Below are 56846 nucleotides of genomic sequence, written 5' to 3' on the forward strand. Positions count from 1 at the left end.
AGACCGGCGACCGCGACCGCCGCGACCAGCGCCGGACGCCGATTCACCCACTCCCCGATGCGATGCCAGGCACCGGAATCCGTGGTCGGGTGGTCCTCGGGGTGGGGAATGAACGGCCAGAACAATCGACGGCCACACAGTCCCAGCAGCGGTGGCAGTATCACCAGGGCCGACACCGCGGCGACCACGAGTCCGCACGCCGCGAGCGCGCCCAGGCTGCGTGTGCTCGGCGTCGAGGCGAACAGCAAGGTGAGCAACGCCAGCACCACGGTGGCATTGCTGGCGACGATCGCGGGCCCGGCCATCCGCACCGCGCGACGCAGGGCCTCTCGGTGTTCGCTCGTGTGCCGAAGCTCCTGCCGATAGCGCGAAATCAACAGCAGCGCGTAGTTGGTGCCCGCACCGAACACCAGGACACTGGTAATTCCGGAGGTCGCGCCGTCGAAGCTCAGCCCGGTCAGCGACGCCACCGCAGTACCCACCGCCGCCGCGACCCGGTCGGCGAACCCGACCACCACCAGCGGCAGCAGCCATAGCACCGGGGAGCGATAGGTGGCGATCAGCAGCAGGGCCACCACCGAGGCCGTCACCGCGAGCAGGGTGATGTTGGCGTTGGTGAACGCGCCGGCGATGTCGGCGCCGAACGCCGGGCCGCCCGTGACGTGTGCCTGCAGCTCCGCCGCCAGGCCGGTGGAGGCGGCTTTGCGCAGGTTGGCGACCGTGTCGCTCAGGGTGAGGCCCGACAGATCGGCGCTGACCGGCACCACCCCGATGGCCGCCTTGCCGTCGGCCGACACCTGCGCCGGTGCCGCCGCCGCGGCGACGTCCGGCCGTACGGCGGCCTGCATGCGGTCGCGCGCCGCCTGTGCGGCGGTGACGTCGGCGGGGGTGAGCGCGGCACCGTCGGTGCGGCTGACGACCATGATCAATGGAACGCGGTCCCCGCCGGGAAACTGGCGAGCCAGGGCGTCGACCCTGGCGGAATCGGAAGCCGTCGGCACAGACAACGGCGCCTGGCCCGCCGCCGCATTCGCGCCGACGATCACCATGAAACCGATGCCGAGCAGCAGGGCAGCCAGCACGAACAGCCACGATCGCCGCCCCGTCAGGGCCGCGGCCAAGCCATCCCACATCACAAAGAGAAGTCTTTCAGTATGTTAAACATTAATCAACTGAAATTACGCATCGTCACGCATTAGGGCGCCGACGGCACGCAACAAGGGGCACTATGAACATTATGGATGTGAGGGGCCGGGGGTTCGTCGCGCCGGGGTGCCCGCAGTGACGGCCGACCGCGGGCCGATGACCACTCGCAAGCGTCGGCACATCGACGTGTGCCTCGGTGAGCAGGTGAACTATGAGCAGCTCAGTACGGGGCTGGAGCGCTACCGGTTGCCCTACAACGCGCTGACCCAGACCAGCCTCGGTGACATCGACCTGTCCACCAAATTCTTCGGTGCGAACCTGCGGTCGCCGGTTCTCATCGGTGCGATGACCGGCGGCGCCGAGTTGTCGGGCACCATCAACCGGAATCTGGCCGCGGCCGCTCAACAGCTTGGCGTCGGGATGATGCTCGGCTCACAGCGGATCATGCTCGACAGCGTGCTCGGCGAGCGGGCGGCGGCCAGCTTCACGGTTCGTGATGTGGCCCCGGATGTCTTGCTGTTCGGCAACATCGGCCTGGCCCAGCTGACCGAGGCCGCCGTGCCCGAGCTCGCGAAGGCTCTCGACCGGGTGGGCGCCGATGCGCTTGCGGTGCACACCAATCCGTTGCAGGAAGCCATGCAGAGCAACGGTGACACGGACTTCTCCGGGTCGTTGGCCAGGCTGCGAGCTGTGGCCGACGCGATAGATCGCCCGGTGCTGCTCAAGGAGGTCGGCCACGGGATCGGCGGCGTGGCGGCGGCGGAACTGGTTGGGGCCGAAGGGGACCTGCCCCTTTCCGGGATAGACGTTGCGGGCGCCGGCGGCACGTCATGGTCGCGGGTCGAGCAGTTCGTCCGCTACGGCGAGCTGCGGTACCCGCATCTGGCCGATTGGGGCATCCCGACCGCGACGGCGATCGTCGAGGTGCGGGAGGTGCTGCCGGAGATTCCGCTGGTGGCTTCGGGGGGTATCCGCACGGGGATGGACGCGGCCAAGGCCATCGCGTTGGGCGCCGACGTCGTGGCGGTGGCTCGGCCGCTGCTGCCGGCCGCGATCGATTCCGCTGCTGCCGTTGTTGATTGGCTGCAGCCGTTCATCGACGAGCTTCGCGTCTGCCTGCACGGCTGCGGTGTCGCCGGCCTTTCCGGGTTGCGCGCCCTCGACCTCACGCCGGTCTCGTAGAGGCGTGCGAGATGGCGGTGATACTGGCCTACGGGTCGCCGGCCCTCGGGCACCTGCTGCCGGTCGGGGCGCTGCTGGCCGAGCTCGTCGCCCGCGGTCACGAGGTTCACGCCCGCACTATGGCGGCCGGCGTCGCGACGATGCGGGGGGTGGGCGTGCACGCCGAGCCCGTCGCGCCCGACATCGAGGCGATCGTCGGCGAGGACTGGCGGGCGCGAAACGCCTTGGAAGTGTTGAAGTCAACCATCGACGTGCTCTGCCGTCGCGCGGTGCTCGAAGTCGAGGATCTGCGGCGCGCGGTCGATGCGGTCCGGCCGGATGCCATCATCGTGGACGCGAACTGCTGGGGGGCGATGTCGGCCGCGGATGCCGGAAGCATCCCATGGCTGGTCTTCTCGCCCTTCACCCCGTACCTACGGTCCCGTGGCGTTCCGCCCTTCGGCCCGGGCTTTCGACCGCTTCCCGGCATCGTCGGCGACTTCCGGGACGCCTCGGTTCGACCGATCGTCCGGCACCTGTTCGACCGGCCAATGCTGCCGCGGGTCAACGCCATTCGCGCTGGTCTGGGGGTGGCGCCGGTCGCCTCGGTCGACGACTTCGTGCGGCGCGCGCCGCTGCTGCTGGCCGTCGGCGGCGAGCCCTTCGAGTATCGGCACCCCGGCTGGGCCGGTTTGGTTCACCACATCGGCGCGTGTGTTTTCGAACCCGCGCAGAGCGCCACGCCGGAGTGGCTCGCCGCCATCGAACGGCCAGTGGTACTGGTGAACACGTCCTCGATCAAACAGCCCGACGCCGCCCTGGGGCGAATCGCGCTGCGGGCGCTGGCAGATGAGCCCGTCCACGTGGTGGCGACGTTCCCCGCGGGCATACCACCCGACCTCCCGCGGCCACCCAACGCGACCATAAGCCGCTTCGTCCCCCACGGGGCGGTGCTGGAGCGGGCCAGCTGCGCCATCACACACGGGGGGATGGGAACGACGCTGAAAGCCCTCGACCGCGGCGTACCCGTCTGCGTCGTGCCGTTCGCGCGGGACCAGGCCGAGGTCGCGCGGCGCGTCGAGGTCGCTCGCTGCGGCACCCGCCTGGCGGCCAAACGCCTCACCGTGGCGCGGCTGAGGGCGAAGGTGCGCGCGGCGATGACGATGGCGGACGGCGCGCGCCGCGTGGCTGCCGGGTTCGCCGCGACCGGAGGTGTGCAGCGCGGCGCGGACCTGATCGAGCAGCGGGTGCTCGGCCCGGCGGCCCGGCGGCCGGTGCGTTAGGCCGGGCGATCGCCGGTCTTACTCACCGGCCTTCGCCGGCCCTTGGCCGGCGCGGGCTTGGCTTCGTTCACCGAAGGTTTGGGGGCCGCCGTGTCGAATTGCGATTCGAAGGTGGACATGGCCTCCATCATCGCCAGGAAAACCCGATGTGCTGCGGCCAGATCGCGGTCGGACAGGTCGGCAAGGGCCGCGCGCAGTTCCGCGCCGAGTGGGGTGAAGAACGAGCGGGCCAGCTCCATGCCGGGTTCTTCGTAACGCAGCAGCGTCTTGCGCCGGTCGACGGGATCGGGCTCGCGCCGAAGGTGCCCGGAGTCGATCATTCGGTCAACCAGGTAGGTGATCGCGGCGGGCGACACGTCCAGCCGTTGTCGCAACTGGGCCGGCGTCAGCGGCGTCCCGGCGGTTTCGGCGACCATGATGTGCAGCAAGGCGTGCAAGTCGGTGCCGCCGACATCGTGCTGACGGGCGAAGTGCCGTCCGATGCGGTCCGATTGCGCTGTGAGTGCGCGCATGTCGGCCGACATCAACTTCTCGAGTTCGGCTCGGTCTAGTCGTCGATCAGAGGCGCCGCGCTTGGTCACTTACCTGTGTCCTTCTGCAAGATTCGCCGCCCAGCGTATCGGCGACCGCCGCGCGCGGTCCGCGTACCCCGCCAAGTGTCTCGCATTTGCGCCGGATTGGCCCGTTCAGGACTTGGTCGGGTCGTGGCCCCAGTTCATCAGGGAGTAGCGCCAAGCGCTCTCGGCGATGTCGCCCCCGGGGCGTTGCGCCAGGTGGCGCCTGGCGTAGCCGACGACCTTGCGCATGTGCGCGTAGTCGTCGGCCGCGAGTTCACTCCGTTTGGCCCGGAGTATCTCGACAATGCGGCGACCGCTGGCGTGGCCGGTCGACTCATCGCCGCCGCGCTTCTGTCCCACACTCTGCGACTGCTCGGTCGCAAGCCACTTCTCCAGCTCGCCAGTGGTCATGTTGACCGTCTTCCGGAAGCTGTCCCAGGTGGTCTCGTCGTCATCGTCGGCCATCTTCGACCTCAGTCCCGGCGGCGCAGCGCGCTGGGTTTGTGCACCGCGTCCGCGCCCGTCTTGTCGCTGCGGACCTGGTACTGCGGCTCGTCTTCGGAGGCGCGCACGGTGCGTCCGGCGGCCTGGGTGTCCGAGGTGATTTCGCGCTCCACCGTTCCCCGAACGGTGCTGCCGTGGCTGCGCCACTCGACCTTGTCGCCCTCCTGAAATTTCTTGTCACCCATGTCGCTTCTCCTTTCAACATGACGGAGCCGCCGCCGGCGTTACGCCACCGCGCGCGGTGGCGGTGACGTCGCGGGCGATGCCGCCGAACACCACGTCGCGGTAGGGCGCTGCCGCGTTCCAAAAGATCTGCCCTGCAAGGCCATAAGGCTGAAACAACGCCCGCTGGCGGTACTGGGATCCGCCGTTGCCGGCGGGGCTCGCCGACAGCTCCAGCCAGAGGCGCCCGGGCAGCGGGATATCAGCGCGCAGTCGGAGCAGCCGCGGCGTGTCGATGCGCTCCACGCGCCACCAGTCCAGGGCCTCGCCCTCGTGCAGTTGCTGCCCGTCCAGCGGCCGGCGCAGAAACCGCACGGCGCCCAGCGCCCCGTTGATCCAGCCGCGCAGGGGCCATTCCAACGGAATTGCCGACCAGTTGCGCTCTGCGACGGCCGTTTGGATGGCCCGCCATAGCGTTTCGGGGTCGGTGCGGCTATGGCGTTGGCGCACATCCTCATACAGCGATCCGCCGGCCCACTGCGGGTCGGTGGGCAGCGGCTGGGAGGGTGCACCATTCATGTCGGCGCGCGACCACCGGGTGCGCAGATCTTTTTCGCGCACGTGCCCCAGGGCGAGTTCGACGGCCTCCTCGTAGTGGGTGAGCCCGCCGTCGGGATCGGGTATGTACCGGGCGATGTCGTGGTTGGCGCACACCACGTCGTTTTCCAGCGACTCCATCAGCGAGACGGCCAGTTGGCGAGGAATTGGGGTGAGCATGTCGACCCACGGCGCCGACAGCCGTGGCGTCAATAGGGGCACAGGCACCGCGGGCCGCCGGGGCAGGCCCGCGATCACGGCGTACTTGCGGATCATTTCGGTGTAGGTGAAGCGGTCCGGTCCGCCGATGTCGAATGGCCGGTTCACCTCCGCGGGCAGCTCCGCCGCGCGGACCAGGTAGTAGAGGACGTCGCGCACCGCGATGGGCTGGACGCAGGTACGCAACCATCGCGGCGCCACGATCAGCGGCAGCCGCTCGGTGAGGTACCGCAGCATCTCGAAGCTGGCCGACCCCGCCCCGATGATGGCGGCCGCGCGCAATTCAACGGAGGGCACGCCCGAAATTCGTAGCAGGCGCCCGACTTGCGCGCGTGAGGCCAGGTGATCGGAGAGCTTCTGCCCGTCGGGCGTGATGCCGCCGACGTAGACGATGCGCGACAGCCCCGCCCGGGCCGCGCACTCGGCGACGTTGCGGGCCGCGCGTTCGTCGAAGTCCACGAAGTCGGGCCGCATCAGCGAATGCACCAGGTAGTACAAGACTTGCTGACCTTCCAGTGCCCGGCCCACGGCGGTGGCGTCGATGACGTCGCCGGCAACGACCTCTACCTGGTCGCGCCAGGCGACGTCGTCAAGCTTGGCGGGGTCTCGGGCCAGCACGCGCACGGTGTGCCCCTTCTCGAGCAGCTCCGGGATGAGCCGCGTGCCCAGGTATCCCGTGGCGCCGAACACGACGCAGTGCATCAATTCGCTCCTTCAGCTGAGCTGTCGTTGGGGCTGGCGGTATGGGCAGGATGCCCCGACGTGCGCCGGCGCTCCTTGAGCTGTGCTTCGTAAACGTGGCGACTACCGGCGGTGAGCCGGCTCCGCACCAGGCGTTCGACTTCTCGGAAGCATCGGTAGTAGCCGTCGTCGTAATCGTCGACGACCTGAAACGTCCACCGTCCCGGTAACACGTTGCGCCCGACGAGTTCGACGCTGATGTGTCGCGCCAGGTCGGAGTGCCCCAGCTCGTTCAGCTGGGCGACCGCGGCGTCGAGTTGCAGGTCGGCCCGCCCGGTCAGCTGGTGGAAGGAATACAGGTGGCCCCGAGCGCGCTCGACGGTTTCGAGGGCCTCGGTGACTTTGCCGACCGCCTCGGCGACGGCGTCGCTCGTTTCTGCGTCATCCATGGCTTCCTCCCCGACCGGTCGTTAAGGCATTCCCCGTGGAATAGGGGCCGAATCCCCGGAACCGGCATCCGTAACTTAAATCACTTAATAGTTAAGTTACTGGAATAACACCCGCTTCGCCAGGATGGTTCACTCGTGAGTGCTTGCCGAGCAAGGGCTTTGGCGCCGGGGATCAAAGCGCCTTGAGATGCTTTTTGGTCGCCCTGCGGAGCTGGATGATCCGCGCTGCGCCGACGAGCACCGTTGTGGTTGCCCCGGCAACCGCCGCCAACAGGTAGCCCACTCCGACGGGCAGGTTCCAGTGGAAGCCAAGGAAGTGGACGGTGATGGATTCGGTGTTCTGCGCGACGAAGATAAGCAGAACGATCAAGATCACCAGGCCGACGACAAGCGCCCACCACGCGGCCGCCAGCCGGGTGAACGATCGCGATGACGGCTCGGTGGGAATGTGGGACTCGGTGCTCATGCTGGTGACTAGCCCCTCACGCAATGGTCCAAACACGTTGAGACCTCGAATGCCCTGTCGTTTAATCCGTCGGCTCCGGGGTATGTGGCCTGCGATGACTGTGAAAGAGGTACCGCAGCGTGTCTGGCGCGGCCGGCGCAAAGTGATGCGGTTACAACGAGACCTGTGGCTTGCGCAGTTGGCCCTCTGGCCGACTTTGATCGTTTCGGCCGTTCTGCTTTCGGCGCTCACTTGGGCCGTGTGGCAACGAACGCGGCAACGCCAGTCTGGCCGGAGTCAACCCGACGCGGTGCCCCCCGGCACGGATGCCTCACGGGCGGGCGCGCCGCGGCCGCAGGCCGGCCTCAACGGCTGACGCGTCTCGCGAACAGGCCCCAGGAGACGGCGGCCGACAGGAACGCGAATGCCTGAGCGACGCCGATGCGGCCGGACGGAACGACAAACCCTGCGACGTAGCGGTCGACGAACCCCGTGCTGGGCAAGGGATCCATGTCGGCGCGGCGACGGGCCCATGATTCCAGTGATGTCAACGGGCAGGGCAGCTTGAGCCCGACGACGGCGGCGCCCCAGGCGACTGCCGCCCGGTGCAGCACGATGGTGCGCGGCCAGCGCAGCGCGAGGAAGCCGCCCGAGGGTACGTAGGCCAGGTAGGCAAGGTGCACGGCGACCGTCACCACGACCGCGGCGGCATACCCTCTTCGCATGGCCGAGCCGTCAGCCGAGGCCGGCACGCACCTGGTAGCGGCGCTCGGCGTAGGCGAGATCGTCGCGCCAGAGCCTGCCGGCCGCGAAGCGCATGAGCGGTGTGATCAGCGGGGCCGCCCGGGACGCCCGCTTGAACCCGGGACGGTCCGAGTACGCGATGGTGGCTTCCAGCACGGCGGTGCGTGGCCGCCCGTCGGGGCCTGACCCGACCGGCGTGGCGTGCGTTTCCACCGTGCTGCCGGTTCCCTCGCCGTCCACGATGCGCATCACGATGGTGCGTGCCTCGGGGCAGCTGAACTCCGCGACAACGGGAACGCCCAGCCGGCCCATCCGGAAGGTCACCGCCACCAGGAACCGATCGATGTGTTCGGTTGGCGTGGTGAGCACTTCGAGCCGGGCGAACGAGTACGGGTGGAACCACGCGCCGTGCCAGGGGTCAAGCCGATTGGCGATGACGTCGGCGGGCTCGCACACGCCCACAGTGCGGGCGACGGCGGCCAGGATGTCGCCGGCCGGCCGGGCCGGGATCACCGGCTCATCCAACGGGGCCTCCCCACCCACGCTGTCGAGCCGCACCCAAACCAGGGTGCCGTCGTCGTGGCTGGGCAAGGGACTCCAGCCGAATTCACCCGCGCGACCATCCAGGGCCAGCCCGTGCCATCTGCAGATCAGAGTGCCGCAGTGCACGGTCCCGGTGGCCAGATCGGCCCCCAGGTGCGGGCAACTACGGGGCCCGACACAAAGCCGGTCGTCGGCGTCGCGCCAGGCGACGAGTTCGACTCCGGCGACCCGGGCGCCGAACGGTCGCCCGGGGCGCACGTCGGCGCTGCCTGCGAACGCGAACCAGTTCCCCGTCGGTCTTTGCTGGGCGCGTTCCAGCGCGCCGTCGATGATGGCCGGCTGCGCGTCCCGGTAGGTCGGGCGTTGCTCGGCCCACGGCGTACGCGGAATCACCTGCAACGGCCAGTCTTTCGCTCGGGTGGCCGGCCACAGGTGTTGCAGCTGTTCACGAATATTCATCTCTGGGCGCGTCCTTCGCGGCTGGCGAGCCATCGCAACAGGGGTGACCGGCCGCGGGTGGGTACCGTGACCAACGGGTGACCGGCCAGCCCCCATCTTCCCAGCAAATGGTTCGCCGCGCACCATCCCGTGGTCGCGGCGCGCTCCATCAGCGCGACGGGCAGATCGACGCGGACGGCGTCGCCGGCCAACAGCAGACCGGGCTGCGGCGTGACCACCGGGGGGCGGTGCGCATACGATCCGGGGGAAAACAGCGGGCAATCGTTGCGTTGCAGGAGCTGTTCGCAAACGACTTGCGCCGCCGCGGTTTCCGGATAGATCTTGTTTAGCTGGCGCAGCATGGCGGCGCGCGACGGCTCGGCATCGAGGGCGTACGAGTGCAATTCGACGACGGACCCGCGGTGAGCGCGTGCCCATTCCGCGGCCTGAAGTTCGTAGCGCTCCAGCACGCTGATGTTGTCCAGTGGTTCGTGGCCGGCCGTGCCCAGGAACGCCGGCCGCCCGGCGTTGACGGGCCGATCGAGCCACAACCGATACACGGCGAATGGCGGTGCGGTGCGCAGCTGCGCGATCTGTGCGCGCCAGTCGTCGGTTGCCAGCCCGGTCGATGCCGCGACGATGCGCTGCAAACCGGTCACGTCGGTGGCGAGCACCACGGCATCCGCCTTGATGTGGTCGCCCGAATCGGTATGCACCCGGAACGGTTCCGACGGCCTCGTGTCGATCTGCGAGGCGCCGGTGCCGAGGCGAAAGCGCACGCCCCGCGCCTCGAGGTAGCGCCGTAGCGGATCCCATAGGGCGCTGTCGTAGTTCGACGTGGGGACGTCGAAGATCAGGCCCTCGGACGATCCGAGGAAGTAGATGTGGAACATGGTCGCCAGTTCAGCCGCGGAAAGTTTGGCGGGGTCGGCGAAGAAGCTGCGGGAGAACACCTCGAATGCGAGATGCCTTGCCGCCTGCGGGAATCGGATGCTCTTCAGGAACGTCGCGGCGTCGAAGTGGTCGAGGCGCTCATAGATTCCCGGCACCGACACCGCCGCCAGGGGCGCGGCCGCGCGAGCGTCGATCTCAAGGAAGTCGCGGAGCCGGAAGGTCGGGCTGCGCGCCGCGAAGGCCACCGCGTTCCACGGCGGGGTCCGCGGCAACCCCCGGAAGGTGTCGCGCCGGCCCGCCCCGTCGATGAGCGGATAGTCGGCCACGGGCGTGAGCATTCGCAAGTGCGGATCGATGCGTCCGAGCAGGGCCCGCAGGTTGTAGTACTGGCGGAAGAACGCGTGGAAGCCGCGATTCATCGCCAGGCCGGTGCCACCGTGCTGCTCCGTCCAGCCGCCCACCCGGCCGCCCAGGTAATGTTCGCGCTCGATCACCTCGACGGCGACGCCGCGTTCGGCCAGTCCGGTGGCGGCGGTCAGGCCCGCGATGCCGCCGCCCACGACGACCACCCGGGGTCGTGACGCCAGCGCATTCGCGTCCGGCAATCCGGTTGTCGCGGGAAGTGTTTCGCGTCGCCGGTCGGTACCGATGGCTGTCATGGCGCATCCGCCAGGAAGGTGTGCACGATGTTGGCCTCCCAGCCGGGCATCGTTTCGCTGTGCACCGCGGTGAAGCCTGCATCGGCGAGGCGGGCGCGGAATCGTGCCGCGCCGTCGAACTCCAGCACGCTGCGCCACAGGTAGCGGTACAGCGCCGTGTCCCGGGTGCGCCACCACCCGGCGGGAATGATGATGCCCCAGCACACGGCATGCCAGATTCGGGTGGCGGCGGCGGAGTCGCGCACCGAGTATTCGTGCACCGCCAGGGTGGCGCCGGGGCGCAGCAGCATCCGGAGTTTCCGCAATTGCCCGTCCCGGTCGGCGAGGTTGCGGATCAGGTAGGCGGCCAGGATGCCGTCGAACGGTCCGGTGACGCCGTGCTCGGCCAATTGCTCGACGGGGGTGTGCACGAATCGCACCGACGGTGGCCAGTCCTTGGCTTGCGCCGCGTCGAGCATGCCCCGGGACGCGTCGACGGCGACGATGTCGGCCTCGGGCGCCACGGCCAGCAGAGCGGCCGTCGAGGCGCCGGTGCCGCACCCGGCGTCGAGCAGCCGTAAGCCCTTGCCGCGGTCGCGGATTCGCATGCGGCGGGCGGAGAGCAGCAGTTGGTCGTGGTAGCCGGGGCTGGCGCCGACCAGCCGGTCATAGGCGGTCGCTCCCGCATCGAACGCGGCCGACAACTGGTCGGGCGTGGGACGCGCCTCATCGACGCGCACGTTGGCGTTCCCATCCCAGCAGCACGGCGGTGGCCAGCGCGAAGCCGAACAAGAAATCCTCGACCGGGATGTCGAACGGGAAACGCAGGCCGGTGATGTGTCGAGGGTCGTAGCTGACGATGGGGGAGCTGAGCTTGGTCAGCCAGCCGTCGACCGGGACCTGGAAGCCGAGAATGATCAGCATCGACAGCCAGTAGGCCGGCCGCCGGAAGAGCCCCGTGCGCAGCACCGCCAATTCCAGCGCAATCACGGCCAATACCGCCGCCACGGCCGGAACGGTGTAGCCCACTCCCGTCATCGGCGGTTGACCCTTTCCAAAATGGTGCTGACGGCGTTGTAGGTGAGCAGCGCGCAGATCGGGATGACGATGAAGAACAGCACCTCTTCGATCGGCACGTGGAACGGGATGCTCAGGCCGGTGATGTAGGCGCCGTTGTACGTCCACACGTGCGCGGCGATGGCGATCTCGTCCCAGAGCAGGAATACCGCGGCCACGGGCCAGACCGCCGTCACCAGCCGGCGCCATTGCCGGTAAACGCCGGGACCGAACATCTCCAGGGGCGCGGTGATGGCCAGGCATGCGGCCAGGACCAACAGATATTGCCAGCGATCGGTCATGCGGCCCCCGGGGGATCCGAAACACCGGGCGAACCATTGCGCGCCCGCCACGACCGTATCAGCCCGATGCCCGCGACCTGCAGTCGTCGAGCCTTGCCGACCGTCGCCCGGTGATTGAAAACCGCGTAGTCGCTTTCTTCGATGCGATCCAGGATCTCCGAGTACAACGCCGCCGCGGCCGCGACGCACGGTTGCGAGCGGGGGCTGAGCATGGCGATACCGGGAGCGGCGAAACGGTAAGTCTCCCGGGTGATCTCGTGTTGGTCCGCCAGCGCCTCCTTGACCCGCGGATCGGTGCGGCGGTGTTGGTGACACCAGGTCAACAGCTCGCGGTCGACTCCGTGGGCGGCCAGTTCGTCGGCCGGCAGGTAGACCCGTTGCCGCAGCAGGTCTTCGTCGATGTCGCGCAGGAAGTTGGTGAGCTGGAACGCCCTGCCCAGCGCGGCGGCATAGGGCGCGGCCTCCTCGACCGGCACCACCGTGCCCAGCACCGGAAGGACCTGCAGGCCAATGGCTTCGGCGGAACCGCGCATGTAGAGGTTGAGCGCCTCGCGGTCCGGATAGTCGGTGACCGTGAGATCCATCCGCATCGACGCCAGGAAGTCGTCGAACAATTCGATGCCGATCCGGTACCTGCGCGCGGTGTGGGTCACCGCGGCGAGCACGGGATTGTCCAAATGGTCTCCGCCTGAAAAGAACTGATCGGCCAGTTGCTGGAGTCTCGTGCTGCGAATGTCGGTGCGCAGCTGGGGATCCAGGTCGTCGAGGATGTCGTCTGCGTAGCGCGCGAAACCGTAGAGGGCGTGCACCGCCGGACGCTGGTCGGGCGCCAGCAGGCGGGTGGCCAGGAAGAAGGTGCGGCCGTGCGCGGCGTTGAGTTCGCGGCAGCGCCGATACCCCTCGCGCAGGCGTGGATCGTCGATTCCGGCCGCGTCCAATTCGCTGCGGATCATGTCAACCCGGCTCCCATGTCGTGGTGTGTCGCCATCCGGTCGGTTCGGCCGGCATTGGAGCCGGTGACGCGGTCCGCGGCGAGCCGGCCCGAGATCAGCGTGGTGGGCACACCGACACCGGGGACGGTTGACGACCCGGCGAGCACCGCATTCTCGACGCCGCGCACCATGTTGGCCGGCCGGAACGGTCCGGTCTGCCCGAAGGTGTGGGCCAGCGCGAATGGGCTGCCCGCGGCCATGCCCTGCCGCGCCCAGTCCGCGGGTGTGACGACGTCCAATACCGTTGCGTCTCCGGGCAACCCGGGCAACAACCGCGCCGCCACGTCGCCGATGAGGTCGTGGACGTAGAGATCGCCGACGCTGCCCCAGTCGATGTTCCCGCGATCCAGGTTCGGTGCCGGGGCGAGCACGTAGAGCAGGTCGCGCCCGTCGGGGGCCAGCGTCGGGTCGCTGGCGGTGGGGCGGGTGACCAGGAGCGACGGATCCCGCATCAGCCGTCCGTCGCGGATGATGTCGGTGAACGTCTGATCCCAGGAGTCACCGAACAGGATGGTGTGATGCGCTGTGTCCGGCGCGACGCGGCGGCAGCCCAGGTGCGCCACGACCGCCGAAGGCGCCGGCCGCAGCCGCACGGGGCGACGCGGTGTGTGGCCCAACAATTCATAGGTCTTCGGCAATTCGGTGGTCAGCACCACCGCGTCGCAGCTGATGGGGTCCAAGCGATCCGTTCGCACGGCGCTGACCCGCCCTCCGACGCGGTCGAGCCCGGTCACCGTCGCGTTGTAACGGAATTGGACCCCGGCGTCGACGGCCGCTGCGGCAAGGGCGTCGGGCAGTGCGCGAACGCCCCCGCGCGGAAAGAACACGCCCGCGATGGTGTCCATGTAGGCGATGACCGCGTAGACGGCCAGAGCGTTGCGCGGCGCCACACCGGCGTACAGGGATTGAAAAGTGAAGACCCGCTGCAGCCGGGGATCGCTGATGTGGCGCCTTACTACGCGATCCCATTTGCGGAACCCGCCGATCGCGGCCAGCCGCGCCGACTGCGGCGTGAGCAACGCCAGCGGGGAATCGAAATTGGCGGCGATGAACCCGTCGAATTCGATTCGGTACAACCGCTTCAGCCACTCGCGCAGCCTCCGGTAGCCCGCTGCCTGCCCGAAGCCAGCGAACTCTTCAATGGCGGTTGCCATCCGGTCGGAATCGGTGTGCACGTCGAGCGCACTGCCGTCGGCGAACACCGCCCGGTAGGCCGGATCAAGCGGCAGCAGCTCCAGGCGACCCGACCGGCTCTGCCCCACGGCCGCCAAAGTCTCATCGATGATGTCCGGCATCGTGATCACCGTCGGCCCGGTGTCGATGCGGTAGCCGTCGATGTCGAGCCGGCCGGCGCGGCCGCCCGGCCACGCTTCGCGCTCGACCACCGTGACCGCCCGCCCCCGCCCCGCCAGGTGCAACGCGGCGGACAGTCCCGCCAGGCCGGCGCCGATCACCACTACGTGCTCGCTGCGTCCTTTGATGGTCCGCATATCAGCATGCTCCCAAACTTGTGGCGCTCATTCGACGCGATCCGTACAGGCGGCCGCCATTTTGTCCAGCGCGACACGGACGGGTTCGTCGATCGGGGTGTCGCCAAGGTGGTCGCGCGCCGACGCGACGCGGTCGCTGATCATCTCCTCGATCATCGCGAGGGCCCCGGTCTTGACGATCAACGCCTTCCACCGATCGAGCGCATCGTCGTCGAGGACATGGCCGTACATCAATTCGTTCATTTCTGCGCGGGTCGTCGGATCGGCCAGCTGGTGTGCGGTCACCACCACGCTAGTTGCCTTGCGTTCCAGCAGATCTCCGGAACACGGCTTCCCCGTGGTCGCCGGCGAGCCGAAGACGCCGAGGACGTCATCGCGAAGCTGGAACGCTTCCCCGACGGCGGCGCCGTACCGCCCCAACCGTGTCATCGTTCGATCGTCGCAACCGGACATCGCCGCCCCGATCTCCAGGGGCCGCCGCACGGTGTAGTTGCCCGACTTGCGCCGCGCCACGTCGAGGACGGCCTCCAGCGAAGGCATGTGCCGGACGTCGCTCGTCAGGTCTCCGAACTGACCCATCGCCAGCTCGGTGCGCATCGTGTCGTAGCGGGGCCACGCCCGCTGCACGCCCGCGGATTCGACACCGCTCTCGCGCAGCATCTGTTCGGACCAGATCAGGCAGAGGTCACCCAGCAGGATGGCGGCCGATTCGCCGAACCGCCGAGACGAGCCGGATAACCCGCGCTCGCGGTGCCATTGGGCGAATCGAATGTGCGCCGAGGGCCGCCCCCGCCGTTCGGGCGAACCGTCCATGACATCGTCTTGCAGCAGCGCAAACACGTGTAGCAACTCGAAACTGGCGGCCGCCCGCAACGCGGACTCGCCGGGCGCGCCACCGCACAGCCATCCCAGATACGCGAAGGTCGACCGCACGCATTTGCCGCTGGAAATGAACGTTGTCAGGATGTCGCTCGCGGCGTCGATGCGCGTGTCGTCAAGCTCGCGACGCCGCGGCGCGATGAAGTCGGCGAGGTGGGCGAGAACTGCGTATCGCACGTGCGAGCGCCACTCGTCGAAGTCCTGCACATCTGGCCGTTCCGCCGCGATCACCGGCGAATCTGTGGCGGGTGTCAACGACAAAGCACCCATCTTGGCCACGCGCTCCCTCCTGGCCGGCTTGGCATTCCCAGGTTAGATCGGCTCAAACAACGCGGTGCGACAGCTCTGAAACCGCTCCGATCGACCATTCTCGACCTCGGAAGACCTTACCCATCACCTTCAAAAACTTAAACGTTAACTTACTGAAACTCTCCTTAGCACGCCAGTCGGGAGCGGCTGGTAAAGCGGCGTCGCTTCGGCCGTTCGCTCCCGGCAGGGGCATCACCCAGGATCACTTCATTCAATTAACCATTAACGAACTTAACTGTTTGGCGGTTCAGGGATATGCTCACATTCTTATGGAAGCTGACGGGCAGCGCTGGAGCCGCGATGCGCTGGAGTCGCTGATCTCTGCCGATCTGCGAGAGATATCAGCCGAATCCGACCAGATCGGGCGGCAGTTCGCGATGTCGAATCATCTGCGGCCCAACGACTTCCGCGCATTGATGTATGTCATGGTGGCAGAAGGCGCGGGTCGCCCGATGACCTCTGGTGATCTAAGCCAGCGGATGGGGCTGTCCGGTTCGGCCATCACCTACCTCGTCGATCGGTTGATCGATTCGGGACACATCCGCCGCGATTCACACCCGGACGATCGTCGCAAGGTCGTCCTGCGGCATGGCGAAACCGGCCTGGCTACTGCCAAGTCGTTCTTCAGTCCGCTGGGCGCCCTCACTCGAGTCGCCCTGGAGGAGCTGCCCGACGCGGACTTGATGGCGGCCCATCGGGTGCTCGGCGCGATGATCCACGCGATGCAGCGATTCCAGGGCGACGCAAGCGACCCCCGGCCATGAGCGGCATCTCCGAGCTGGCTTTTTGCGGTTTGACGGCATTGCCGGGGGGTACCCACGGCTCATCAGCGTGTCCGGCAAAACTGCCCGGACTCACGTGAGGGGTGGTGTGGCCCAATGCAAACGGTCAGCTGCCGGTGTAGTCGCCTGGCGATCGGATTCGCCATTGCGGTGATGGTCGTCGGATCCCCGAGCCCGGCGAGCGCCGATCCGGCCGTCACAGTGTTTCCCGGAATGGAGATTCGCCAAGGTGGCACGGTTTGCATGGTCGGGATGGTGGAGCCGCGGCTGCGGATCGCGGTGACCAGCGGCCAATGCGAGAGCGGAGCGTCGGAGGTTACCGACCGGGACGGAAACCCGGTGGGGACGGTGGTGCTCGCGCGCCGCCAGGCCGCCGACGACACGGCGGCCAACGGCGCGATGCTGCCCGTCGAATACGAAGTGATTGCGCTTGGCGCCACCGTGACGGCCTCGGACGTGCTGCCCACCGGCCGGCAACTGAAGTCATCGCCCGGCCTGCGCGCGCAGCCCGGCCTGCCGGTGTGCCAGTTCCGGCGAGCGGTCGGCCAGTGGTGCGGATCCATCAGCTCCGTCAGCAATGGCCGCTTCATCGTTGCCGACGCCGCAGTGGACGGCCGCGACTTCGGCGGTCCCGTTTACGTGCTGACCGACGACGCGGCCGTGATCGTGGGGTTGTTCGAGGGGATATGGGGATCGGTGCCCGAGATGGAGTCGTGGCAGGCGGTCATGCAGCAGGTCTACGTCGACGGCCGCTCCCAGACTCAGCAGCAACAACCGCCCGGTGAAGCGCGCATGATCGGACATCGGGTGGCCGCCTGACCGCCCTGGGCTCTTGAGGCTCGCCTGAAGGCAACGGCCCGAGCGGCGTTTTCTTCGGCGGGAAACGGGAATCCGCCGCCGGTGAACGTTTCCGATCTTGTCGCGGCGCCCTTCCAATGGGGTTCCGCCATCCGGGGAAAGCGGTTGTTCCATCCCATCGGGGTGCTGGCGGACGGCTTCCTCGAACGTCTTGCGCCCGCCGGCCAGGGCCTGCCCATCTCGTCGTCCGAGATTGTCGCGCGGGTATCCAAGGCCAGCGGCACCCCTGGACCCTTGCCGGACTTCATCGGCCTGGCCTTCCGGTTGACGCCGGCACAGGCTCCAGGGCCATGGGACATCCTGGTCGTCTCCTCGGGCTCAGGGGTGCTTTCCCGGGCGCTGGCACTGCGGCCGGCCATCTCCTGGAGCGGTCAGACTCTGACCACCCTGATGCCGCTGCACTATCAAGGAGACAACTGGTGGCTCAGGGCCCGGATCGTGAGCGAGATCGACGGCTTCGGTCTGTCCCTGGACAGCGTCCGCAACCGGCTCGAGCATGACAAAATCGAGTTTTCACTCGACCAAGCTTGTGGCACAGGCGATTTCATGCCGCTGGGCCGGCTCACGCTGACCGGCGTCATCGACCCCGAGCGCGCGGGGGACGTGTCGTTCGATCCCGTCATCAACACTCCGCCCGGCTTGAGCCTGCACCCGCGGTGGCTCGCCGATCTGCGGGCCCGGGCTTATCGGCGGAGCCGTCACGGCAGGGACGCGAACTAAGGGGGCGCCGTGTCCAAGCGCATCGTCATCACCGGGGCCAGCGGCAACGTGGGGACCGCGTTGCTGCGCAGGCTCGTCGAGGACGGCCACGACTATGACATCGTCGGCGTCAGCCGCCGACAGCCACCGCTGGACGGCGTTTACGCCCGTGCCGATTGGCATCAAGTCGACTTGGCCGAACCCGGGGTGGAAATCCAGCTGCACAAGATCTTTCGCGGCGCCGCGTGCGTGGTCCACCTCGCGTGGGGGTTTCAACCCACCCGCAACACGCGATACCTGGACGCGGTCGCGATCAACGGCAGTGCTGCGGTGCTGAGCGCGGCGCACAACGCCAAAGTGCCTCACCTGGTGCACATGTCGTCGGTGGGCAGCTACGCCCCCGGGCGGTACGGGGAACGGGTGGACGAGACGTGGTCGACCGCCGGCATCAGGTCCTCCGCCTACAGCCGGGCGAAATCGGCGGTGGAACAGGTGCTGGACGGCTACCAGCATCGCAATCCCGACGGTGTCGGCATCACCCGGATGCGGCCCGGATTCATCATGCAGCGCGACGCCGCGATGGGACTCCGGCGGTACACCCTGCCCGCTTACGTGGATCCCAAATGGCTGCGCTGGCTGCCGGTGCTACCGCTGGATCGCTCGCTGAGTGTGTCCATCGTGCACGCGCAGGACGTAGCGGAGGCTTGCGTCAAGGCGATCGAGCACTGCGCGCTGGGGCCTTTCAACCTGGCGGCCGAACCGCCGCTGTGCCGCGAGGACATCGTGCGGGCGCTGCGCGCACGGCCTATACATGTGCCCTCAACCGTCCTGGGCTTGCTGGCGGAGGCGTCCTGGCGGGCGCGACTGCAACCCATTGACCGCGGTTGGATTGATATGGCGTTTTCCCTGCCGTTGCTGGACACCGAACGGGCTCGCGACGTGCTGGGTTGGTCGCCCCGGTGGAGCTCCGCGGAAGCCCTGGGCGACCTGATCGACGGCTTTCTGGACGAATCGGGCACTCAGAGCCCGGTCCTTCGTTCGCGATCGTTCGCCGACGCGGTTGCCCGCGATATGGCTCGAGGGCCATTGACCATGCGGCCGGTGCCCTGACTCGTCACGGCAGCGTGGTTATGGTGCCGTCCGTCAAGAGTTCGGTGTAATAGCTTCCGCCCGGGTAGAAGTCGGGTGTCTGGGTTCCCGCGAACATGTCGGCGATCCAGCCGCGCGTCAGGCCCCATACTGCCGCGACATTGCCCGGCTTCGGACGACCACACACCAGGTTTTCGTAAGTGGGCGACGACGGTCCGAGTGCGTCGCCGTGCGCGCCGGTGGTGATCTTCACGCCGTGAAATGGTCGGTCCGACAGGAACCGTTCGATCGCCTTCGTGCCGAGTTGGAAGAAGTTGCAGAGCAGGTGAGGTGACGCCGTGGCGTAGATCGGCAGCGCGGTGCCTGCCAGACCTGCCAGCGCCTGGTCGGTATTGGAACCGAGGAACGACTTCACGCCGTCTTCGCTGACGATGCCGCGCAGTTGGGCGAAGGTGTCCGGGTAAGCGGTGTGCAGGCGCTCGGCGACGTACTCGACGGCCTCGGCCCCTGCCGAATGCCCCACGAAAACCAACTTTTCGGGTAGTGGCGTGACAGCTCGACCGGCCTTGGCGGCAGCCGTCGCGAAGGACGACGCCAACGCGCCATTCGGATCGTCCTTGTGGGCAAACACGTCGGCGATGTTGTTCAGGAAGCCGGTGTTGTCAATCAGGTGCTCCACGGTGCAGCCGAAGGGGTTGACGGTGGACAGCTTGGTGGCCATCACGAGGTAGCCGCTCCCGGCGACCTCGGCGGCGAAGGCGGACCAGACTTTCGCGCCCTCGACGAAGCCGTGCTGCAGCCAGACCAATCCCAGCGGCGGCGTGCTCGGGAAATACCAGGTCGTCGGAACCGGCCGGGTCTCGCTCGCGCATGCGACGTCGGTCGTGCTGTCCGCTTCCGTGGATTCGGCTCGGGCCTGCAGCGGGGCAAGCATGACGGCGGCCACCGCGGCGATGCACATGGCGGCCGCGCTGGCGCGCCGGACCAGCGCACCGGAGATCATTAAGAAATTGAACCATTTAGTTGTGTGGATGGGGGACTGATCAGGCCCAAACGCGCTAGGTCGTGCCCTCAGGCATTGCGCCCGAGCAGGTGACGCAGCGCCTGGTCGAGGTCTGGCTGGCGAAACCGGTGCCCGGCCGCGGTCAGCTTCTGCGGAGCCACTCGTTGATTGGCGCACGCGAGTTCGCGTGCGCCCTGCTCACCGAGCAGCAGCCGAGGCCCCAGCGACGGCACCGGCAACACCGCCGGCCGGTGCACGATGTGGGCCAGGGTGGCGGTGTATTCACTGTTGCGAACCGGTTGAGGGGCAACGGCGTTCACGGGCCCCGCCAGTGCTTCGTCCCAGAGTGCGCGGTGGTAGATGTCGACCAGGTCGTCGATCCCGATCCACGAGAGCCATTGCCGGCCGTCGCCGAGCCGGCCGCCCAGGCCGGCGCTGAACAACGGACGCATCAGCTTCAGCGTGCCGCCGCGCGGGGACTGCACGATGCCGGTGCGCACCTGCACCACCCGCACGCCGGCCTGTCCCGCCGGTGCGGTCGCCGCCTCCCAATCCGCCACGACGTCGGCGAGAAAACCGTCGCCGCGGTCGCTGTCCTCGGTCAGGATGTCATCGCCGCGGTCGTATCCGTAGTATCCGATCGCCGAAGCCGAGACGAACACGGCCGGCCGCTGTGGGGCGCGACCCACCGCTTCGGCCAGCCGGCGGGTCGGGCCAATCCTGCTGTCGCGGATGGCCTGTCGATGCTTCTCGGTGAACCGGCCGGCGATCGAGGCGCCCGCCAGATGGATGACCGCGTCCACGCCATCGAACAATCCCGGGTCGGGGTCGTCGGGATTCCACTGCCGCTCGTCGTCGGTCCGCGGGGCGTGGCGAACCAACCGGACGACGCGATGGCCGCCGGTGCTCAGAAACGCCGTCAACGCCGAACCCACCAACCCCGACGCCCCGGTGACCGCGACCGTCACCGGCACCAGCCCATTCTCGGCGGCCAGCCGGTGCGCGGCCAGATCGTCGGCCAGCTGACGGTGCCGGTAGTCGAACATGGGGCGCAGCAACGACCCGGGCACCGGCGTGTCGACCCGGTCGATGACCCTGGTGCGACCGTCGCCCAGATCGTCGAAGTCGTGAGTGTGTCTCCAGCGCACCGCCATTCGTGCCGGCAGCGCGGCCAGGCCGTCACCGCCGATCTCGTCGACGAAGCGCCGCGGCGGATCGTAGCCTCCAGCCTGATGGACGGCGACCCAGCGCAGGCCGCCCGGTAGCGCCAGCGTCGCCCGACCGTCCTTCAGCGATGCGGCCTCGGTGACCAGCCGCATCGGCTGCCACGGCGGCGAGAGCCGGGCGAACGCGCCCGGCCGGGCGTGCCAGGCGAAGACGTCGGCGATCGGCGCGTCGACCACGCTCGAATATTCCAACCCCATACTGCAGGTTAGCGGTTCGGCAGGGCGTTCTCGATGATGGGCATGCGCGGCTGTGGCTGCCGCTCGGCGCGCTTGGCGGCCAAATACACCTGCGCGGTCTCGCCGGCCACGGTCTTCCAGTCGAAGTCCGAGGTGAGCCGCTCGCGCGCGGCGCGGGCGCGGCGCTGCGCGGCAGCCGGATCGTCGAGCACGGTCCGCACGGCTGCCGCCAGCCCGGAGATGTCGCGGGGCGCACAAGACACCCCGGTCCGGCCGTTGATCACCGCCTCGCCCAGGCCGCCGATGTTCGACGTCACGAGCGGAGTGCCCGCCGCGGCGGCTTCCAGCGCGACGATCCCGAACGGCTCGTAGTGACTTGGCAGCACCGCGGCGTCGGCGCGATGCAGCACCGCCAGCAGTTCGGCGTGGTCGAGGTGCCCGGCGAACCGAATCGCCTTGAGCACCCGGTGCTTTCGGGCCTGCTCGACGAGCCACTGCTGCTGGGTGCCCTCCCCGGCGATGGTCAATGTGGTTCCGGGATGGGTGCGCCTGATCCGCGGTAGGGCGGCGATGACGTCGTGCACACCCTTCTCGTACTCCAGCCGCCCGAGGTAGAGCAGTTCGGCGGGACCGGTACGCGCTCGCCGCTCGGCGAACGGCCAGCGCGCGGCGTCGATACCGTTGCGGATCACCGTGATTCCGGCCAGGCCGGGACCGAACAGTTCGGTGATCTCGTCGCCCATCGACGCCGAACACGTGATCAGTGAATCGGATTCGCGCACCAACCACGACTCCAGAGCGTGCACCTGGCGACTGATGGCGCCGGAGATCCAGCCGGAATGCCGTCCGGCCTCGGTGGCATGAATGGTGGAAACCATTGGCACGTCATAAAACTGGGCGAGTGCGATCGCGGGGTGGGCCACCAGCCAGTCGTGTGCGTGCACGACGTCCGGACGCCACGGCCGGTTGGTGCCCCGCTTCTTCAGCGATAGCCCGGCGCGGATCATGGAATGGCCCATCGCCAGTGTCCACGCCATCATGTCGGCGCCGAAGGAGAATTCGTGCGGATCCTGGGCGGCCGCGATCACCCGGACGCCGTCGACCACCTCGTCGGACGACGGGTGCGTGCTGGCATCGGTGCCCGTGGGCTGTCGGGACAGCACGATGACCTCGTGGCCGGCGGCGGCCAGCGCGGTGGACAGGTGATGCACGTGCCGGCCGAGCCCGCCGATCACCACCGGCGGGTACTCCCAGGACACCATCAGGATCTTCACGCGGGCGCCTCACTCATCGGGGCAGCCTGCGCGCGTCGAGCGCTCCGAAAAGTCCGTCGGCGCGGTTCCATCCGTCGGCCAGCCGCCCGGCGGTGTCCCGCCGGCCGGACGCCAGCGCCCCCGCGATCTCGCGGGTGGCGTGGGCGTGCAAGTGGGCGCGATACCGCGCGTAGTCGGCGGCCGAGTCCTTACTCACCATGAATGGCCAGTCGCTGGAGACGGTGAGCAGGGTCTCGCGCAGGATCTGGTCGGCCACGTGGTCGCGGGGGAGCGGCCCGTCCAGGGATGCCCGCTGCGACAGCGCCTTGTCGACGGTGCTCAGCGCCATGTCGACCACTTCGTTGTTGAGCTGGACGAGATCGGCCACCTTGTCGCCGGCCCACACCTGCCAGTCCTTGCCCGAACCCCACGAACTGGGTGGCAATGCCACTGGGCCCCCGACGAATCCGTCCGCGATGGCGTCGTTCAACGTGCCCACCCGCACACCGGCGGCGGGCAGCGCCCGCAGCACCCGCTGCAGCCACGTCGGGCCCTCGTACCACCAGTGGCCGAACAGTTCGGTGTCGAAGGCGGCGACCACGTGTGCGGGCCGCCCGATCCGCTCGGATTCGCTCGTCAGCCGGTTGCGGACCACGTCGACGAAGTCGGCGACATGGCTGTCGACCGCGTGGTCGGCGCGCGCGGGATCGTAGGGCGCCTTGGCCTCCGACGCCACGTTGCGCCCGGTCACCCGCGCCGGCTTGAGCCCGGTGAGGTGGTCGTAGGTGTGGAAGTCGCGGTAGGCGGCGTGCCCCGGGTAGCCCGATTTCGGCGACCACACCCGATAACTGACCTGCAGGTCGCGACCGAACGCGACCACGTCGGTGTCACCGACCGGTCGGCCCAGCGCGGTGTCGCCGTGCAACGACGGGCCGTCGACCATGAAATGGGTGACACCGGCGGCAGCGTAGTCCTGCTCCAATCCGGGCGCGTAGGCACATTCGGGCGCCCAGATTCCGCTCGGGCGATGCGCCATCCGCTGTTGGGGGTCGGCCAGCCCTTCGCGCAGGGCGAACTCGCGTAGCCGTGGCGCGAGCAGCGGCTGGAACGGGTGGGCCAGTGGGCCGCCGAGCAACTCCACGGTGCCGGCGTCGATCAGGCCGCGCAGCAGCGGACTGCCGCCGTGCCGCCAGTGAGTGGCGAACTCGTCCAGCGCCCGATCCGCCTCGGCGCATTCGCGAATACCCAAGTCGCGCAGCGCTTCCGGCGTGCATGACGAGAAGCCGGCGGACTTCGAACGGGGAGCGGACCGCACGCTGGCGGCTTCGGCCGCCCGCAGCCGCCAGTTGGCCAGCCAGTGATGCATGCCATCGAGGCAGTACGGGTCGTCGAGCTGCGCGTTGACCACGGGAGTGACGCCGAGCGTGACCAAGCCCCGGCGGTCTTCGTCGGCCAGCGTGGTCAGCACCCGCATCAGCGGCAGATAGGCCGCGGCCCAGGATTGGTAGAGCCACTCCTCGCCGACCGGCCACCGCCCGTGATGTGCCAGCCAGGGCAGGTGGGTGTGCAGGACCAGGGTGAACATGCCGGGCACCCGATCGTGCGAATTACTCACGGCGCTACCGCGATTGCGATCAGATCCAGGCTGTCGTCGATGTCACGGCGGCCGCTTTCCAGTATCTCGAAGTCGTCACACGCCACCGCGGCGACGTCCGCCTGCAGCTGCGGCGGCCAGGGCGCGCTGGCCAACGCCAATGCGATCTGCGCGTCGATGATGGAGCCACCGTGCCGGGCGTCCATCTCCCGCAGCCGCGGCCCGTGGTACAACCCGCTGACCGATACGTCGCGAAAGCCCGCGTCTACCAGCAACTCGGTCAGCTCGTCGGCGTTGAGTTCGCGGGTGTGGAACGGGTTGATCGGGGTGTCGCGGCCGGGGGAGAAGGTGATCCGGTTGGGTGTGGACACCATCAGCAACCCGCCGTGGCGCAGCACCCGCGCGCACTCGTTCACGAATTGTGCCTGATCCCACAGGTGCTCGATGACTTGGAAGTTGACCACAATATCCACCGACGCGTCGGGCAGCGGCAGCTCGGCCAGGTTCGCCCGCATCACCTCCACCCGCGGGTAGCGCGCGCGCACGTGTGCCACCGCGGCCTCGTCGTAATCGACGGCCACCACCCGGCGAGCGACGCCGGCGATCAGGTCGGCGCCGTACCCCTCGCCGCAGCCCGCCTCGAGCACGTCGCGGCCCGCGCAGAGACCGGCCAGCCGCTGGTAAACCACCTGGTGGCGGCGAAACCAGTAGTTTTCGACGTCCAGATCGGGAATGGTGCGCTCGCCCGTCAGCGTCAGCACGGAGTCGGCCGACGGCGGGGGATCACCGGGGCTGCGTCGGGGGACGTCGGGGACGGTTGCGCTCATCGCATAGGCAGGCTAACGCGAAGTGTCGGATTCGCGAACCGCGAGCCGGGCGCCTCCGGCCGCCGACGGCAGACACGCCGCAAGAACGCCCAGTACGACCCGCTATGGTGTGAATGCAGGCTGCACAAAGTTACCGAGTAGTAACACGACCGTGCGCTGCTAAACGCGTACTGAAAGTCTCGTGGTCGACTGCTGCGAGGCTCCTTCAATAGGAGGACGAACCACACTCATGACGAACATCGTGGTCCTGATCAAGCAGGTCCCAGACACCTGGTCGGAGCGCAAGCTGAACGACGGCGATTACACGCTGGACCGCGAGGCCGCCGACGCGGTGCTGGACGAGATCAACGAGCGCGCCGTCGAAGAGGCCTTGCAGATCCGCGAGCGGGAGGGCGGCGAGGGTTCGGTGACCGTGCTGACCGCGGGCCCCGAACGCGCCACCGAGGCGATCCGCAAGGCGCTGTCGATGGGCGCCGACAAGGCCGTCCACCTCAAGGACGACGGCATGCGCGGCTCCTGCGTGGTGCAGACCGCCTGGGCGCTGGCGCGCGCGCTGGGCACCATCGAGGGCACCGAGCTCGTCATCGCCGGTAACGAGTCGACCGACGGCTCCGGCGGCGCCGTGCCGGCCATCATCGCCGAGTACCTGGGCCTGCCGCAGCTGACCCATCTGCGCAAGCTGTCCATCGAGGGCGGCAAGATCACCGGCGAACGCGAGACCGACGACGGCGTGTTCACGCTCGAGGCGTCGCTGCCCGCCGTGGTGAGTGTGACCGAGAAGATCAACGAGCCGCGCTTCCCGTCCTTCAAGGGCATCATGGCCGCGAAGAAGAAAGAGGTCACCGTGCTGACGCTCGCCGAGATCGGCGTCGAAAGCGACGAGGTCGGGCTGGAGAACGCCGGATCGACGGTGCTGTCGTCGACGCCGAAGCCCCCGAAGACCGCGGGTGAGAAGGTCACCGACGAGGGTGAGGGCGGCAACCAGATCTCCCAGTACCTGGTCGGCCAGAAGATCATCTAGACGAGCACCCATCCCACAGACGAGAAGAGCGAAGAAACCATGGCTGAAGTTTTGGTGCTCGTTGAGCACGCCGAAGGCGCACTGAAGAAAGTCACCTCCGAACTGATCACCGCCGCCCGCGCGCTGGGCGATCCGGCCGCCGTCGTCGTCGGTAAGCCCGGAACCGCCGCGCCGCTGGTCGACGGGTTGAAGGAGGCGGGCGCCGCCAAGATCTACGTCGCCGAGTCCGACGACGCCGAGAACTACCTGATCACGCCGGTGGTCGACGTGCTGGCCGCGCTGGCCGAGTCGAACGCGCCCGCCGCCGTACTGCTTTCCGCCAACGCCGACGGCAAGGAGATCGCGGGCCGGCTCGCCGCCCGGATCGGATCCGGCCTGCTCGTCGACGTGGTCGGCGTCCAGGAAGGCAACAAGGGAACCCACTCCATCTTCGGTGGGGCGTTCACCGTCGAGTCGCAGGCCAACGGCGACACCCCGGTGATCACCGTCCGCGGTGGCGCCATTGACGCCGAGCCGCAGGCCGGCGCCGGCGAGCAGGTGACCGTCGAGGTGCCCGCGCCCGCCGAGAACGCCACCAAGATCACGGCCCGCGAACCGGCGGTCGCCGGCGACCGGCCGGAGCTCACCGAGGCCACCATCGTGGTGTCCGGTGGTCGCGGGGTCGGCAGCGCGGAGAACTTCAGCGTGGTCGAGGCCCTGGCCGACTCGCTGGGTGGCGCCGTCGGCGCGTCGCGCGCCGCGGTCGACTCCGGCTACTACCCGGGCCAGTTCCAGGTCGGCCAGACCGGCAAGACGGTGTCGCCGCAGCTCTACATCGCGCTGGGCATCTCCGGCGCCATCCAGCACCGCGCGGGCATGCAGACGTCCAAGACCATCGTCGCGGTCAACAAGGACGAAGAGGCGCCCATCTTCGAGATCGCCGACTACGGCGTGGTGGGCGACCTGTTCAAGGTCGCCCCGCAGCTGACCGACGCCATCAAGACACGCAAGGGCTGATTCGCTTAGCCAGGAGCCCCCGACGGGCGTCGGGGGCTCCTGCGCGTAAACGGCCGCATTGACCGGTCGCCGAATTCGATAGCGCGGGTGCTATCAAATTTCCAAGTCGCCTATCGGTCGCCGTCTGCCTGGGTGAGCATTGCGTCGATGCGCCGCAACGCGATTGCGCACACCGTCACATAGGGCGCCGCCCACCACGGAGCTGCCATGCCCACGCGCGACCCGTCGCCCATCGGGTCCACCCAGTGACGCGTCGCCGGAACGCCGGCCACCTTCCAACCCCAGTGGCGCCCCGGCTCGAAGTCGGTGACGACGAACGGCGCCGGCACGAGCAGCGACGTCTGGACCGTCCCGGTTGCGCCCAGGGCCAGTTCGGTGTGCGGTGCGTCGAGCCGGGCGCCCCGGATTGTCGGGCCCCACTTCGGCCACGCGTCGAGGTCGACCAACAGGTCCCACACCGCCGACGGCGGCGCCGCGATCACGCGGTCGACGCTGAGCATGATGCCGCCGCCCGTCACGGGGCCGACCGGCCTAGTCGGCGCTGTTGCTTGACGACCTCATCATCGCTCAACTGCACTACGGCGGCTTCTGATGCTTTGCGCGTAGCCTCCGCGCGTTCGCGGGTGGCGCGGGCCGCCTCGCGGACTTCTCGCGCCCGCGCAATGGCGTCGCCCAGGCCGGGTACCGGCACGGTGTCTTCGGCGGCACGGCGTCGCACGCTGGCGCGGTGGGATTTCTGTCGGCAGGCCCCACTGCAATAGCGTGCGTCGGCACGGCCGTAAAAAGCCGTGCCGCACTCCCAACACTGCAAGCGGCGCGCGGCCATAACGCCATGTTACGGCTATTCGTAACGCGTAGCAACACCAAGATTTCCGATGTTTGGGCTGCTAGAGTGGCTTCTACCGGCGAAGCAAGGCCCCACCCCCATGGTGAATTGGCCAGGTCAGCAAACATTTTCAGCTGGGGGCTTCGGCTTAGCTCTCCGGCCGCCGGGCATCAGTCGGGGAAGGTCGGAAGATGCGCGTAGACGAGGGTAAACCGGCTTTCGGGCTGCGTAGCCCCGACTATCTGAGCCGGATGCACGAGCAACTCGACGAGCTGGTCGCCGAGCGTCAGCAGATGGGACAGCTGCTGCAAGTAGCGATCGAGATCGGCTCCGATCTCGAACTCGACGCGGTATTGCACCGCATCCTGGCCGCCGCGATAGGCATGACCGGCGCCCGTTACGGCGCCATCGGGGTGTGGAGCTCGGAGGGGACCCTGGCGTCCTTCGTGCACAGCGGCATGGATGCCGACACGGTGGGGTTGGTCGGGCACCTACCGGTGGGCAAAGGGGTGCTCGGCGCCCTCCGCGACCGAACCGAGCCGCTGCGCCTGGCGCAGTTGTCCGACCATCCGGCCGCCGTCGGATTCCCCGAACACCACCCCCCGATGGGCGCCTTCCTGGGAATGCCCGTGATCATTCGCGGCGCGGTGTTCGGCAGCCTGTATGTCACCGACGATCGGCCCGGGCGCGCCTTCAGCGAGGCCGACGAGGTCACGGTGCGGGCGCTCGCGTCGGCGGCGTCGGTGGCCATCGACAATGCCCGGCTGTTCGACCGGGTCCGCGCCGGCGCCCGGTGGACCGACGCGAGCCGCGAGATCAGCACCGCCCTGCTCACGGAGTCACAGCCGGACCTGCCGCCGCTGCAACTGATCGCCGAACGCGCGGTGGAGCTGACGGACGCCGAGCAGGCGATAGTCCTCGTTCCGGCCGACCCCGATCTACCCAGCGATGAGGTGGACCGCCTGGTGGTGTCCGCGGCGGTCGGCCTGCACGCCAATGCGGTTCTGGGACAAGAGGTCCCGGTCCGGGGATCGACCACCGGGGAGGTGTTCCGGTCTGGCCGCCCGTTGCTCACCGAGACGTTCCGCCGCCCGATCCCGGCGTTCACCGACGTCGGCGAGCGACCCGCGATCTTGATGCCGCTTCGCTCCGACCAGCAGACGCTCGGCGTGATCGTAGTGGCCCGCAACAGCGAAGCGCGCCCCTTCGACGAAGAGCATCTCGACCTCGTCCGCGACTTCGCCGATCATGCCGCGATCGCCCTCACGCTGGCCACCGAACGGCGGAACGCGAGGGATCTCAGCGTGTTGGTCGACCGCGAGCGCATCGCCCGCGATCTGCACGACCAGGTCATCAGCCGCGTCTTCGCCGTCGGCATGGAACTGCAAGGCGTCGTCGCCCGCCTCCGCTCACCGCAACTCGCGGCGCGGGTGACCGAATCCGTCGACGAGTTGCAGGCCGTCATCGGTGACATCCGGCGCACTGTCTTCGATCTGCAGCACCCGCAGGCGCGGCGGCGCAGCTTCTCCGAGCGCGTCCAGGACGCGTTCGGGCGCCTCACCGGCGACGACAACGAGGGAACCACGCTGCGCATGGCGGGGACGATGACCGCGGTGAGCGACGAACTCGCCGCACACGCCGAAGCCGTCATCAGCGAGGCGCTCGGCAACGCGGTGCGGCACTCCCGCGCCGCCAGCATCGCCGTCGAGGTCACCGTCACCGATGAGCTGCTCATCGAGGTCACGGACGACGGGAGCGGCACCCGCCCGGACCATCAATCCCGCTGCGGCATGGACGCTATAACCCGCCGCGCCAGAGACCTCGGCGGCGATTGCGCGATCACCAGTCCGCCCGGGGGCGGCACCCGCGTGCGCTGGAGCGCGCCACTGCAGATTTCCTGACGTTCGGTCGGCGGCGACCGGCTCGACAATTGTTTTCCCGGCCGTTGACCAGCTGTTTCCTTGCGCCCGTTTTCGCCACAGTTCGTCATCTGGCGTGCACCGACATGTCACAGCCCCGATGCCGACTAGCTCATCGGTTCGGCCACGTTGTGTGTCATGAGCATTGCTTCTGTCCTCATACCCAGCGACAAACCGGAAAGCCCGGCGGCCGGTTCGGCCGCCGGACCCCGCTACTCGCTCTTGCTGTCCACCGACGCCAGCATGATCGAGGCCGCGCAGCGGCTCCGGTACGACGTTTTCACCAGCACGCCCGGCTTCGCGCTGCCGGCGAACGATTACCAACGACGCGACGTCGACAGCTTCGATGAGCACTGCGACCACCTGTTGGTCCGCGACGACGACACCGGTGAACTGGTCGGTTGTTACCGCATGCTGGCCCCGGCGGGCGCGATCGCGGCCGGAGGGCTCTACACCGCGACGGAATTCGACATCCGCGCTTTCGACCCGCTCAGGCCATCGCTGGTGGAGATGGGACGCGCAGTGGTGCGCGAGGGTCACCGCAACGGCGCCGTTGTGCTGCTGATGTGGGCGGGCATCCTGGCCTACTTGGATCGCTACGGCTACGACTACGTGACCGGCTGCGTGTCGGTGCCCATCGGCGGGGATTCCGACGACCCGGAAAACCGCGTGCCGGGCCATCAGCTACGCGGCGTACGCGACTTCATCCTGAGCCGGCACGCCGCCCCGGCGCAGTACCGGGTGCGTCCGTACCGGCCGGTGATCGTCGACGGCACCGCCCTCGACGACATCCCGGCCCCGGCACGGCCGTCGGTCCCGGCGCTGATGCGCGGGTACCTGCGGTTGGGCGCCCAGGTGTGCGGCGAGCCCGCGCACGACCCCGACTTCGGCGTCGGCGATTTCTGCGTCCTGCTGGACAAGCGGCGGGCCGATACCCGATACCTGAAGCGGCTGCGCTCCGTGTCGGCCGCCGCGCAGCTGGCGGGCGACGACCGATGAACACTTCCGCTCGCACCGGGCACTCCTGGCTACCGCGCGCCTCGTGTGACGCCGGTTGCGTGAGCGCCGGCGACGTGGTCGCGTCTCCGCCGCTGTTGGTGGCGCTGCGGGTGACGCTCCGGGTCATGCTGGCGCTGCTGCTGGCGCCGGGGGTGGTGCTGCTGGCGATACCGCTGCCGGGCCGGACCCGCGTGCAGCGCATCTATTGCCGGATGGTGTTGCGCTGTTTCGGAATCCGGATCACGGTGACCGGCAGCCCGATACGCAATTTGCGCGGCGTCTTGGTGGTCAGCCCGCACATGTCGTGGCTCGACGTCTTCGCCATCGGGTCGGTGTTGCCCGGTTCTTTCGTCGCCCGGGCCGACATGTTCTCCGGGCTCGCCACGGGGACGGTGGCCCGCATCCTGAAGATCATCCCGATCGAGCGGTCCAGTCTGCGGCGGTTGCCCGCGGTGGTGAACACCGTCGCCCGCCGGCTGCACGACGGCCAGACGGTCGTGTGCTTCCCGGAGGGCACCACCTGGTGTGGTCGGGACGGCGGGGCGTTCTATCCCGCGATGTTCCAGGCGGCGATCGACGCCGGCCGGCCGGTGCAGCCGCTTCGGCTGACCTACCACCACGTCGACGGCAGCGTCTCGACCGTGCCTGCTTTCGTCGGCGACGAGACACTGGGGCGGTCCATCCGCAGATTGCTCGCCGTGCGGCGCACGCTGGCGCGGGTGCACGTCGAATCTCTGCAGCTCCCGGGAGCCGATCGGCGAGCGTTGGCGAGCCGCTGCCAGTCGGTGGTGGGCGTCGGAGCGCCCCGGCCCGCTGGTCAAGGGCCCATGCTGGTGGCCTCCTGACCAAATAGTGGCGACCCGCGGCGCCCGGCTCCGCCGCGCTTGCGATCGCCACGACCGAACAGTGCCTCCGGAGGCCCCTCGACCAGCCGGTATCGTGGGTCGCGTCATGGTCTACCTGGATCACGCGGCTACCACGCCGATGCACCCCGCCGCCGTCGAGGCGATGACGGCGGTGCTCGGCACGGTCGGCAACGCCTCCTCGCTACACACCAGCGGCCGGACGGCGAGGCGGCGCATCGAGGAATCCCGCGAGCTGATCGCCGACCGGCTGGGCGCCCGGCCATCCGAGGTCATCTTCACCGCGGGCGGGACCGAAAGCGACAACCTGGCGGTCAAGGGCATCTATTGGGCCCGCCGCGACGCCGAACCAAGCCGTCGGCGCATCATCACCAGCGAGGTGGAACACCACGCCGTGCTGGATTCCGTGAACTGGCTCGTCGAACACGAAGGCGCCGAGGTGACCTGGCTGCCGACCGCCGCCGACGGATCGGTGTCGGTGACGGCGCTGCGTGACGCGCTGCGCAGCCACGACGACGTCGCGCTGGTATCGGTGATGTGGGCCAACAACGAGGTCGGCACCGTCATGCCGGCCGCCGAGCTCGCCACCGTCGCGGCCGAATTCGGGGTTCCGATGCACAGCGACGCCGTTCAGGCGGTGGGACAGCTGCCGGTGGCCTTCGCCGCCAGCGGGCTTTCGGCGATGAGCGTGGCCGCGCACAAATTCGGCGGCCCTCCCGGCGTGGGGGCGTTGCTGCTGCGCCGCGACGTGGCGTGTGCGCCGCTGGCCCATGGCGGCGGACAGGAGCGCGACATTCGCTCCGGCACCGCCGATGTCGCCGGGGCGGTCGGCATGGCGACCGCGGCCCGCATCGCGGTGGACGGCCTCGAGACCAACGGCGCGCGGCTGCGGGCGTTGCGTGATCGCCTGATCGACGGGGTGCTGACCGGCATCGACGACGTCGGCCTCAACGGTGCCCGCGACCCGTCCCCCGCAACCGGGAGGTACCCCCAGCGGTTGCCGGGCAACGCGCACTTCACCTTCCGCGGTTGTGAAGGTGACTCGCTGTTGATGCTGTTGGACGCCAACGGAATCGAGTGTTCGACCGGATCTGCGTGCACCGCCGGTGTCGCGCAGCCGTCGCATGTGTTGCTCGCGATGGGGGCCGACCCGGCGAGCGCCCGCGGTTCCCTACGAATGTCTTTGGGGCACACCAGCGTTGATGCTGACGTCGATGCGGTGTTGCAGGTGCTGCCCGCGGCGGTGGACCGCGCCCGCCGTGCCGCCCTGGCCGCCGCGGGAGCTCCCTAAGTGAGGGTCCTTGCCGCGATGAGTGGTGGCGTCGACTCGTCGGTCGCCGCTGCCCGCATGGTCGACGCCGGGCATGACGTGGTCGGCGTGCACCTGGCGCTGTCGACCGCGCCCGGCACGTTGCGCACCGGCTCGCGGGGGTGCTGTTCCAAAGAGGACGCCTCGGACGCGAGTCGCGTCGCTGATGTTCTCGGAATCCCTTTCTACGTATGGGATTTCGCCGAGAGGTTCCAGGCGGACGTGATCGACGACTTCGTGTCGTCCTACGCGCGCGGCGAAACGCCCAACCCCTGCGTGCGGTGCAACCAGCGAATCAAATTCTCGGCGCTGTCGGCGAAAGCCCTTGCGCTGGGCTTCGACACGGTGGCCACCGGCCACTACGCCAGGCTTTCCGGCGGGCGGCTGCGCCGCGCGGTCGATGGCGACAAGGACCAGTCCTACGTGCTGGCCGTGCTGACCGCCGACCAGCTCCGCCACGCCACGTTTCCGATCGGCGACACCCCGAAGGCGCAGATCCGCGCCGAAGCCGCCCGGCGCGGCCTCGCGGTCGCCGAAAAGCCGGACAGCCACGACATCTGCTTCATCCCGTCCGGGAACACCCGGGCATTCCTGGGCGAGCGCATCGCGGTCCGCCGTGGCACCGTCGTCGGCGCCGACGGCGCGGTCCTCGCGGAGCACGACGGAGTGCACGGCTTCACCATCGGCCAGCGCAAAGGCCTGGGCATCGCGGGGCCGGGGCCCGACGGCCGCCCACGCTATGTGACGGCCATCGACGCCGACACCGCGACCGTGCGGGTGGGGGAGGCGGCCGACCTCGACGTGCGCGAGTTGCGGGGGCGCGAGCCGGTCTTCACCGCTGGCCGACCGCCGTCCGGTCCCGTCGAGTGCGTGGTGCAGGTGCGGGCTCACGGTGAAACTGTCGGTGCCGTAGCGGAATTGGTGCACGACGAGCTGGTCGTGCGGTTGCGCGCCGCGCTGCGCGGCGTCGCGTGTGGTCAGACGCTGGTGCTCTACCGTCCCGACCCGGACGGTGACGAAGTGCTTGGCAGCGCCACCATCGCCGCCACCGCGGGCTAGTTCGGCACGTTCGCGGCGATGTTCGTCATCACGATGTCGGACACCGATTGCGCAAAGCCGCAGAACGTGACCTCCAGAATGGCCACCGAACGCTGCCGATAGTCGCGGCCGCAGCCACCGGGCCGCAGGTGCAGCGAACCGGCGTCGGCCTTCCAGTCGCCGACGTATTGCTGGCCGGACGAGCCGTTCGCGCAGTCCCCGACCGTGGTCACCAACGCACCGAACGCGCGCCGTGCGGTGTCGACGTCCCGGTAGGCCGCCGCCCCTTCTGAGATCAGCGCGCCGTCGGGCGGGTCCTGGAAGGTCGTCTTGTGGAACTCTTCGACCTCGGGCCCGAACGTCGCCGTCTCGGCGTAGATGAATCGGCATTCGCGCGGCGTGGTGTCGGCGAGTGCGTCGATGTCAACCAGGCTGGTGCCGTCCATCGAGGGGATGATCGTGAGGTGCTCGCCGGCGCCGGTGATCGCGCGCATCCGCGACTGGTCCAGCAGGACCGTGTCGACGTTGACCCCCTGCACGGCGCCGCGCGGGGCACCGTATCCGGCCACCGCCGCGCCGTCCACCACCCGGGTGCACGCGGCAGCCAGCACCACCGCCCCGCACCACAGCAGCGGCCGTGCCAATCTCGCCATCCTCGACACGTTTCGCACCCTTCTGGCGTCGAACCTACCCGTGCGGACGCGCGGCAGACACCCCTGGTCACGGGCGTCCGCGGTGACGTCGAATACGGTTGGGCGGGTGAGTGTTTTCGCGAGCGGCAGCGGCATCGGGTCGTGGCCCGGGATCAAGCCCCGGGAGGCCGCCGAGGTCGTCGTCGGTGAGCTGGCCGGCGGGCTGCCCCACATCGTCGAGCTGCCCGCCCGCGGAGTGGGCGCCGACATGCTCGGCCGGGCCGGCGCGCTGCTGATCGATGTGGCCATCGACATCGTGCCGCGCGGCTATCGAGTTGCCTCCCGGCCCGGCGCCGTCACCCGCCGCGCCGTCAGCCTCCTCGACGAGGACATGGACGCGCTGGAAGAGGCCTGGGAGGTGGCCGGCCTGGGTGGCGGCGACCGCGTGCTCAAGGTGCAGGCTCCCGGGCCGATCACGCTGGCCGCCGAGCTCGAGCTGGCCAACGGCCACCGGGCGATCACCGACCCCGGCGCCGTGCGCGATCTGGCGGCGTCGTTGGCCGAAGGTGTCGCCGGCCACCGCGCGGCGCTGGCCCGCCGCCTTGAAACGCCGGTGGTGGTGCAGTTCGACGAGCCGTCGCTGCCCAGGGCATTGGGTGGGCGGCTGGGCGGTGTGACGGCGTTGAGCCCGGTGGCGCCGCTCGACGAAGCGGTGGCCGTGGCCCTGCTCGACACCTGTGTCGCCACCGTCGGAGGCGAGGTGCTGTTGCACAGTTGCGCCCCGGAGCTGCCGTGGAAGATGTTGCAGGACAGCAGCTTTGATGCGGTCTCGGTGGACACCAACACGTTGGTCGCGGCGGATCTCGACGGTATCGCCGGGTTCGTCGAATCGGGCCGCACGGTCATGCTGGGAGTAATCGCCGCCAGCGCACCGCCGCGGCGGCCGTCGGCCGAAGAGGTGGCCACCGCGCTGGTCGCGGTGACGGATCGGCTCGGCTTCGCTCGCTCGGCGCTGCGCGACCGCATCGGCGTGACCCCGGCGTGTGGCCTGGCCGGTGCGACGCCCGAGTGGGCCCGCCTGGCGATCGGGCTGGCCCGCAAGGCGGCCGAGGCTTTCGCCGAGGACCCCGACGCCATCTGAAAGGCAACCAACAAGTTGCGCTTTTGGTGCTGGCGTGCTGGACTCATAGGCAACCAGGAGGTTGCGTATGAGGATCGAGAAGAGCGTGCTGCTGCGCGCACCGTTGGAGCGGGTATGGCGGGCCATCAGCGACGCCGACGAATTCGGCCGCTGGTTCGGCGTCCGCTTCGACGGGCCGTTCGTCGCCGGGACATCGGTCGTCGCGGTGATCAGCCCGACCACGGTCGACGACGAGGTCGCCAAGCGGCAGGAGCCGCACGCCGGGGTGAAAAGCACGTGGCACATCGTCGCGGTCGAGCCGCAACGGCGGTTCGCCTATCGCTGGCACCCCTTCGCCGTCGACCCGGACGTCGATTACGGGCGAGAGCCGACGACGCTGGTCGAGTTCACCTTGGCGGAGGCGCCCGATGGCGTGCTGCTCACCATCACCGAATCCGGATTCGAGGACATTCCCGAAGCGCGCCGCCCGTCCTCGTTCGACGCCAACACCGAGGGGTGGGCTATCCAGGCGGGCCTGGTGCGCAGGTATGTGGAAGAAGTCCGCGAATGAGCGGGCGCGCCGCCGTGGGCGCGCCGCTCTTCGACGCCCTCGGTGATCCGAACCGGCTGCGCATCATCGTGCGGCTGTGCGATCTGGGCCCGAGCTCGACATCGCAGCTCACCGGCGCCATTCCGGTCACCCGGCAGGCCGCCAGCAAGCACCTGCAGCTGCTGGAGTCGGCGGGTTTGGTGACCAGCAGCAAGCGGGGTCGCGAGCGCGTCTGGACGGTGCGGACGGCCCCCCTGGCCCAGGCCAGTGACTACCTCACCGCGTTGTCGCGCCGGTGGGATGCGGCGGTGGACCGGCTGCGGGCATACGTCGAGGACTGAGTCGGGAGTGTCGGAGTTCTCGGATAGCCTGCGAGGGTGAGCTCACCAGAAGCTGATTCGGTGGCGCCCGAGGTCCGGCGGCAGTGGCAGGAACTCGCCGATGAAGTCCGCGAACACCAGTTCCGCTACTACATCAAGGACGCGCCGATCGTCTCCGACGCCGAATTCGACAAGATGTTCAACGACCTTGTCGCGCTGGAGGACCGTTACCCGGAGCTGCGGGTTCCGGATTCGCCGACGCAGCTGGTCGGCGGGGCCGGTTTTGCCACCGACTTCACCGAGGCCGAGCACCTCGAGCGAATGTTGAGCCTCGACGACGTGTTCGACCGCGACGAGCTGGTCGCGTGGAGCAACCGCGTCGAGAACGAGATCGGACGTGAGCCGCACTACTTGTGCGAACTCAAGATCGACGGGGTGGCGTTGTCGTTGGTGTACCGCCACGGCCGGCTGGAACGGGCCGCCACGCGCGGCGACGGCCGGGTCGGCGAGGACGTGACGCTCAATGCGCGCACCATCGACGACGTGCCCGAGCGGCTCACTGCCGGTGGGGATTTGCCGATTCCCGCCGTCCTCGAGGTGCGTGGCGAGGTCTTCTTCATGCTCGCCGATTTCGAGGCGCTCAACGCGAGCCTGGTCGAGGACGGCAAGGCGCCCTTCGCCAATCCGCGTAACAGCGCGGCCGGCTCGCTGCGCCAGAAGAACCCGGCGGTCACAGCCCGGCGCAAGCTGCGAATGATCTGTCACGGCATCGGCCGCACCGACGGGTTCGCGCCCAAGACGTTGCACGAGGCGTACACCGCGCTGAAAGCCTGGGGCCTGCCGGTGGCCGAAGAGACCGCGCGCGTGCGTGGCCTTGCCGCCGTGGAGGAGCGGATCGGGTACTGGGGTGAGCATCGCTATGACATCGACCACGAAATCGATGGCGTGGTGGTCAAAGTCGATGATTTTGCGCTGCAGCGCCGGCTGGGAACGACGTCGCGGGCGCCGCGCTGGGCGGTCGCGTATAAGTATCCGCCCCAGGAAGCGCAGACCAAGCTGCTCGACATCCGGGTGAACGTCGGACGCACCGGCCGCGTCACGCCATTCGCGTTCATGACGCCGGTGAAGGTGGCCGGATCGACCGTGGGGCTGGCCACGCTGCACAACGCCGCCGAGGTAAAGCGCAAGGGAGTGCTGATCGGCGACACGGTGATGATCCGCAAAGCGGGGGATGTGATCCCGGAGGTGCTCGGCCCCGTCGTCGACCTCCGGGATGGGTCCGAGCGCGAATTCGTCATGCCCACAACGTGTCCCGAATGTGGAACGACGCTGGCCCCCGCCAAGGAGGGCGACGCCGACATCCGGTGCCCCAATGCGCGGTCCTGCCCGGCGCAGCTGCGAGAGCGCGTCTTCCACGTCGCCGGCCGCGGAGCGCTCGACATCGAGGGGCTGGGCTATGAGGCGGCCATCGCGCTGCTGAAGGCCGGGGCGATCGCCGACGAGGGCGACCTGTTCACCCTCACCGAGGAAGACCTGTTGCGCACCGAGCTTTTCCGGACCAAGGCCGGCGCGTTGTCCGCCAACGGCAGGCGGTTGCTCGACAACTTGGACAAGGCGAAAACGGTGGCGCTGTGGCGGGTCCTGGTGGCGCTGTCGATCCGGCATGTCGGTCCGACCGCGGCGCGGGCACTGGCCACCGAATTCGGCAGCCTGGACGCGATCATGTCGGCCTCGACTGAGCAATTGGCGGCGGTCGAGGGTGTCGGACCGACGATCGCCGCCGCGCTCACCGAGTGGTTCACCGTCGACTGGCACCGCGCGATCGTCGACAAGTGGCGCGACGCGGGGGTGCGGATGGCCGACGAGCGCGACGCCAGCGTGCCCCGCACCCTGGAAGGGCTGACGATTGTCGTCACCGGTTCGCTGGCCGGCTTTTCGCGCGATGACGCCAAGGAGGCGATCATCGCGCGCGGGGGAAAGGCCGCCGGTTCGGTCTCAAAGAAGACCGACTTCGTCGTCGCCGGGGACGCACCGGGATCCAAGTACGACAAGGCGATCGAGCTGGGTGTGCCGGTCCTCGACGAGGACGGCTTCCGGAAGCTGTTGGCCGAGGGTCCGCCGGTAACACCGGGGGACTAGGCCGTTGAGGCGGTCGCTAGGGCGATTCCGGTCATAAAGTGGCCCGCATCGCCGTAGCGGTCCTATCGTGGGCGCTATGACGCAGACGGTCGAGGAGTGCACGCAGGCATCGCCGTGGTCACCCCGCGAGGCCGAGATATTGGCGGTGACCCTGCGGCTATTGCAGGAACACGGCTACGACCAGCTGACCGTTGAGGCCGTGGCCGGTGCCGCCCACGCCAGCAAGGCCACCGTGTACCGGCGGTGGCCTTCGAAGGCCGAATTGGTCCTGGCCGCCTTCACCGAAGGCGTTCGCCAGGTCGCGCTTCCGCCGAACACCGGCACGTTGCGAGGCGATCTGTTGAGTCTGGGGGAGACCTGCGGTCAGCACGGCACCGAGCACGCCAGCACCATTCGCGCGGTGATGGTCGAGGTGTCGCGGCACCCGGCGCTCAACGACGCTTTGCAGGAGCAATTCCTCAAGCAGCGCAAGGCGCTGATTCAGCATGTGCTGCACCAGGCCGTCGACCGCGGTGAGATCAGCGAGGACGTGATCACCGACGAACTCTGGGACCTGTTGCCGGGGTACCTCATCTTCCGGTCCATCATCCCCGGCCGGCCGCCCACCCGCCGCACCGTGCAGGCGCTCGTCGACGGGTTCCTCATCCCGGGTCTGACCAGAACCACCGCGTAACGCCGGGTTAATCCGCCGAGACGGAATGTGTACGCTCGCGTCTCTTGTACAGTACGGTCCCGTACCGTACTGTCATACCTGTCGATCACGCCCGTCCCGCCGGTTGTAAGCCGTCGGTTCGGGGGTGATGGTGTCGCCCGATGATCGAAAGGTGAACGGGTGAAGGGGATTTCGTTGGTCGCCCTCGTCAGGCGCGGGTGGATGGTGATGGTTGCGGTGCTGGTCGTCGTGCTCGCGGGCTTCGCCATCTATCGCTTGCACGGAATCTTCGGCTCCCAGAGCAGCGCCTCGGCCGACAGCAATCTGGCCAACGAGATCGTCCCGTTCAACCCCAAGCAGGTGGTGCTCGAGGTCTTCGGCAGGCCTGGCGCAACCGCGACCATCAACTACCTTGATGTCAACGCCCAGCCGCAGCAAGTGAAGGACGCCCCGTTGCCGTGGTCGTTCACGATCACCACCACGGAGCCCGCGGTCATCGGCAATGTCGTCGCGCAGGGCAACGGGGACAGCCTCGGCTGCCGCATCACCGTCAACGGGGAAGTGAAAGACCAACGCACCGTTGACAAAGCCGACGCGTACACCTTCTGCCTCGACAAGTCTGGATGAATTCCCGATGAGCAACCACGAACAGCCGCAGGCCCGCATCCCGCGCACCATCCGTCGCCTCGCATTGCCCATCCTGCTGTTCTGGGTGGCGCTGGCCGCCATCACGAACATCGCGGTGCCGCAGTTGGAAGAGGTTGGCAAGACGCACAATGTGGCGCTGAACTCGCCCGACGCCCCGTCGCTCAAGGCCATCAAGCGCATCGGTGAAAAATTTCACGAGTTCGACACCGACAGCTCGGCCATGATCGTGCTGGAAGGCGACAAGCCGCTCGGCGCGGACGCGCACCGTTTCTACGACGAGATGGTCCGCCGGCTCGAGCAGGACAAAAAGCACGTCGAGCATGTCCAGGACTACTGGGGCGACACCTTGACCGCGGCGGGGTCGCAGAGCAGCGACGGCAAGGCCGCTTACGTTCAGGTGAACCTCGCCGGTAATCAGGGCTCGGCGCTGGCGAACGAGGGCGTCGGGGCGCTGCGGGACATCGTCGATCGCATGAAGCCGCCGCCCGGCGTCAAGACGTACGTGACCGGCGCGGCGCCCCTGATCTCCGACCAGTTCGACGTCGGCAGTAAGGGAACGGCCAAGGTCACGGCGATCACCATCGGCGTGATCGCCCTGATGCTGTTCTTCGTCTACCGTTCGGTGCTCACCACGCTGCTGGTGCTCGCCACGGTCCTGATCGAGATGTCGGCGGCGCGGGGACTGGTCGCGTTTCTCGGGAACGCGGGCGTCATCGGGCTGTCGACCTATGCGACGAATCTGTTGACGCTCTTGGTGATTGCCGCGGGCACCGACTACGCGATATTTTTCGTGGGCCGCTACCAGGAAGCGCGCGGAACCGGTGAAGACCGCGAAAAGGCTTTCTACACCATGTATCACGGCACGACCCATATCGTGCTGGGTTCCGGGCTGACCGTGGCCGGCGCGGTCGCCTGTCTGAGCTTCACCCGGCTTCCCTACTTCCAGAGTTTGGGTATTCCGGCCGCGCTTGGCATCCTGGTCGCACTCTGCGCCGCGCTCACCCTGGGGCCCGCGATCCTCACCCTGGGCGCCAGGGTGGGCATCTTCGACCCCAAGCGGGCGGTCAGAACCCGCGGCTGGCGACGGATCGGCACCGCCATCGTCCGTTGGCCCGGTGCCGTTCTCGCCGCGGCCTGCGCGCTGGCCCTGGTGGGGCTGATCGCCTTGCCCGGATACAAGACCAGTTATGACACTCGTCCCTACATGCCTGCCAGCGCACCGGCCAACGTCGGCTACACGGCCGCCGAGAAGCATTTCTCGCGGGCCCGGCTGGAGCCCGAATTGCTCATGGTCGAAACCGATCACGACATGCGTAACCCGGAGAGCATGCTCATCCTGGACAAGGTGGCCAAGGCGGTATTTCACGTCCCCGGCGTCGCGCAGGTGCAGACCATCACCCGTCCTCTGGGCACCCCGCTGGTGCACAGCTCGCTGGCGTTCGTGGTCAGCAATTCCAGCGCGGCGCAGCAGGAAAACCTGACCTATCAACGGGATCGGGCCGAGGATGCCCTCAAGCAGGCCAACGAACTGAACAAAACGATCAACATCCTCAGGCAGCAGTACGAATTGCAGCAGCAGCTCGCCAACACCACCCACGACGAGACCCAAAGCTTCCACGACACTCTCGGCACCATTCAGGATCTGCGCGACAAGATCGCCAACTTCGACGATTTCTTCCGGCCGATCCGGAGTTACTTCTACTGGGAACGGCATTGCTTCGACATTCCCGCGTGCTTCGCTTTCCGATCACTCTTCGACGCGCTCGACGGCATTGATCAACTCACGGAGAAGTTCGAAGGCCTCACGGCCTCGCTCGACAAGCTCGACGCGCTGCAGCCGAAACTGGTGGCGCTCATACCTCCCCAGATTGACAGCCAGCAGACCAATCGCGATCTGACGCTGGCCAATTACGCCACGCTGTCCGGCATTTACGCGCAGACCGCGGCCGCGATCGACAATGCGACGGCGTTGGGGCGGGCGTTCGACGCCGCCAAGAACGACGACACCTTCTACCTGCCGCCCGATGTTTTCAACAACCCCGACTTCAAGCGCGGGCTGAAGCTGTTCCTGTCGCCCGACGGCAAGGCCGCGCGCATGATCGTCACGCATGAAGGTGATCCCGCGACGCCCGAGGGTATTTCGCACATCGATCCGATGGCCAAGGCCGCGCGCGAGGCCCTGAAGGGCACGCCGATGGCGGGCGCGGGGGTCTATCTCGGTGGGACCGCCTCGACGTACAAGGACATCCAGGACGGCGCCAAGTACGACCTGATGATCGTGGCGTTCGCCGCGCTGAGTCTCATCTTGCTGATCATGATGATCATCACGCGCAGCCTGATTGCGGCGCTTGTCATCGTGGGCACCGTCGCGCTGTCGCTGGGTGCCTCGTTCGGGTTGTCGGTTCTGGTGTGGCAGTACCTGTTCGGCATCCAGTTGTATTGGGTCGTGCTCGCGCTTGCCGTGATCCTGCTGCTGGCGGTCGGATCCGACTACAACCTGCTGTTGATCTCGCGGTTCAAGGAAGAAATTCATGCCGGCCTGAACACCGGCATCATCCGCGCGATGGCGGGCTCCGGATCGGTGGTCACCTCGGCGGGCATCGTCTTCGCCGTCACCATGTGTGCGTTCGTGTTCAGCGGGTTTCAGGTTCTCGGTCAGATCGGCACAACGATCGGTCTCGGCCTGCTGTTCGACACGCTGATCGTGCGCTCATTCATGACGCCCTCCGTCGCGAAGATCCTCGGGCGGTGGTTCTGGTGGCCGCAGCGGGTGCGCCCGCGCCCGGCGAGCACGATGTTGCGGCCCTACGGTCCGCGGCCGGCGGTCCGACAGCTGCTGCTGTGGGACGACGACGACCATGCGGTGCTGGCGGGATCGAACTCGCACGTGCGCTGATTTAGCGCGGTCGCGACCGTCCCGGTGCCCACACCCTGTGGGTGCCGCCGGGTCGGTCAGTAGGATGCGTCCGACGACCGCTTGGTCTCCCTCGTGGCAGAGCGGGCGGGGCGATCGTGGTTGCCGACCAATCCGATGGGCAACCGTCACCCGGCTCAACTCTTCGCGAGGTTTTTCGATGCATGTCGCACTTTTCACCGATCTTCACCCCGACGGCCTCGGGGGGACGCAAGTTTCGGTGGCCACTCAGCGTCGTGCGCTCGAACAGTGTGGGCACCGGGTCACGGTCTTCACGGCGCCCATGCCCGGCGCGGTCGACCCCGACCCCTGCGTCGTCGAATTGAGGCCGGTGCCCGTCATCGACCCGATCATGCGCAAATTGGGCCGGCACGAGGACTATGTTCTGGTCTGGCCGTCCAAGGCGAATCGCGCGATCATCGACGAGGCGTTCGCCGACCGCGGGCCCATCGATATCGTGCACACCCAGGGTGACCTGGGTGTGGCGATAGCCGGCGTGGAAGCCGCTCGGCGGCACGGTATTCCGGTGGTCCAGACCAAACACACCCGCTACGACACGTATTTCGAGCAAGCCACCCCGGCTCCGCTGTTCCTGGCGATTCTGGTCAGCCAGGTGCAGAAGCGGTACCTCGCACAGGAATTCCACCTGACCCCCGAAAAGGAAAGCGTGGCTTCGCGACTGGCGTGGCGGTTCATGGTGGCGAACGCGCAAGCTGTGGATCATCAGATCACGCCGACCCGGCATTTCGCGCAGTCGCTGGCCAGGCGCGGGGTGACGCGTCCAATATCGGCCGTTTCCAACGGCTTTGACGACGACGTGGTCGACCGGGCCCGGACGGCCGTGGCCGCCGCCTCGTCGGACGACGAGCCGCTCCGCCTCGTCTGGTGTGGGCGCCTGTCCTCGGAGAAGCGGGCCCTCGAAGCTATCGAGGCCGTCGCCCAGGTCGACGACTGCACACTCGACATCTATGGGCAGGGACACCTCGAGGCGTCGATGCGGAAACTCATCCACTCGGCCGGACTCGCTCACCGCGTCCGCCTGCACGGTCGCGTCGACCGCGAAGCCTGCCTGGTCGCGATGGGGTCGAGCGACGCGCTGCTGTTCACCTCCTATGATTTCGACACCCAGGGGCTCGTCCTGCTCGAAGCGGTGGCCATGTCGTCGCCCGTCATCTACTGCGACCCCGCGCTGAGCGAAACCGTTCCCGAAGGCGGGGGCATCCTGGCGGCCGACCCGTCCCCGTCCGCACTGGCGGCGGCGATTCGTGCGCTCGCCTCGGACCGCGACCGGCTGCGGGAGATGTCCGGCATCGCCACCGAACACCGCGACAGCGGCCGCCAATCCGTGCAAACCGAGAAGATCATCGCCATCTACAACAGCCTGCTGGACCCGGTGCCCGCCTAGCCGGGGCTCAGCGCAGCATGGTGGCGACGATCCCGGCCAGATAGCCCAGGCGAGCCACTTCCGAGGGCCGGAATTCCGGGCCCGGGCGGCCCAGCACCACCGCCGTGTGCGGGTCGCCCAGCGGGGCGGCGACCATGGTGGTGTCCATGTCGCGCCACGACTGCGGCACCCACTCGCCGGCGCTGTCCAGCGTCGCGGCCCGTTCGATGGGCAGCCACGGGGCGGAATCCGCCCGCGTCTCCGGCGTACCCGGGCTGGAGGCCAGGCGCTGCAGCTCACCGCCCGCGCTGCGCAGCACGGTGCACCAGCTGACGCGCAGCACCCTGGGCGCCTCGTTGGCCAGCACCTGCAGCCGCGAGACCTTGTCGCCCGCCGCGGCGACGTGGTCGAGCAGTTCCAGCTCGCGATGCGCTTCCAACAACCCGGTGTGCGGGCGCACGCTGTCCACCCGGACGCCCGAAAGCGACTCCGCGGCGGTGATCAGCGTGTCCGGCATCGCCCCCAGCGGCAGCTCGATCACCAGGTCGTCGATCGCATAGCCCGAGCTGCGCTCGACCACGTCGAGCGACAAGATGTCGGCGCCCACCGAACCGAGCGCCACGGCCAGCGAGCCCAGGCTGCCCGGGCGGTCGACCAGCTCGATGCGCAACAGATACGACGGCACGGCCAACACTGTTACACAGCGATGCGGGGACTGCATTTCGCGCAGAGCCAACGGGCCTGAAGCCGGCCGCACGCTCGCGGCTAGGCTTTCCTGTCGTGTCTCAGATCTCCCGCGACGAGGTGGCGCACCTGGCCCGGCTGTCCCGGCTGGCGCTGACCGATGGCGAGCTCGACAGCTTCGCCGGACAGCTCGATGCCATCCTGACCCACGTCAGCCAGGTGCAGGCGGTCGACGTCACCGGCGTCGAAGCGACCGGTAACCCGCTCAAGGACGTCAACGTGACCCGTCCGGACGAGCCGACCCCGTGCCTGACCCAGCGGGAGGCGCTGGCCGAGGCGCCCGAGGCCGCCGACGGCCGCTTCGCCGTGCCGCAGATCCTGGGAGACAGCGAGTGAACGACGTCATCCGAGCCGACGCCGCGACCCTGGCCGCCCGGATCGCCGCCAAGGAACTCTCGTCGGTCGAGGTCACCCAGGCGTGCCTGGACCAGATCGCCGCGACCGACGACCGGTATCACGCATTTCTGCACGTGGCCGCCGACGAGGCGCTCGGCGCGGCAGCCGTCGTCGACGAGGCGGTGGCGGCGGGGGAGCGGCTGCCATCGCCGCTGGCCGGGGTGCCGCTGGCGCTCAAGGACGTCTTCACCACCGTCGACATGCCCACCACCTGCGGCTCCAAGATCCTCGAAGGCTGGCGTTCGCCCTACGACGCCACCGTCACCATGCGGTTACGTGCCGCGGGCATCCCGATCCTCGGCAAGACCAACATGGATGAATTCGCGATGGGCTCGTCGACGGAGAACTCCGCCTACGGGCCCACTCGTAACCCGTGGAACCTCGACCGGGTTCCTGGCGGGTCCGGCGGGGGCAGCGCGGCGGCGCTGGCCGCATTCCAGGCACCGCTGGCCATCGGATCCGACACCGGGGGCTCGATTCGGCAGCCGGCGGCGCTGACGGCGACGGTCGGTGTCAAACCGACCTACGGCACCGTGTCGCGCTACGGGCTGGTGGCGTGCGCGTCGTCGTTGGATCAGGGCGGCCCGTGCGCGCGCACGGTGTTGGACACCGCGCTGCTGCACCAGGTGATCGCCGGGCACGACCCCCGCGATTCCACGTCCGTCGACGCGGCGGTGCCCGATGTCGTCGGGGGAGCCAAGGCGGGCGCGGCCGGTGACCTCAAGGGCGTGCGCGTCGGGGTCGTGAAGCAGCTTCGCGGCGACGGCTACCAGCCGGGAGTGCTGGCCTCGTTCGAGGCGGCGGGCGGCCGGCTGACCGAACTGGGTGCCGAGGTGAGCGAAGTCGACTGCCCGCACTTCGAATACGCGCTGGCCGCCTACTACCTGATCTTGCCGTCGGAGGTGTCGAGCAACCTGGCCCGCTTCGACGCGATGCGCTACGGGCTGCGCGTCGGTGACGATGGGACGCACAGCGCCGAGGAAGTGATGGCGCTGACCCGGGCCGCCGGTTTCGGGCCGGAAGTCAAGCGACGCATCATGATCGGCACCTACGCGCTGTCGGCCGGTTACTACGACGCCTATTACAACCAGGCGCAAAAGGTACGCACCCTGATCGCCCGCGACCTCGACAAAGCGTACGAGTCCGTCGACGTGGTCGTGTCGCCCGCCACCCCGACTACCGCTTTCGCGCTGGGCGAGAAGGTCGACGATCCGCTCGCGATGTACCTGTTCGACCTGTGCACGCTGCCGCTGAACCTGGCCGGCCACTGCGGCATGTCGGTGCCGTCGGGCTTGTCGCCCGACGACGGGCTGCCCGTCGGGCTGCAGATCATGGCGCCGGCGCTGGCCGACGACCGGCTGTACCGGGTGGGCGCCGCCTACGAGGCCGCCCGCGGCCCGCTGCCATCCGCCATCTGACCTTTCGTCGCCGTGCGAGTGGCGGGCAGGGCAAGATGAGGGCATGCGGATCGGAGTTCTCACCGGAGGCGGCGACTGCCCGGGGCTGAATGCCGTCATTCGGGCGGTGGTGCGCACCTGCGATGCCCGGTACGGCTCGTCGGTCGTCGGCTTCCAGGACGGGTGGCGCGGGTTGCTGGAAAACCGGCGCATCCAACTGCAGAACGACGATCGCAATGACCGGCTGTTGGCCAAGGGCGGCACCATGCTGGGGACCGCCCGGGTGCATCCCGACAAATTGCGGGCCGGGCTCGACCAGATCAAGCAGACATTGGATGACAACGGCATCGACGTCCTCATCCCGATCGGCGGCGAAGGCACCTTGACGGCCGCGCATTGGCTGTCCGAGGAGAACGTTCCCGTCGTCGGGGTGCCGAAGACCATCGACAACGACATCGATTGCACCGACGTTACTTTCGGCCACGACACCGCGTTGACGGTGGCCACCGAGGCCATCGACCGCCTGCATAGCACCGCCGAATCCCATCAGCGGGTGATGCTGGTGGAGGTGATGGGCAGGCACGCCGGCTGGATCGCGCTGAACGCCGGGCTGGCTTCCGGTGCGCACATGACGCTGATTCCCGAACAGCCCTTCGACGTCGAAGAAGTGTGCCGGCTGGTCAAACGCCGCTTCCAGCGCGGGGATTCGCACTTCATCTGCGTTGTCGCCGAGGGCGCGAAACCCGTCCCGGGTTCGATCTCGTTGCGCGAAGGCGGGATTGACGAGTTCGGCCACGAGAAGTTCACCGGCGTCGCGGCCCAGCTGGGCGCCGAAGTGGAGAAGCGGATCAATAAGGATGTCCGGGTGACCGTGCTGGGCCATGTCCAGCGGGGCGGGACGCCCACGGCCTACGACCGGGTGTTGGCCACCAGGTTCGGCGTCAATGCCGCCGACGCCGCGCACGCGGGCGAATACGGCCAGATGGTGTCCCTGCGTGGGCAGGACATCGGCCGCGTGGCGCTGGCCGACGCCGTGCGCCAGCTCAAGCTGGTGCCCGAGAGTCGCTACGACGACGCCGCGGCCTTCTTCGGGTGATCTCGCCCAGATTGGACAAACGGCGGGTGGCTGCAAGCTGAATTTGCCCGGCGATTGACCAGCTTAGAACCGGTCGGCGCAAATTGGTGGTTTCCGGACTGGTCCTCAGCGGTTATACCGGGAGGGTGAGCAACCGCGGTTCGGTTCGCGGAGTCGTTCAACATCCCGCGGCGTCGGCGGGGCCACCGGGCCCGCCGGTTATTCCGCCGCAGCCACCTCGGCGCGTCGACACCGATCCGGCAGCCGCCACGGTGCCACAGCCCCATCGCTCGGATCCGTCCATTCGTCGTCCGCCGTTCAAGCCGCCGCCGCCCCCGCCGCCAGCTGCGCCCGCCCGGGCCGTGCGAGCCCCTGCGCCGCCGCCGGCGCGACTGCCGGGCGGGACAGCACTGGACGGCCTGGACCAGCAGGCGCGGGAGGGTTCCGCGAGGTTCAACTGGCGCGAGGTGGTCCATCGCGTGATCGGCATCGATCTGGGCCCCGGCAGAGACTCACAGTACGAAGAGGACCTACGCAACCGCATTCGCGCGGCGGTGGGCAGCGCATTTCCCATCGCCGTCCTCAACCTCAAAGGTGGCGTCGGCAAGACCACGGTGGTGGAGGCGCTGGGGTCCACGTTCGCCGACGTGCGACATGACCGGATCGTCGCCGTCGACATCGACGCCGGCGACCTGGCGGAGCGGCATGGCCGTCCGAACTCCCTGAACATGGCCGATCTGCTCGCCGACAAGGCGGTAACGAACTATACGGATGTCCGGGCACACACCTACATGAACAATTTCGGCCTCGAAGTGCTCGGCTTGCCGGACTATGCGCACACCGACTGGCGACTCGAGCGGCACGACGTGGTGAAGGCGTTCTCGCTGCTGCGGAATCACTATTCGGTCGAGCTGGTGGACTGCCCCAAGGCCCTCAATTCCGGTGTGATGGAAGCGGTCCTGCCCGAGGCGCGGGCGCTGGTCGTAGTGACCAGCACCTCCATCGATGCGATACGAAAGACGGCCACCACGCTGGATTGGTTGGGCAACAACGGTTATCAAGCGTTGGTGCGGTCGACGATACTGGCGATCAACCACGTCGAGCCGGCCAAGGTAGAGCTGCTGGCCGCCAAGGAACTCGAGCGACTGTCCGCACGGGTAGCCGCGACGGTGGTGCTGCCGTTCGATCGCCACATACACGAGGGCAAGCAGATCGAGCTGGATCGGCTGAGCAAGGAAAGCCGCCGCAGTTACCTCGAGATGGCGGCCGTGCTGGCCGACATGTTCCCCGGCAGGGGTGAGGAGCGCAACCGGTTCCCGGTGCCGCGCTCGCCACACTGGCCCTGAGTTCGCCCGGTGCCGCCGCGCTCGCGGTCACCCACCGCCGCGCTCGCGGTCACCACTACGCCTGATGGTGGTGACCCGCTTCGCCCGGCTCCGCCGCGCTCGCGGTCACCACTACGATCGACGGCATGAGTGTTGCTGCCAGCGCCGATCTCATGGACTACGACGACGTCATCGCGCGCTTCGACCCGGTACTCGGCCTCGAGGTGCACGTCGAGCTGTCGACGGTCACCAAAATGTTCTGCGGCTGCTCCACCGCCTTCGGCGCCGAACCCAACACCCAGGTATGCCCCGTGTGCCTCGGCCTGCCCGGATCGCTGCCGGTGCTCAACCGCACGGCGGTGGAATCGGCCATCCGGATCGGACTGGCGCTGAACTGCGAGATCGTGCCCTGGTGCCGCTTCGCCCGGAAGAACTACTTCTACCCGGACATGCCGAAGAACTACCAGATCTCCCAGTACGACGAGCCGATCGCCATCAATGGGTATCTCGAAGCGCCGTTGGACGACGGCACCACCTGGCGGGTCGAGATCGAGCGCGCGCACATGGAGGAAGACACCGGCAAGCTGACCCACCTGGGCAGTGAGACCGGCCGGATCCACGGCGCCACCACGTCGCTGCTCGACTACAACCGGGCCGGCGTGCCGCTGATCGAGATCGTGACGAAGCCCATCGTGGGTGCCGGCGCCCGGGCCCCGCAGATCGCCCGCGCCTACGTCACGGCCCTGCGAGACCTGTTGCGCGCCTTGGACGTATCCGATGTTCGGATGGACCAGGGTTCGATGCGTTGCGACTCCAACGTGTCGCTGATGCCGACCGGAACGACCGAGTTCGGCACGCGTACCGAGACCAAGAACGTCAACTCGCTGAAAAGCGTTGAGGTGGCGGTGCGTTACGAGATGCAACGGCAGGCCGCGGTCCTCGCATCCGGGGGTCGGATCATTCAGGAGACCAGGCACTTTCACGAGGCGGGGTACACCAGCCCGGGCCGTGCCAAGGAGACAGCCCAGGACTACCGCTATTTCCCCGAGCCCGACCTGGAACCGGTCGCGCCCAGCCGCGAGTTGGTCGAGCAGCTGCGTCAGACGATTCCCGAGCTACCGTGGTTGAGCCGCAAGAGGATTCAGCAGGAGTGGGGTGTTTCCGACGAGGTGATGCGCGATCTGGTCAACGCCGGCGCCGTGGAACTGGTCATGGAGACCGTCAAGCACGGCGCGGCCAGCGAGCAGGCGCGCGCGTGGTGGGGAAACTTCTTGGTGCAGAAGGCCAATGAAGCGAACATCGGCCTGGACGAACTGGCCATCACCCCGGCCCAGGTCGCCGCGGTGATCGCACTGGTCGATGAGGGCAAGTTGTCCAACAAGCTGGCCCGCCAGGTGGTGGAGGGGGTGTTGGCCGGCGAGGGCGAACCCCAACAGGTGATGACATCCCGCGGCCTCGAGCTGGTGCGCGACGATTCGGTGACCCAGGCCGCGGTCGACGAGGCGCTGGCCGCGAATCCCGATGTGGCGGAGAAGATCCGCGGTGGCAAGGTGGCCGCGGCGGGCGCGATCGTCGGCGCGGTGATGAAGGCCACCCGGGGCCAGGCCGACGCGGCACGGGTGCGCGAACTGGTGCTCGCCGCCTGCGGGCAGGGCTAGCCGGCCCACCAGGAGCAACTCGGCGGGACGCGCGAGACGTCAGCCGATCATTAGGCGAGTTCCGAATTTGATATCACCCGCGATGTCGAATTCGCGAATCATGTGGTGGTTCGTCCAGGGTACGGGTGTGGCGTGCTCTGGCAGGCCCCGATTAGGTCTTGTCGTCGTTGTTGCGCGGGAAGCCGCCGCCCTGCGGGAACAACGGGAACACCACGTCGTCGAGCTTCTCGGCATCCCCGGCGGTTTTGTTGACCGTTGCGCCCCAGACGTTTCCGTCGGGTGACATCCGCAGCGCCCACGCGTGGGCATGGGTGTCCTTGCGTACCACGTCGGGTTCCCCGGTGACCGCACCCGTCGCCGGCGCCAGCCGCACGGCCACCGTCAGTTTGGTGTTGATCAGGTTGACCAGCACGGTCCCGTCCATCGCCGCGCAGCCGGCCACGCCGGGTTTGTCCGGCCATGTCCACACCGTGGAGACCTCGGAAGCCTTGGTGATGCGCTGCAACCGGTCCGCCGTCGGCGTGCGGTCGGCGACGTACAACGAGCCGTCCACGGGGTCGATGCACAGGCCGCCGCCGGAGCCCACGCCCGACAGCGCCGTGGTGGGCGGCGCCTGGCCGATCGTGGTCGGCTGCTCGATGCGAAGGACCTTGCCCGCCAGCGATTTGGGGTCGGCGGCGGCCGCGGGGTTACCCGCGTCACCTGTCAGCACCACCAACGTGGTGGGGCTGGTGAAGATCAGCGCTCCGGTATTGCCGGTGGCCCCCTTGGGGATACCGGTGAGGATGTCCTTGGGGATGTCGCCGTCGGCCACCCGGATCACCCGATTGTCCGTGGGCGTGCTGATGTAGGCGTACATCAGCCGGTCTTGCGCATAGGTCGGTGACAGCACGATGTCCATCAAGCCGCCGTCGCCGGACGGGTCGACCGGGATGACCATCTTCACCTTCGGCTCGGCGCTGACCGAGATCTCCTTGACGGCGCCGGTGGTGCGCTCGGCCACCAGCGCGGTTTTGCTGTCGGGCCCCATGATCAGTCCGCTGGTGCTCTCCAGGCAGCCCTGCATCACGCCGGGAGCCGGGCACGCCTTGGGGAACGGCGTGGGCGGCAGCGGCGGCGGCGGGGGAGGCGTCGAGCTGGGTTGGGGCTTGAGTTCCGGGTTGGTGGTGAAAGGCTGCGACTGGGCGTCGTTGAACCGCGCGCAGCCGCTCGCGACGAGCGCCACCGCGCAGAGCGCGGCAAACCCGCACCGAACCGAGCGCCGTAGTCGCATGACCGACAGGCTACGGATAGTGCGCCCGCCGCCGCCACACGCATGGGCCTGCCCGCCCGGCGCCACACCAGCGGAACACTTCTGGCGCCGCCTACGGCCCGCCTTCGGGACCCGAAATGTGCCGTTTGGTACCCGCTGGAGCCGCGAGCGGGCTAATTTCGGGCCGATCCGCGCCGGTTTGGCGGGCAAACCACCGATTGCCTGGCGAAAGCGCCGCTCAAATCCCCAATTCAGCGACAATTGCCCTTACCCTGTCACGCGTGACCAGTCAACCGAATGACGGACATTGGCAGCGGCCCGGCGAATCCCCGGAGCCAACCCCGGGACGCCCCGCGACGGCGCGTGTGGTTGACCCCGAAGATGATCTGACGCCCGTCGGTTACCCCGGCGACTTCAACCCCTCCACCGGAACCACCACCGTCATCCCCTACATGGGCGACCACGCAGGCGTGGGCGGCCCCAGGGCGACGGGTTACAACGTGCTCGACCAGCAGGAGCCCCTGCCCTACGTCCAGCCGCAGTCCGCCCGGCACGCGGCCGCCGAGCCGGCCGAGATCGATGGGGACGACCACCACGACCGGCTGCACGACGTCGGCCGGCGCGGCACCCAGCATCTGGGTTTGCTGATACTGCGGGTCGGCCTCGGTGTCGTGTTGGCCGCCCACGGGTTGCAGAAGCTCTTCGGCTGGTGGGGCGGCTCCGGGGTGGGCGGGTTCAAGAACTCGCTGTCCGACGTCGGCTACCAGCACGCCGACATCCTCGCCTACGTCAGCGCGGGCGGCGAGCTCGTCGCCGGTGTGCTGCTGGTGCTGGGGCTGTTCACTCCGCTGGCCGCGGCCGGGGCGCTGGCCTTCCTGATCAACGGCCTGCTGGCCACCATCACGGCGCGCCCGCATCCGCACACCTTCACGTACTTCCTGCCGGACGGGCACGAATACCAGATCACTCTGATCGTCCTGGCCGTCGCGGTCATCCTGTGCGGGCCCGGCCGTTACGGGCTCGACGCGCGGCGGGGCTGGGCCCATCGTCCCTTCATCGGGTCGTTTGTCGCGCTAGTGGTGGGCATCGCCGCCGGCATCGCGGTGTGGGTGCTGCTCAACGGGGTCAACCCGATAGCCTGATTCCTCACTGATAGGGGTTGGGCACGCGCCCGGAGCTGGCCTCGGTCAGCTGAGGCAGGGTCGCGAACGTCACCGCGGGCAACCGCAAATCCGCGCCGCTCTTGAGGTGCGCGCGTGCCCAGGAGCCCCGATGGAAGCGCAGCCCGTCGATGTCATCCCACTGCACCGTCTGGCTGCCCAGCAGCGTGCGGACCGTCACGCCTCGATCGTCGGCGACGGTGCGTTGTCGGACGATCATTGCCGACAACAGCACGGGTATCACCAGCAGCGGCACGGACAGCGGCCACAGCATCACCGGGATCAGCAACCCCAGGGTCAAGAATCCGACGGCAAGGTGCGCGATGGGGGAGACCTTGATCACCACGGGCGTGTGGGAAGACGAACCGGTAGCCACCCGACCATCATTTCACCCGGCTCGGGGCACCGGATCTCCGCGCGAGCCGACGGCAGCGGATTTGACTGCTGAGCTGTGCGAAGGCTACCGTCGGACGTTATGGATACCGCCGGACAGCCCGGGATGCTCGTAGTAATTAGTCGGCGCGTTGGTGCCTGACTAGCCTCTTCGGCATTTGAAGCTATCCAGACCAACGCGCAACCCTCGTGCAGCAGAAGAGCTGTCGGGGGTTTTTTGTTGCCCCCAGCGAGACTCCCAGAGTGAATAAGGACGAAAGACAGTGAGCGCACCAACCAGGCAGCACGCCACCCAGCCGGAGCGTGCCGCTGACATCGCCTCGGACGCGGCGGAAACCCCCGCCGCCGCCCCCACAAAGAAGCCGAAACGTGTTGGGCCCGAGAAACTTACCGGCGCCCAGTCGGTGATCCGGTCGCTGGAGGAACTCGGCGTCGAGGTCATCTTCGGGATTCCCGGTGGCGCCGTGTTGCCGGTTTACGACCCGCTGTTCGACTCGAAAAAGCTTCGCCACGTGCTGGTTCGCCACGAGCAGGGCGCCGGCCACGCCGCCAGCGGCTACGCGCACGCCACCGGCAAGGTCGGCGTCATGATGGCCACATCGGGCCCCGGCGCCACCAATCTCGTGACACCGCTGGCCGACGCCCAGATGGACTCGGTGCCCGTGGTCGCCATCACCGGCCAGGTCGGTCGCACCCTGATCGGCACCGACGCCTTCCAGGAAGCCGACATCTCGGGCATCACGATGCCGATCACCAAGCACAACTTCCTGGTCCGCTCGGGCGACGAGATCCCCCAGGTGATGGCCGAGGCCTTCCACATCGCCGCATCGGGCCGTCCGGGCGCGGTGCTCGTCGACATCCCCAAAGACGTGCTGCAGGGGCAGTGCACGTTCAGCTGGCCGCCGCGCATGGACCTGCCTGGCTACAAGCCGAACACCAAGCCGCACAACCGGCAGATCCGCGAGGCCGCCAAGCTGATCGCGGACGCCCGCAAGCCCGTGCTCTACGTCGGCGGCGGCGTCATCCGCGGCGAGGCGACCGAGCAGCTGCGCGAGCTGGCCGAGCTGACCGGCATCCCGGTGGTCACCACGCTGATGGCGCGGGGCGCGTTTCCCGACAGTCATCGGCAGCACATGGGCATGCCCGGCATGCACGGCACGGTCGCCGCGGTGGCGGCGCTGCAGCGCAGCGACCTGCTCATCGCCCTGGGCACCCGCTTCGACGACCGGGTGACCGGCAAGCTCGACACCTTCGCGCCGGAGGCGAAGGTCATCCACGCCGACATCGACCCGGCCGAGATCGGCAAGAACCGCCATGCCGACGTGCCGATCGTCGGCGACGTCAAAGCGGTCATCGCCGACCTGATCGCGATGCTGCGGCACTACGAGCATTCCGGCACCGCGGCAATCCCAGACATGACGGAATGGTGGGCCTATCTGGACAGCGTCCAGTCCACCTACCCGCTGAGCTACGACCCGCAGAGCGACGGCAGCCTCGGCCCGGAATACGTCATCGAAAAGCTCGGCCAGATCGCCGGCCCCGACGCGGTGTACGTCGCCGGGGTGGGCCAGCACCAGATGTGGGCGGCGCAGTTCATCTCGTATGAGAACCCGCGCACCTGGATCAACTCCGGCGGGCTGGGCACCATGGGGTTCGCCATCCCGGCGGCCATGGGGGCCAAGATGGCTCGCCCGGAGGCCGAGGTGTGGGCCGTCGACGGCGACGGCTGCTTCCAGATGACCAACCAGGAGTTGGCCACCTGCGCGATCGAGGGCGTGCCGATCAAGGTGGCGCTGATCAACAACGGCAACCTGGGCATGGTGCGCCAGTGGCAGACGCTGTTCTACGAGGAGCGGTATTCGCAGACGGACCTGGCCACGCACTCGCATCGCATCCCGGACTTCGTGAAACTGGCGGAGGCGCTGGGTTGCGTCGGATTGCGTTGCGAGCGTGAGGAAGACGTCGAGGACGTGATAAACCAGGCCCGGGCGATCACCGACCGTCCGGTGGTGATCGACTTCATCGTCGGTGCCGACGCGCAGGTGTGGCCGATGGTGGCCGCCGGCACCAGCAACGACGAGATCCAGGCCGCCCGCGGCATTCGCCCGCTGTTCGACGACGAGAGCGAAGGGCACGCCTGATGCACACCCACACGCTGTCGGTGTTGGTGGAGGACAAGCCAGGTGTGCTCGCGCGCGTGGCGGCGCTGTTCTCCCGGCGCGGTTTCAACATCGAGTCGCTTGCCGTCGGTGCCACCGAGCAAAAGGACATGTCGCGCATGACGATTGTGGTCAGCGCCGAGGAGACCCCGCTCGAGCAGATCACCAAGCAACTCAACAAGCTGATCAATGTCATCAAAATCGTCGAGCTCGACGAGGGTGCCGCGGTGTCGCGCGAGCTGGCGCTGATCAAGGTGCGCGCCGACGCCGGCACCCGCAGTCAGGTGATCGAAGCGGTGAACCTCTTCCGCGCCAAGGTGATCGACGTATCGACCGAGGCGCTGACCATCGAGGCGACCGGTGACCGCGGCAAGATCGAGGCGCTGCTGCGGGTGCTGGAACCGTTCGGTATACGCGAGATAGTCCAATCGGGAGTGGTGTCGTTGTCCCGCGGTCCACGCGGCATCGCCACGGCCAAGTAACACACAAGGAGATATTCAACAGTGGCACTAGAAATGTTCTACGACGACGACGCAGACCTGTCGATCATCCAGGGTCGCAAGGTCGGTGTGATCGGTTACGGCAGCCAGGGGCACGCGCACTCGCTGAGCCTGCGCGACTCCGGTGTGCAGGTGCGCGTCGGGCTGAAGGAGGGGTCGAAGTCGCGGGCCAAGGTCGAGGAGCAAGGTCTGGACGTCGACACCCCCGCCGAGGTGGCCAAGTGGGCCGACGTGATCATGCTGCTGGCGCCCGACACCGCGCAGGCGGACATCTTCAAAAACGACATCGAGCCCAACCTCAAGCCCGGTGACGCACTGTTCTTCGGGCACGGGCTCAACATCCACTTCGGTCTGATCAAGCCGCCCGCCGACGTCACCGTGGCGATGGTGGCGCCGAAGGGTCCCGGCCACCTGGTGCGCCGCCAGTTCGTCGACGGCAAGGGCGTGCCGTGCCTGATCG

At 68.3% G+C, this 56846-nt stretch carries 56 protein-coding genes (2 of these 56 cut by a window edge); 30 read left to right on the plus strand and 26 right to left on the minus strand.

Features of this window, described 5'->3' with window-relative positions:
• Positions 1-1133, minus strand: partial view of an MMPL family transporter gene (locus tag A5697_RS24760; protein ID WP_082953581.1) — the 5' portion only. Its footprint begins 964 nt before the window's first position; the window shows 1133 of its 2097 coding nt (coding positions 1-1133); the start codon lies at positions 1131-1133; its stop codon lies off the left edge, out of view.
• Positions 1134-1302: 169 nt separating this feature from the next.
• On the opposite strand from A5697_RS24760, the gene fni reads away from it, so the two are divergent.
• Together fni and A5697_RS24770 are read left to right on the plus strand one after the other, a co-directional pair.
• On the plus strand, positions 1303-2328 hold the full coding sequence (fni, locus tag A5697_RS24765) for a type 2 isopentenyl-diphosphate Delta-isomerase (RefSeq protein ID WP_156673438.1): 1026 nt from the start codon (positions 1303-1305) through the stop codon (positions 2326-2328).
• Positions 2329-2339: 11 nt separating this feature from the next.
• Entirely contained in the window at positions 2340-3590 is a 1251-nt protein-coding gene (locus A5697_RS24770) for a glycosyltransferase (RefSeq protein WP_067945677.1), read from the plus strand.
• Here the strand turns inward: A5697_RS24770 and A5697_RS24775 are convergent.
• The 15 genes from A5697_RS24775 to A5697_RS24845 all read right to left on the minus strand — a co-directional run bounded on the left by A5697_RS24775 (position 3587) and on the right by A5697_RS24845 (position 15450).
• Positions 3587-4171 (minus strand): MarR family winged helix-turn-helix transcriptional regulator, encoded by a 585-nt coding sequence (locus A5697_RS24775; RefSeq protein WP_067945679.1) that lies wholly within the window; start codon positions 4169-4171, stop codon positions 3587-3589. The genes A5697_RS24770 and A5697_RS24775 overlap by 4 nt on opposite strands.
• Before the next feature lie 105 nt (positions 4172-4276).
• A complete protein-coding gene (locus A5697_RS24780; RefSeq protein WP_068012356.1) occupies positions 4277-4612 on the minus strand; it encodes a DUF3140 domain-containing protein in 336 nt (111 codons plus the stop codon).
• A gap of 8 nt (positions 4613-4620) precedes the next feature.
• Positions 4621-4836, minus strand: coding sequence for a DUF2945 domain-containing protein (locus A5697_RS24785; protein WP_068012358.1), 216 nt, complete (start codon positions 4834-4836; stop codon positions 4621-4623).
• Between the two features lie 13 nt (positions 4837-4849).
• Complete coding sequence (locus A5697_RS24790) at positions 4850-6331, minus strand: DUF2867 domain-containing protein (protein ID WP_068012360.1); 1482 nt, start codon at positions 6329-6331, stop codon at positions 4850-4852.
• The gene (locus A5697_RS24795) at positions 6331-6759 is read right to left on the minus strand and encodes a hypothetical protein (protein WP_068012362.1); all 429 of its coding nucleotides are present in this window, start codon (positions 6757-6759) and stop codon (positions 6331-6333) included. Before A5697_RS24795 ends, A5697_RS24790 begins: the two co-directional genes overlap by 1 nt.
• A 172-nt stretch (positions 6760-6931) precedes the next feature.
• Entirely contained in the window at positions 6932-7225 is a 294-nt protein-coding gene (locus tag A5697_RS24800) for a lipopolysaccharide assembly LapA domain-containing protein (RefSeq protein WP_067945689.1), read from the minus strand.
• 344 nt (positions 7226-7569) lie between these two features.
• On the minus strand, positions 7570-7929 hold the full coding sequence (locus tag A5697_RS24805; RefSeq protein WP_067945736.1) for a DUF2784 domain-containing protein: 360 nt from the start codon (positions 7927-7929) through the stop codon (positions 7570-7572).
• Between the two features lie 10 nt (positions 7930-7939).
• A complete protein-coding gene (locus A5697_RS24810) occupies positions 7940-8950 on the minus strand; it encodes a DUF5914 domain-containing protein (protein WP_068012364.1) in 1011 nt (336 codons plus the stop codon).
• Positions 8947-10482: an FAD-dependent oxidoreductase gene (locus tag A5697_RS24815; RefSeq protein ID WP_068012367.1), complete on the minus strand. Its 1536-nt coding sequence runs from the start codon at positions 10480-10482 to the stop codon at positions 8947-8949. Before A5697_RS24815 ends, A5697_RS24810 begins: the two co-directional genes overlap by 4 nt.
• Positions 10479-11201: a class I SAM-dependent methyltransferase gene (locus A5697_RS24820; protein WP_067945696.1), complete on the minus strand. Its 723-nt coding sequence runs from the start codon at positions 11199-11201 to the stop codon at positions 10479-10481. Before A5697_RS24820 ends, A5697_RS24815 begins: the two co-directional genes overlap by 4 nt.
• A complete protein-coding gene (locus A5697_RS24825) occupies positions 11188-11499 on the minus strand; it encodes a lycopene cyclase domain-containing protein (protein ID WP_067945698.1) in 312 nt (103 codons plus the stop codon). The genes A5697_RS24820 and A5697_RS24825 overlap by 14 nt, the downstream gene beginning before the upstream one ends.
• Positions 11496-11819, minus strand: coding sequence for a lycopene cyclase domain-containing protein (locus A5697_RS24830; RefSeq protein WP_067945700.1), 324 nt, complete (start codon positions 11817-11819; stop codon positions 11496-11498). The genes A5697_RS24825 and A5697_RS24830 overlap by 4 nt, the downstream gene beginning before the upstream one ends.
• Positions 11816-12772 carry a phytoene/squalene synthase family protein gene (locus A5697_RS24835; protein WP_068012369.1) on the minus strand — a complete coding sequence of 319 codons (957 nt, stop codon included), beginning with the start codon at positions 12770-12772 and terminating at the stop codon, positions 11816-11818. The genes A5697_RS24830 and A5697_RS24835 overlap by 4 nt, the downstream gene beginning before the upstream one ends.
• Positions 12769-14301, minus strand: a complete 1533-nt coding sequence (crtI, locus tag A5697_RS24840; RefSeq protein ID WP_068012370.1) for a phytoene desaturase family protein — start codon at positions 14299-14301, stop codon at positions 12769-12771. Before crtI ends, A5697_RS24835 begins: the two co-directional genes overlap by 4 nt.
• A gap of 27 nt (positions 14302-14328) precedes the next feature.
• Positions 14329-15450, minus strand: coding sequence for a polyprenyl synthetase family protein (locus A5697_RS24845; protein WP_082953585.1), 1122 nt, complete (start codon positions 15448-15450; stop codon positions 14329-14331).
• A 308-nt stretch (positions 15451-15758) separates the two neighbouring features.
• Between A5697_RS24845 and A5697_RS24850 the strand changes: the two genes are divergently transcribed.
• The 4 genes from A5697_RS24850 (at position 15759) to A5697_RS24865 (ending at position 18938) form a co-directional block, all read left to right on the plus strand.
• Positions 15759-16253, plus strand: a complete 495-nt coding sequence (locus A5697_RS24850) for a MarR family winged helix-turn-helix transcriptional regulator (protein ID WP_068012371.1) — start codon at positions 15759-15761, stop codon at positions 16251-16253.
• Between the two features lie 114 nt (positions 16254-16367).
• Positions 16368-17090 carry a hypothetical protein gene (locus A5697_RS24855; protein ID WP_068012372.1) on the plus strand — a complete coding sequence of 241 codons (723 nt, stop codon included), beginning with the start codon at positions 16368-16370 and terminating at the stop codon, positions 17088-17090.
• An 81-nt stretch (positions 17091-17171) separates the two neighbouring features.
• Entirely contained in the window at positions 17172-17849 is a 678-nt protein-coding gene (locus tag A5697_RS24860; RefSeq protein ID WP_067948418.1) for a phosphodiesterase, read from the plus strand.
• A 9-nt stretch (positions 17850-17858) separates the two neighbouring features.
• Positions 17859-18938 carry an NAD-dependent epimerase/dehydratase family protein gene (locus A5697_RS24865; RefSeq protein WP_068012373.1) on the plus strand — a complete coding sequence of 360 codons (1080 nt, stop codon included), beginning with the start codon at positions 17859-17861 and terminating at the stop codon, positions 18936-18938.
• A 4-nt stretch (positions 18939-18942) separates the two neighbouring features.
• Here A5697_RS24865 and A5697_RS24870 read toward each other — a convergent pair whose 3' ends face one another.
• From A5697_RS24870 to A5697_RS24890, 5 genes are all read right to left on the minus strand, one after another.
• Positions 18943-19878 (minus strand): alpha/beta hydrolase, encoded by a 936-nt coding sequence (locus A5697_RS24870; protein ID WP_156673433.1) that lies wholly within the window; start codon positions 19876-19878, stop codon positions 18943-18945.
• A gap of 110 nt (positions 19879-19988) precedes the next feature.
• On the minus strand, positions 19989-21344 hold the full coding sequence (locus tag A5697_RS24875) for a TIGR01777 family oxidoreductase (protein WP_068012375.1): 1356 nt from the start codon (positions 21342-21344) through the stop codon (positions 19989-19991).
• 8 nt (positions 21345-21352) lie between these two features.
• Positions 21353-22597, minus strand: a complete 1245-nt coding sequence (locus tag A5697_RS24880) for a glycosyltransferase family 4 protein (protein WP_068012377.1) — start codon at positions 22595-22597, stop codon at positions 21353-21355.
• Positions 22598-22610: 13 nt separating this feature from the next.
• Positions 22611-24161, minus strand: a complete 1551-nt coding sequence (locus A5697_RS24885) for a glycoside hydrolase family 57 protein (protein WP_156673439.1) — start codon at positions 24159-24161, stop codon at positions 22611-22613.
• A 26-nt stretch (positions 24162-24187) separates the two neighbouring features.
• The gene (locus A5697_RS24890; protein ID WP_068012380.1) at positions 24188-24997 is read right to left on the minus strand and encodes a bifunctional 2-polyprenyl-6-hydroxyphenol methylase/3-demethylubiquinol 3-O-methyltransferase UbiG; all 810 of its coding nucleotides are present in this window, start codon (positions 24995-24997) and stop codon (positions 24188-24190) included.
• Positions 24998-25226: 229 nt separating this feature from the next.
• Between A5697_RS24890 and A5697_RS24895 the strand changes: the two genes are divergently transcribed.
• Positions 25227-26018: an electron transfer flavoprotein subunit beta/FixA family protein gene (locus A5697_RS24895; protein ID WP_067948404.1), complete on the plus strand. Its 792-nt coding sequence runs from the start codon at positions 25227-25229 to the stop codon at positions 26016-26018.
• 39 nt (positions 26019-26057) lie between these two features.
• A complete protein-coding gene (locus A5697_RS24900) occupies positions 26058-27014 on the plus strand; it encodes an electron transfer flavoprotein subunit alpha/FixB family protein (protein ID WP_068012381.1) in 957 nt (318 codons plus the stop codon).
• Between the two features lie 110 nt (positions 27015-27124).
• Here the strand turns inward: A5697_RS24900 and A5697_RS24905 are convergent, their stop codons facing one another.
• Positions 27125-27514 carry an SRPBCC family protein gene (locus tag A5697_RS24905; RefSeq protein ID WP_068012416.1) on the minus strand — a complete coding sequence of 130 codons (390 nt, stop codon included), beginning with the start codon at positions 27512-27514 and terminating at the stop codon, positions 27125-27127.
• 577 nt (positions 27515-28091) lie between these two features.
• Here A5697_RS24905 and A5697_RS24910 point away from each other — a divergent pair.
• The 5 genes from A5697_RS24910 to mnmA all read left to right on the plus strand — a co-directional run bounded on the left by A5697_RS24910 (position 28092) and on the right by mnmA (position 33989).
• Positions 28092-29741, plus strand: a complete 1650-nt coding sequence (locus A5697_RS24910; RefSeq protein WP_231972178.1) for a GAF domain-containing protein — start codon at positions 28092-28094, stop codon at positions 29739-29741.
• A 156-nt stretch (positions 29742-29897) separates the two neighbouring features.
• Entirely contained in the window at positions 29898-30758 is an 861-nt protein-coding gene (locus tag A5697_RS24915; RefSeq protein ID WP_068012387.1) for a GNAT family N-acetyltransferase, read from the plus strand.
• The gene (locus tag A5697_RS24920; protein ID WP_067948397.1) at positions 30755-31603 is read left to right on the plus strand and encodes a 1-acyl-sn-glycerol-3-phosphate acyltransferase; all 849 of its coding nucleotides are present in this window, start codon (positions 30755-30757) and stop codon (positions 31601-31603) included. Before A5697_RS24915 ends, A5697_RS24920 begins: the two co-directional genes overlap by 4 nt.
• Before the next feature lie 106 nt (positions 31604-31709).
• Positions 31710-32912, plus strand: coding sequence for a cysteine desulfurase family protein (locus A5697_RS24925; protein WP_068012388.1), 1203 nt, complete (start codon positions 31710-31712; stop codon positions 32910-32912).
• Positions 32913-33989: a tRNA 2-thiouridine(34) synthase MnmA gene (gene mnmA / locus A5697_RS24930; RefSeq protein WP_067948393.1), complete on the plus strand. Its 1077-nt coding sequence runs from the start codon at positions 32913-32915 to the stop codon at positions 33987-33989. It abuts the gene before it with no gap.
• Here mnmA and A5697_RS24935 read toward each other — a convergent pair.
• Positions 33986-34621: a sensor domain-containing protein gene (locus tag A5697_RS24935; protein ID WP_067948390.1), complete on the minus strand. Its 636-nt coding sequence runs from the start codon at positions 34619-34621 to the stop codon at positions 33986-33988. The genes mnmA and A5697_RS24935 overlap by 4 nt on opposite strands.
• A gap of 106 nt (positions 34622-34727) precedes the next feature.
• Here A5697_RS24935 and A5697_RS24940 point away from each other — a divergent pair, with 106 nt between their 5' ends.
• From A5697_RS24940 to A5697_RS24975, 8 genes are all read left to right on the plus strand, one after another.
• Positions 34728-35741: a methionine synthase gene (locus A5697_RS24940; RefSeq protein WP_068012389.1), complete on the plus strand. Its 1014-nt coding sequence runs from the start codon at positions 34728-34730 to the stop codon at positions 35739-35741.
• Positions 35742-35808: 67 nt separating this feature from the next.
• Positions 35809-36291, plus strand: coding sequence for an SRPBCC family protein (locus A5697_RS24945; RefSeq protein WP_068012391.1), 483 nt, complete (start codon positions 35809-35811; stop codon positions 36289-36291).
• Entirely contained in the window at positions 36288-36611 is a 324-nt protein-coding gene (locus A5697_RS24950; protein WP_067948384.1) for a helix-turn-helix transcriptional regulator, read from the plus strand. Before A5697_RS24945 ends, A5697_RS24950 begins: the two co-directional genes overlap by 4 nt.
• Before the next feature lie 36 nt (positions 36612-36647).
• Positions 36648-38729: an NAD-dependent DNA ligase LigA gene (gene ligA / locus A5697_RS24955; RefSeq protein WP_067948382.1), complete on the plus strand. Its 2082-nt coding sequence runs from the start codon at positions 36648-36650 to the stop codon at positions 38727-38729.
• A 76-nt stretch (positions 38730-38805) separates the two neighbouring features.
• Positions 38806-39402, plus strand: a complete 597-nt coding sequence (locus tag A5697_RS24960) for a TetR/AcrR family transcriptional regulator (protein ID WP_067948380.1) — start codon at positions 38806-38808, stop codon at positions 39400-39402.
• Between the two features lie 159 nt (positions 39403-39561).
• Positions 39562-40008: an MmpS family transport accessory protein gene (locus A5697_RS24965; RefSeq protein WP_197501106.1), complete on the plus strand. Its 447-nt coding sequence runs from the start codon at positions 39562-39564 to the stop codon at positions 40006-40008.
• Between the two features lie 7 nt (positions 40009-40015).
• Entirely contained in the window at positions 40016-42925 is a 2910-nt protein-coding gene (locus A5697_RS24970) for an RND family transporter (RefSeq protein WP_068012392.1), read from the plus strand.
• A 178-nt stretch (positions 42926-43103) separates the two neighbouring features.
• Entirely contained in the window at positions 43104-44348 is a 1245-nt protein-coding gene (locus A5697_RS24975; protein WP_068012394.1) for a glycosyltransferase, read from the plus strand.
• A 7-nt stretch (positions 44349-44355) separates the two neighbouring features.
• On the opposite strand, the gene A5697_RS24980 is transcribed toward A5697_RS24975, so the two are convergent.
• On the minus strand, positions 44356-45012 hold the full coding sequence (locus tag A5697_RS24980) for an amino acid-binding protein (protein ID WP_156673434.1): 657 nt from the start codon (positions 45010-45012) through the stop codon (positions 44356-44358).
• A 95-nt stretch (positions 45013-45107) separates the two neighbouring features.
• Between A5697_RS24980 and gatC the strand changes: the two genes are divergently transcribed.
• The 5 genes from gatC (at position 45108) to gatB (ending at position 50922) form a co-directional block, all read left to right on the plus strand.
• Positions 45108-45407 carry an Asp-tRNA(Asn)/Glu-tRNA(Gln) amidotransferase subunit GatC gene (gene gatC / locus A5697_RS24985; protein WP_068012395.1) on the plus strand — a complete coding sequence of 100 codons (300 nt, stop codon included), beginning with the start codon at positions 45108-45110 and terminating at the stop codon, positions 45405-45407.
• Entirely contained in the window at positions 45404-46885 is a 1482-nt protein-coding gene (gene gatA / locus A5697_RS24990) for an Asp-tRNA(Asn)/Glu-tRNA(Gln) amidotransferase subunit GatA (RefSeq protein WP_068012397.1), read from the plus strand. The genes gatC and gatA overlap by 4 nt, the downstream gene beginning before the upstream one ends.
• A gap of 43 nt (positions 46886-46928) precedes the next feature.
• Entirely contained in the window at positions 46929-47960 is a 1032-nt protein-coding gene (locus tag A5697_RS24995) for an ATP-dependent 6-phosphofructokinase (RefSeq protein ID WP_067948368.1), read from the plus strand.
• A gap of 341 nt (positions 47961-48301) precedes the next feature.
• Entirely contained in the window at positions 48302-49285 is a 984-nt protein-coding gene (locus A5697_RS25000) for a MinD/ParA family protein (RefSeq protein ID WP_231972177.1), read from the plus strand.
• A 125-nt stretch (positions 49286-49410) separates the two neighbouring features.
• Complete coding sequence (gatB, locus tag A5697_RS25005; RefSeq protein ID WP_067948366.1) at positions 49411-50922, plus strand: Asp-tRNA(Asn)/Glu-tRNA(Gln) amidotransferase subunit GatB; 1512 nt, start codon at positions 49411-49413, stop codon at positions 50920-50922.
• Between the two features lie 151 nt (positions 50923-51073).
• Here the strand turns inward: gatB and A5697_RS25010 are convergent, their stop codons facing one another.
• Positions 51074-52195 carry a sorbosone dehydrogenase family protein gene (locus tag A5697_RS25010; RefSeq protein ID WP_067948364.1) on the minus strand — a complete coding sequence of 374 codons (1122 nt, stop codon included), beginning with the start codon at positions 52193-52195 and terminating at the stop codon, positions 51074-51076.
• Positions 52196-52455: 260 nt separating this feature from the next.
• Here A5697_RS25010 and A5697_RS25015 point away from each other — a divergent pair, with 260 nt between their 5' ends.
• Positions 52456-53316 (plus strand): DoxX family protein, encoded by an 861-nt coding sequence (locus tag A5697_RS25015; protein WP_068012399.1) that lies wholly within the window; start codon positions 52456-52458, stop codon positions 53314-53316.
• Between the two features lie 4 nt (positions 53317-53320).
• Here the strand turns inward: A5697_RS25015 and A5697_RS25020 are convergent, their stop codons facing one another.
• On the minus strand, positions 53321-53680 hold the full coding sequence (locus A5697_RS25020; RefSeq protein ID WP_197501111.1) for a PH domain-containing protein: 360 nt from the start codon (positions 53678-53680) through the stop codon (positions 53321-53323).
• A gap of 361 nt (positions 53681-54041) precedes the next feature.
• Here A5697_RS25020 and A5697_RS25025 point away from each other — a divergent pair, with 361 nt between their 5' ends.
• The 3 genes in view from A5697_RS25025 to ilvC are tightly spaced (at most 33 nt apart) and all read left to right on the plus strand, a layout consistent with a single transcriptional unit that may run on beyond the window.
• Entirely contained in the window at positions 54042-55868 is a 1827-nt protein-coding gene (locus A5697_RS25025; RefSeq protein WP_369806151.1) for an acetolactate synthase large subunit, read from the plus strand.
• Entirely contained in the window at positions 55868-56368 is a 501-nt protein-coding gene (gene ilvN / locus A5697_RS25030) for an acetolactate synthase small subunit (RefSeq protein ID WP_067948358.1), read from the plus strand. The genes A5697_RS25025 and ilvN overlap by 1 nt, the downstream gene beginning before the upstream one ends.
• A 33-nt stretch (positions 56369-56401) precedes the next feature.
• A protein-coding gene (ilvC, locus tag A5697_RS25035) for a ketol-acid reductoisomerase (RefSeq protein ID WP_156673441.1) crosses the window boundary here: on the plus strand, positions 56402-56846 show its 5' end (the start). It continues 557 nt past the right edge of the window; 445 of the gene's 1002 nt are visible here — the first part of the coding sequence; the start codon lies at positions 56402-56404; its stop codon lies beyond the right edge, outside the window.

This window comes from Mycobacterium sp. E3251 (genome assembly GCF_001666835.1).
Lineage (GTDB): Bacteria > Actinomycetota > Actinomycetes > Mycobacteriales > Mycobacteriaceae > Mycobacterium.

Excerpts from the sequence above, each read along its gene's own strand:
- A5697_RS24830 (WP_067945700.1), bottom strand. The coding sequence starts at position 11,819 with ATGACCGATCGCTGGCAATATCTGTTGGTCCTGGCCGCATGCCTGGCC.
- A5697_RS24790 (WP_068012360.1), bottom strand. The coding sequence starts at position 6,331 with ATGCACTGCGTCGTGTTCGGCGCCACGGGATACCTGGGCACGCGGCTC.
- A5697_RS24815 (WP_068012367.1), bottom strand. The coding sequence starts at position 10,482 with ATGACAGCCATCGGTACCGACCGGCGACGCGAAACACTTCCCGCGACA.
- A5697_RS24810 (WP_068012364.1), bottom strand. The coding sequence starts at position 8,950 with ATGAATATTCGTGAACAGCTGCAACACCTGTGGCCGGCCACCCGAGCG.
- A5697_RS24935 (WP_067948390.1), bottom strand. The coding sequence starts at position 34,621 with ATGGCGAGATTGGCACGGCCGCTGCTGTGGTGCGGGGCGGTGGTGCTG.
- A5697_RS24870 (WP_156673433.1), bottom strand. The coding sequence starts at position 19,878 with ATGTGCATCGCCGCGGTGGCCGCCGTCATGCTTGCCCCGCTGCAGGCC.
- A5697_RS24885 (WP_156673439.1), bottom strand. The coding sequence starts at position 24,161 with ATGTTCACCCTGGTCCTGCACACCCACCTGCCCTGGCTGGCACATCAC.
- A5697_RS24875 (WP_068012375.1), bottom strand. The coding sequence starts at position 21,344 with ATGGGGTTGGAATATTCGAGCGTGGTCGACGCGCCGATCGCCGACGTC.
- A5697_RS24890 (WP_068012380.1), bottom strand. The coding sequence starts at position 24,997 with ATGAGCGCAACCGTCCCCGACGTCCCCCGACGCAGCCCCGGTGATCCC.
- A5697_RS24900 (WP_068012381.1), top strand. The coding sequence starts at position 26,058 with ATGGCTGAAGTTTTGGTGCTCGTTGAGCACGCCGAAGGCGCACTGAAG.
- fni (WP_156673438.1), top strand. The coding sequence starts at position 1,303 with ATGACCACTCGCAAGCGTCGGCACATCGACGTGTGCCTCGGTGAGCAG.
- A5697_RS24845 (WP_082953585.1), bottom strand. The coding sequence starts at position 15,450 with ATGGGTGCTTTGTCGTTGACACCCGCCACAGATTCGCCGGTGATCGCG.
- A5697_RS24835 (WP_068012369.1), bottom strand. The coding sequence starts at position 12,772 with ATGATCCGCAGCGAATTGGACGCGGCCGGAATCGACGATCCACGCCTG.
- A5697_RS24950 (WP_067948384.1), top strand. The coding sequence starts at position 36,288 with ATGAGCGGGCGCGCCGCCGTGGGCGCGCCGCTCTTCGACGCCCTCGGT.
- A5697_RS24850 (WP_068012371.1), top strand. The coding sequence starts at position 15,759 with ATGGAAGCTGACGGGCAGCGCTGGAGCCGCGATGCGCTGGAGTCGCTG.
- A5697_RS24895 (WP_067948404.1), top strand. The coding sequence starts at position 25,227 with ATGACGAACATCGTGGTCCTGATCAAGCAGGTCCCAGACACCTGGTCG.
- A5697_RS24855 (WP_068012372.1), top strand. The coding sequence starts at position 16,368 with ATGCAAACGGTCAGCTGCCGGTGTAGTCGCCTGGCGATCGGATTCGCC.
- A5697_RS24825 (WP_067945698.1), bottom strand. The coding sequence starts at position 11,499 with ATGACGGGAGTGGGCTACACCGTTCCGGCCGTGGCGGCGGTATTGGCC.
- A5697_RS24915 (WP_068012387.1), top strand. The coding sequence starts at position 29,898 with ATGAGCATTGCTTCTGTCCTCATACCCAGCGACAAACCGGAAAGCCCG.
- A5697_RS24970 (WP_068012392.1), top strand. The coding sequence starts at position 40,016 with ATGAGCAACCACGAACAGCCGCAGGCCCGCATCCCGCGCACCATCCGT.
- A5697_RS24770 (WP_067945677.1), top strand. The coding sequence starts at position 2,340 with ATGGCGGTGATACTGGCCTACGGGTCGCCGGCCCTCGGGCACCTGCTG.
- A5697_RS24920 (WP_067948397.1), top strand. The coding sequence starts at position 30,755 with ATGAACACTTCCGCTCGCACCGGGCACTCCTGGCTACCGCGCGCCTCG.
- A5697_RS25010 (WP_067948364.1), bottom strand. The coding sequence starts at position 52,195 with ATGCGACTACGGCGCTCGGTTCGGTGCGGGTTTGCCGCGCTCTGCGCG.
- A5697_RS24905 (WP_068012416.1), bottom strand. The coding sequence starts at position 27,514 with ATGCTCAGCGTCGACCGCGTGATCGCGGCGCCGCCGTCGGCGGTGTGG.
- A5697_RS24805 (WP_067945736.1), bottom strand. The coding sequence starts at position 7,929 with ATGCGAAGAGGGTATGCCGCCGCGGTCGTGGTGACGGTCGCCGTGCAC.
- A5697_RS24780 (WP_068012356.1), bottom strand. The coding sequence starts at position 4,612 with ATGGCCGACGATGACGACGAGACCACCTGGGACAGCTTCCGGAAGACG.
- A5697_RS24910 (WP_231972178.1), top strand. The coding sequence starts at position 28,092 with ATGCACGAGCAACTCGACGAGCTGGTCGCCGAGCGTCAGCAGATGGGA.
- ilvN (WP_067948358.1), top strand. The coding sequence starts at position 55,868 with ATGCACACCCACACGCTGTCGGTGTTGGTGGAGGACAAGCCAGGTGTG.
- crtI (WP_068012370.1), bottom strand. The coding sequence starts at position 14,301 with ATGCGGACCATCAAAGGACGCAGCGAGCACGTAGTGGTGATCGGCGCC.
- A5697_RS24800 (WP_067945689.1), bottom strand. The coding sequence starts at position 7,225 with ATGAGCACCGAGTCCCACATTCCCACCGAGCCGTCATCGCGATCGTTC.
- A5697_RS24995 (WP_067948368.1), top strand. The coding sequence starts at position 46,929 with ATGCGGATCGGAGTTCTCACCGGAGGCGGCGACTGCCCGGGGCTGAAT.
- A5697_RS24960 (WP_067948380.1), top strand. The coding sequence starts at position 38,806 with ATGACGCAGACGGTCGAGGAGTGCACGCAGGCATCGCCGTGGTCACCC.
- A5697_RS24945 (WP_068012391.1), top strand. The coding sequence starts at position 35,809 with ATGAGGATCGAGAAGAGCGTGCTGCTGCGCGCACCGTTGGAGCGGGTA.
- A5697_RS24785 (WP_068012358.1), bottom strand. The coding sequence starts at position 4,836 with ATGGGTGACAAGAAATTTCAGGAGGGCGACAAGGTCGAGTGGCGCAGC.
- gatB (WP_067948366.1), top strand. The coding sequence starts at position 49,411 with ATGAGTGTTGCTGCCAGCGCCGATCTCATGGACTACGACGACGTCATC.
- A5697_RS24925 (WP_068012388.1), top strand. The coding sequence starts at position 31,710 with ATGGTCTACCTGGATCACGCGGCTACCACGCCGATGCACCCCGCCGCC.
- A5697_RS24975 (WP_068012394.1), top strand. The coding sequence starts at position 43,104 with ATGCATGTCGCACTTTTCACCGATCTTCACCCCGACGGCCTCGGGGGG.
- A5697_RS24795 (WP_068012362.1), bottom strand. The coding sequence starts at position 6,759 with ATGGATGACGCAGAAACGAGCGACGCCGTCGCCGAGGCGGTCGGCAAA.